69 protein-coding genes, 1 tRNA gene, 1 other RNA gene and 1 riboswitch (1 of these 72 running past the window's edge) are annotated in these 54908 nt (G+C 41.5%); of the genes, 43 read left to right on the top strand and 28 right to left on the bottom strand.

Going from position 1 to position 54908, the window contains the following annotated elements; genetic code table 11:
• Positions 1 to 888, bottom strand: the 5' portion of a protein-coding gene (megL, locus tag EIZ39_RS14530) for a methionine gamma-lyase (RefSeq protein ID WP_129200717.1). It extends 303 nt beyond the left edge of the window; the window shows 888 of its 1191 coding nt (coding positions 1-888); it begins with the start codon at positions 886 to 888; its stop codon lies off the left edge, out of view.
• A 148-nt stretch (positions 889 to 1036) separates the two neighbouring features.
• On the opposite strand from megL, the gene ssrS reads away from it, so the two are divergent.
• Both ssrS and EIZ39_RS14520 read left to right on the top strand, forming a co-directional pair.
• Positions 1037 to 1218: non-coding RNA, 6S RNA (ssrS, locus tag EIZ39_RS14525), on the top strand.
• 20 nt (positions 1219 to 1238) lie between these two features.
• Positions 1239 to 1315, top strand: a tRNA-Arg gene (locus EIZ39_RS14520).
• A gap of 55 nt (positions 1316 to 1370) precedes the next feature.
• On the opposite strand, the gene EIZ39_RS14515 is transcribed toward EIZ39_RS14520, so the two are convergent.
• Positions 1371 to 1583: a CotD family spore coat protein gene (locus EIZ39_RS14515; protein ID WP_129200716.1), complete on the bottom strand. Its 213-nt coding sequence runs from the start codon at positions 1581 to 1583 to the stop codon at positions 1371 to 1373.
• Positions 1584 to 1794: 211 nt separating this feature from the next.
• Between EIZ39_RS14515 and purT the strand changes: the two genes are divergently transcribed.
• The 3 genes from purT to EIZ39_RS14500 all read left to right on the top strand — a co-directional run bounded on the left by purT (position 1795) and on the right by EIZ39_RS14500 (position 5227).
• Positions 1795 to 2979 (top strand): formate-dependent phosphoribosylglycinamide formyltransferase, encoded by a 1185-nt coding sequence (purT, locus tag EIZ39_RS14510; RefSeq protein WP_129200715.1) that lies wholly within the window; start codon positions 1795 to 1797, stop codon positions 2977 to 2979.
• A 261-nt stretch (positions 2980 to 3240) separates the two neighbouring features.
• The gene (locus EIZ39_RS14505) at positions 3241 to 4521 is read left to right on the top strand and encodes a diguanylate cyclase domain-containing protein (protein ID WP_129200714.1); all 1281 of its coding nucleotides are present in this window, start codon (positions 3241 to 3243) and stop codon (positions 4519 to 4521) included.
• A gap of 40 nt (positions 4522 to 4561) precedes the next feature.
• Positions 4562 to 5227, top strand: coding sequence for a GntR family transcriptional regulator (locus tag EIZ39_RS14500; RefSeq protein WP_129200713.1), 666 nt, complete (start codon positions 4562 to 4564; stop codon positions 5225 to 5227).
• Between the two features lie 58 nt (positions 5228 to 5285).
• Here EIZ39_RS14500 and EIZ39_RS14495 read toward each other — a convergent pair whose 3' ends face one another.
• From EIZ39_RS14495 to EIZ39_RS14470, 6 genes are read right to left on the bottom strand one after another with little or no spacing between them, the layout of a single operon-like run.
• Entirely contained in the window at positions 5286 to 5504 is a 219-nt protein-coding gene (locus EIZ39_RS14495) for a spore germination protein (protein ID WP_129200712.1), read from the bottom strand.
• Between the two features lie 11 nt (positions 5505 to 5515).
• Positions 5516 to 5878: a spore germination protein GerPE gene (locus EIZ39_RS14490; RefSeq protein ID WP_164985107.1), complete on the bottom strand. Its 363-nt coding sequence runs from the start codon at positions 5876 to 5878 to the stop codon at positions 5516 to 5518.
• Positions 5871 to 6077: a spore gernimation protein GerPD gene (locus tag EIZ39_RS14485; protein WP_129200710.1), complete on the bottom strand. Its 207-nt coding sequence runs from the start codon at positions 6075 to 6077 to the stop codon at positions 5871 to 5873. The genes EIZ39_RS14490 and EIZ39_RS14485 overlap by 8 nt, the downstream gene beginning before the upstream one ends.
• Before the next feature lies 1 nt (position 6078).
• Positions 6079 to 6681, bottom strand: a complete 603-nt coding sequence (gene gerPC, locus EIZ39_RS14480; RefSeq protein WP_129200709.1) for a spore germination protein GerPC — start codon at positions 6679 to 6681, stop codon at positions 6079 to 6081.
• 26 nt (positions 6682 to 6707) lie between these two features.
• Positions 6708 to 6947, bottom strand: coding sequence for a spore germination protein GerPB (locus EIZ39_RS14475; RefSeq protein WP_129200708.1), 240 nt, complete (start codon positions 6945 to 6947; stop codon positions 6708 to 6710).
• Between the two features lie 27 nt (positions 6948 to 6974).
• Positions 6975 to 7196 carry a spore germination protein gene (locus EIZ39_RS14470; RefSeq protein ID WP_129200707.1) on the bottom strand — a complete coding sequence of 74 codons (222 nt, stop codon included), beginning with the start codon at positions 7194 to 7196 and terminating at the stop codon, positions 6975 to 6977.
• A 141-nt stretch (positions 7197 to 7337) separates the two neighbouring features.
• Here EIZ39_RS14470 and EIZ39_RS14465 point away from each other — a divergent pair, with 141 nt between their 5' ends.
• The 3 genes from EIZ39_RS14465 to EIZ39_RS14455 all read left to right on the top strand — a co-directional run bounded on the left by EIZ39_RS14465 (position 7338) and on the right by EIZ39_RS14455 (position 8621).
• Positions 7338 to 7538: a spore gernimation protein GerPD gene (locus EIZ39_RS14465; protein ID WP_129200706.1), complete on the top strand. Its 201-nt coding sequence runs from the start codon at positions 7338 to 7340 to the stop codon at positions 7536 to 7538.
• A 171-nt stretch (positions 7539 to 7709) separates the two neighbouring features.
• On the top strand, positions 7710 to 8270 hold the full coding sequence (locus tag EIZ39_RS14460) for a hypothetical protein (protein WP_129200705.1): 561 nt from the start codon (positions 7710 to 7712) through the stop codon (positions 8268 to 8270).
• A gap of 87 nt (positions 8271 to 8357) precedes the next feature.
• Positions 8358 to 8621: a stage VI sporulation protein F gene (locus tag EIZ39_RS14455; protein WP_164985106.1), complete on the top strand. Its 264-nt coding sequence runs from the start codon at positions 8358 to 8360 to the stop codon at positions 8619 to 8621.
• Between the two features lie 86 nt (positions 8622 to 8707).
• Here EIZ39_RS14455 and EIZ39_RS14450 read toward each other — a convergent pair whose 3' ends face one another.
• The 3 genes from EIZ39_RS14450 to EIZ39_RS14440 all read right to left on the bottom strand — a co-directional run bounded on the left by EIZ39_RS14450 (position 8708) and on the right by EIZ39_RS14440 (position 10244).
• Entirely contained in the window at positions 8708 to 9097 is a 390-nt protein-coding gene (locus EIZ39_RS14450; RefSeq protein ID WP_164985105.1) for a hypothetical protein, read from the bottom strand.
• Between the two features lie 178 nt (positions 9098 to 9275).
• Positions 9276 to 9488: a sporulation protein YjcZ gene (locus EIZ39_RS14445; RefSeq protein ID WP_129200702.1), complete on the bottom strand. Its 213-nt coding sequence runs from the start codon at positions 9486 to 9488 to the stop codon at positions 9276 to 9278.
• A 102-nt stretch (positions 9489 to 9590) separates the two neighbouring features.
• Positions 9591 to 10244, bottom strand: coding sequence for a S1C family serine protease (locus EIZ39_RS14440; RefSeq protein WP_240675833.1), 654 nt, complete (start codon positions 10242 to 10244; stop codon positions 9591 to 9593).
• 227 nt (positions 10245 to 10471) lie between these two features.
• Between EIZ39_RS14440 and EIZ39_RS14435 the strand changes: the two genes are divergently transcribed.
• Positions 10472 to 10816 carry a hypothetical protein gene (locus EIZ39_RS14435; protein WP_129200700.1) on the top strand — a complete coding sequence of 115 codons (345 nt, stop codon included), beginning with the start codon at positions 10472 to 10474 and terminating at the stop codon, positions 10814 to 10816.
• 61 nt (positions 10817 to 10877) lie between these two features.
• Here the strand turns inward: EIZ39_RS14435 and EIZ39_RS14430 are convergent, their stop codons facing one another.
• Entirely contained in the window at positions 10878 to 11321 is a 444-nt protein-coding gene (locus EIZ39_RS14430; protein WP_129200699.1) for a GNAT family N-acetyltransferase, read from the bottom strand.
• 739 nt (positions 11322 to 12060) lie between these two features.
• Between EIZ39_RS14430 and EIZ39_RS14425 the strand changes: the two genes are divergently transcribed.
• The 6 genes from EIZ39_RS14425 (at position 12061) to msrB (ending at position 20524) form a co-directional block, all read left to right on the top strand.
• Positions 12061 to 13659, top strand: a complete 1599-nt coding sequence (locus EIZ39_RS14425; protein ID WP_129200698.1) for a response regulator — start codon at positions 12061 to 12063, stop codon at positions 13657 to 13659.
• On the top strand, positions 13656 to 14729 hold the full coding sequence (locus tag EIZ39_RS14420) for a HEAT repeat domain-containing protein (protein ID WP_129200697.1): 1074 nt from the start codon (positions 13656 to 13658) through the stop codon (positions 14727 to 14729). The genes EIZ39_RS14425 and EIZ39_RS14420 overlap by 4 nt, the downstream gene beginning before the upstream one ends.
• Complete coding sequence (locus EIZ39_RS14415; RefSeq protein ID WP_129200696.1) at positions 14722 to 16161, top strand: glycosyltransferase family 2 protein; 1440 nt, start codon at positions 14722 to 14724, stop codon at positions 16159 to 16161. Before EIZ39_RS14420 ends, EIZ39_RS14415 begins: the two co-directional genes overlap by 8 nt.
• Before the next feature lie 6 nt (positions 16162 to 16167).
• Positions 16168 to 16533 carry a response regulator gene (locus EIZ39_RS14410; RefSeq protein WP_129200695.1) on the top strand — a complete coding sequence of 122 codons (366 nt, stop codon included), beginning with the start codon at positions 16168 to 16170 and terminating at the stop codon, positions 16531 to 16533.
• On the top strand, positions 16526 to 19456 hold the full coding sequence (locus tag EIZ39_RS14405) for an ATP-binding protein (protein ID WP_129200694.1): 2931 nt from the start codon (positions 16526 to 16528) through the stop codon (positions 19454 to 19456). The genes EIZ39_RS14410 and EIZ39_RS14405 overlap by 8 nt, the downstream gene beginning before the upstream one ends.
• 99 nt (positions 19457 to 19555) lie before the next feature.
• Positions 19556 to 20524, top strand: a complete 969-nt coding sequence (gene msrB, locus EIZ39_RS14400) for a peptide-methionine (R)-S-oxide reductase MsrB (RefSeq protein ID WP_240675818.1) — start codon at positions 19556 to 19558, stop codon at positions 20522 to 20524.
• Between the two features lie 58 nt (positions 20525 to 20582).
• On the opposite strand, the gene EIZ39_RS26665 is transcribed toward msrB, so the two are convergent.
• Positions 20583 to 20759 carry a hypothetical protein gene (locus EIZ39_RS26665; RefSeq protein WP_164985103.1) on the bottom strand — a complete coding sequence of 59 codons (177 nt, stop codon included), beginning with the start codon at positions 20757 to 20759 and terminating at the stop codon, positions 20583 to 20585.
• A 13-nt stretch (positions 20760 to 20772) separates the two neighbouring features.
• Positions 20773 to 20860: riboswitch (cyclic di-GMP riboswitch) on the bottom strand.
• Positions 20861 to 21033: 173 nt separating this feature from the next.
• Here EIZ39_RS26665 and EIZ39_RS14395 point away from each other — a divergent pair.
• Both EIZ39_RS14395 and EIZ39_RS14390 read left to right on the top strand, forming a co-directional pair.
• Positions 21034 to 21399, top strand: coding sequence for a DUF1516 family protein (locus tag EIZ39_RS14395; protein ID WP_240675817.1), 366 nt, complete (start codon positions 21034 to 21036; stop codon positions 21397 to 21399).
• Between the two features lie 158 nt (positions 21400 to 21557).
• Positions 21558 to 22469 (top strand): DMT family transporter, encoded by a 912-nt coding sequence (locus tag EIZ39_RS14390; protein WP_129200693.1) that lies wholly within the window; start codon positions 21558 to 21560, stop codon positions 22467 to 22469.
• Positions 22470 to 22517: 48 nt separating this feature from the next.
• On the opposite strand, the gene EIZ39_RS14385 is transcribed toward EIZ39_RS14390, so the two are convergent.
• Together EIZ39_RS14385 and EIZ39_RS14380 are read right to left on the bottom strand one after the other, a co-directional pair.
• Positions 22518 to 22946 carry a hypothetical protein gene (locus EIZ39_RS14385; protein ID WP_129200692.1) on the bottom strand — a complete coding sequence of 143 codons (429 nt, stop codon included), beginning with the start codon at positions 22944 to 22946 and terminating at the stop codon, positions 22518 to 22520.
• Between the two features lie 185 nt (positions 22947 to 23131).
• The gene (locus EIZ39_RS14380; protein WP_129200691.1) at positions 23132 to 23926 is read right to left on the bottom strand and encodes an HAD family hydrolase; all 795 of its coding nucleotides are present in this window, start codon (positions 23924 to 23926) and stop codon (positions 23132 to 23134) included.
• Positions 23927 to 24100: 174 nt separating this feature from the next.
• Between EIZ39_RS14380 and EIZ39_RS14375 the strand changes: the two genes are divergently transcribed.
• The 6 genes from EIZ39_RS14375 (at position 24101) to EIZ39_RS14350 (ending at position 30678) form a co-directional block, all read left to right on the top strand.
• Positions 24101 to 26230 carry a DNA topoisomerase III gene (locus tag EIZ39_RS14375; RefSeq protein WP_129200690.1) on the top strand — a complete coding sequence of 710 codons (2130 nt, stop codon included), beginning with the start codon at positions 24101 to 24103 and terminating at the stop codon, positions 26228 to 26230.
• 99 nt (positions 26231 to 26329) lie between these two features.
• On the top strand, positions 26330 to 26569 hold the full coding sequence (locus EIZ39_RS14370; RefSeq protein WP_129200689.1) for a hypothetical protein: 240 nt from the start codon (positions 26330 to 26332) through the stop codon (positions 26567 to 26569).
• A gap of 274 nt (positions 26570 to 26843) precedes the next feature.
• A complete protein-coding gene (locus tag EIZ39_RS14365; RefSeq protein ID WP_129200688.1) occupies positions 26844 to 28022 on the top strand; it encodes a MalY/PatB family protein in 1179 nt (392 codons plus the stop codon).
• A 21-nt stretch (positions 28023 to 28043) separates the two neighbouring features.
• Positions 28044 to 29912: a flagellar assembly protein A gene (locus tag EIZ39_RS14360; protein ID WP_129200687.1), complete on the top strand. Its 1869-nt coding sequence runs from the start codon at positions 28044 to 28046 to the stop codon at positions 29910 to 29912.
• Between the two features lie 132 nt (positions 29913 to 30044).
• Positions 30045 to 30257, top strand: a complete 213-nt coding sequence (locus tag EIZ39_RS14355; protein ID WP_129200686.1) for a DUF1540 domain-containing protein — start codon at positions 30045 to 30047, stop codon at positions 30255 to 30257.
• 148 nt (positions 30258 to 30405) lie between these two features.
• Positions 30406 to 30678 (top strand): hypothetical protein, encoded by a 273-nt coding sequence (locus EIZ39_RS14350; RefSeq protein ID WP_129200685.1) that lies wholly within the window; start codon positions 30406 to 30408, stop codon positions 30676 to 30678.
• 60 nt (positions 30679 to 30738) lie between these two features.
• Here EIZ39_RS14350 and EIZ39_RS14345 read toward each other — a convergent pair whose 3' ends face one another.
• Both EIZ39_RS14345 and EIZ39_RS26660 read right to left on the bottom strand, forming a co-directional pair.
• Complete coding sequence (locus tag EIZ39_RS14345; protein ID WP_129200684.1) at positions 30739 to 32544, bottom strand: SgrR family transcriptional regulator; 1806 nt, start codon at positions 32542 to 32544, stop codon at positions 30739 to 30741.
• Between the two features lie 153 nt (positions 32545 to 32697).
• Positions 32698 to 32856, bottom strand: a complete 159-nt coding sequence (locus tag EIZ39_RS26660; protein WP_164985102.1) for a hypothetical protein — start codon at positions 32854 to 32856, stop codon at positions 32698 to 32700.
• A 109-nt stretch (positions 32857 to 32965) separates the two neighbouring features.
• Here EIZ39_RS26660 and EIZ39_RS14340 point away from each other — a divergent pair, with 109 nt between their 5' ends.
• Positions 32966 to 33409: a hypothetical protein gene (locus EIZ39_RS14340; protein WP_129200683.1), complete on the top strand. Its 444-nt coding sequence runs from the start codon at positions 32966 to 32968 to the stop codon at positions 33407 to 33409.
• Between the two features lie 115 nt (positions 33410 to 33524).
• Complete coding sequence (locus EIZ39_RS26655) at positions 33525 to 33674, top strand: hypothetical protein (RefSeq protein ID WP_164985101.1); 150 nt, start codon at positions 33525 to 33527, stop codon at positions 33672 to 33674.
• A 677-nt stretch (positions 33675 to 34351) separates the two neighbouring features.
• Here EIZ39_RS26655 and EIZ39_RS14335 read toward each other — a convergent pair.
• A complete protein-coding gene (locus EIZ39_RS14335; RefSeq protein WP_129200682.1) occupies positions 34352 to 34843 on the bottom strand; it encodes a hypothetical protein in 492 nt (163 codons plus the stop codon).
• A 254-nt stretch (positions 34844 to 35097) separates the two neighbouring features.
• Between EIZ39_RS14335 and EIZ39_RS14330 the strand changes: the two genes are divergently transcribed.
• The 3 genes from EIZ39_RS14330 to EIZ39_RS14325 all read left to right on the top strand — a co-directional run bounded on the left by EIZ39_RS14330 (position 35098) and on the right by EIZ39_RS14325 (position 36254).
• Positions 35098 to 35640: a ribonuclease H-like YkuK family protein gene (locus EIZ39_RS14330; protein ID WP_129200681.1), complete on the top strand. Its 543-nt coding sequence runs from the start codon at positions 35098 to 35100 to the stop codon at positions 35638 to 35640.
• A gap of 168 nt (positions 35641 to 35808) precedes the next feature.
• On the top strand, positions 35809 to 35943 hold the full coding sequence (locus EIZ39_RS27560) for a hypothetical protein (protein WP_255433968.1): 135 nt from the start codon (positions 35809 to 35811) through the stop codon (positions 35941 to 35943).
• A 125-nt stretch (positions 35944 to 36068) separates the two neighbouring features.
• Positions 36069 to 36254, top strand: a complete 186-nt coding sequence (locus EIZ39_RS14325) for a hypothetical protein (RefSeq protein WP_129200680.1) — start codon at positions 36069 to 36071, stop codon at positions 36252 to 36254.
• 25 nt (positions 36255 to 36279) lie between these two features.
• Here EIZ39_RS14325 and EIZ39_RS14320 read toward each other — a convergent pair whose 3' ends face one another.
• Entirely contained in the window at positions 36280 to 36489 is a 210-nt protein-coding gene (locus EIZ39_RS14320) for a glutaredoxin family protein (protein WP_129200679.1), read from the bottom strand.
• A 247-nt stretch (positions 36490 to 36736) separates the two neighbouring features.
• Here EIZ39_RS14320 and EIZ39_RS14315 point away from each other — a divergent pair, with 247 nt between their 5' ends.
• Entirely contained in the window at positions 36737 to 37708 is a 972-nt protein-coding gene (locus tag EIZ39_RS14315; protein WP_129200678.1) for a 3'-5' exoribonuclease YhaM family protein, read from the top strand.
• 107 nt (positions 37709 to 37815) lie between these two features.
• On the opposite strand, the gene EIZ39_RS26650 is transcribed toward EIZ39_RS14315, so the two are convergent.
• Positions 37816 to 37971: a hypothetical protein gene (locus EIZ39_RS26650; RefSeq protein ID WP_164985100.1), complete on the bottom strand. Its 156-nt coding sequence runs from the start codon at positions 37969 to 37971 to the stop codon at positions 37816 to 37818.
• Between the two features lie 150 nt (positions 37972 to 38121).
• Here EIZ39_RS26650 and EIZ39_RS14310 point away from each other — a divergent pair, with 150 nt between their 5' ends.
• Positions 38122 to 38307: a hypothetical protein gene (locus EIZ39_RS14310; RefSeq protein ID WP_129200677.1), complete on the top strand. Its 186-nt coding sequence runs from the start codon at positions 38122 to 38124 to the stop codon at positions 38305 to 38307.
• Here EIZ39_RS14310 and EIZ39_RS14305 read toward each other — a convergent pair.
• Entirely contained in the window at positions 38304 to 38801 is a 498-nt protein-coding gene (locus EIZ39_RS14305) for a hypothetical protein (protein WP_129200676.1), read from the bottom strand. The two genes, EIZ39_RS14310 and EIZ39_RS14305, sit on opposite strands and share 4 nt — an antisense overlap.
• A gap of 207 nt (positions 38802 to 39008) precedes the next feature.
• On the opposite strand from EIZ39_RS14305, the gene EIZ39_RS14300 reads away from it, so the two are divergent.
• Positions 39009 to 39662 carry an MOSC domain-containing protein gene (locus EIZ39_RS14300; protein WP_129200675.1) on the top strand — a complete coding sequence of 218 codons (654 nt, stop codon included), beginning with the start codon at positions 39009 to 39011 and terminating at the stop codon, positions 39660 to 39662.
• Positions 39663 to 39757: 95 nt separating this feature from the next.
• Here EIZ39_RS14300 and phaC read toward each other — a convergent pair whose 3' ends face one another.
• The 4 genes from phaC to EIZ39_RS14280 all read right to left on the bottom strand — a co-directional run bounded on the left by phaC (position 39758) and on the right by EIZ39_RS14280 (position 42615).
• Positions 39758 to 40822, bottom strand: a complete 1065-nt coding sequence (gene phaC / locus EIZ39_RS14295; protein WP_129200674.1) for a class III poly(R)-hydroxyalkanoic acid synthase subunit PhaC — start codon at positions 40820 to 40822, stop codon at positions 39758 to 39760.
• A 20-nt stretch (positions 40823 to 40842) separates the two neighbouring features.
• A complete protein-coding gene (locus EIZ39_RS14290) occupies positions 40843 to 41190 on the bottom strand; it encodes a hypothetical protein (protein ID WP_129200673.1) in 348 nt (115 codons plus the stop codon).
• Between the two features lie 85 nt (positions 41191 to 41275).
• The gene (locus EIZ39_RS14285; protein ID WP_129200672.1) at positions 41276 to 42211 is read right to left on the bottom strand and encodes an aromatic acid exporter family protein; all 936 of its coding nucleotides are present in this window, start codon (positions 42209 to 42211) and stop codon (positions 41276 to 41278) included.
• Positions 42212 to 42291: 80 nt separating this feature from the next.
• Positions 42292 to 42615: a hypothetical protein gene (locus tag EIZ39_RS14280; RefSeq protein ID WP_129200671.1), complete on the bottom strand. Its 324-nt coding sequence runs from the start codon at positions 42613 to 42615 to the stop codon at positions 42292 to 42294.
• Positions 42616 to 42786: 171 nt separating this feature from the next.
• Between EIZ39_RS14280 and EIZ39_RS14275 the strand changes: the two genes are divergently transcribed.
• From EIZ39_RS14275 to EIZ39_RS14250, 6 genes are all read left to right on the top strand, one after another.
• On the top strand, positions 42787 to 42993 hold the full coding sequence (locus tag EIZ39_RS14275; RefSeq protein ID WP_129200670.1) for a hypothetical protein: 207 nt from the start codon (positions 42787 to 42789) through the stop codon (positions 42991 to 42993).
• Positions 42974 to 43288: a YbjQ family protein gene (locus tag EIZ39_RS14270; protein ID WP_129200669.1), complete on the top strand. Its 315-nt coding sequence runs from the start codon at positions 42974 to 42976 to the stop codon at positions 43286 to 43288. The genes EIZ39_RS14275 and EIZ39_RS14270 overlap by 20 nt, the downstream gene beginning before the upstream one ends.
• Positions 43289 to 43477: 189 nt before the next feature.
• A complete protein-coding gene (locus tag EIZ39_RS14265; protein WP_129200668.1) occupies positions 43478 to 43750 on the top strand; it encodes a hypothetical protein in 273 nt (90 codons plus the stop codon).
• 23 nt (positions 43751 to 43773) lie between these two features.
• On the top strand, positions 43774 to 44436 hold the full coding sequence (locus EIZ39_RS14260; protein WP_129200667.1) for a PspA/IM30 family protein: 663 nt from the start codon (positions 43774 to 43776) through the stop codon (positions 44434 to 44436).
• Positions 44437 to 44561: 125 nt separating this feature from the next.
• The gene (locus EIZ39_RS14255; RefSeq protein ID WP_129200666.1) at positions 44562 to 45068 is read left to right on the top strand and encodes an NfeD family protein; all 507 of its coding nucleotides are present in this window, start codon (positions 44562 to 44564) and stop codon (positions 45066 to 45068) included.
• Between the two features lie 17 nt (positions 45069 to 45085).
• On the top strand, positions 45086 to 46594 hold the full coding sequence (locus EIZ39_RS14250; RefSeq protein ID WP_129200665.1) for a flotillin lipid rafts scaffold protein FloT: 1509 nt from the start codon (positions 45086 to 45088) through the stop codon (positions 46592 to 46594).
• On the opposite strand, the gene EIZ39_RS14245 is transcribed toward EIZ39_RS14250, so the two are convergent.
• Both EIZ39_RS14245 and EIZ39_RS14240 read right to left on the bottom strand, forming a co-directional pair.
• On the bottom strand, positions 46591 to 46785 hold the full coding sequence (locus EIZ39_RS14245) for a hypothetical protein (RefSeq protein ID WP_129200664.1): 195 nt from the start codon (positions 46783 to 46785) through the stop codon (positions 46591 to 46593). The two genes, EIZ39_RS14250 and EIZ39_RS14245, sit on opposite strands and share 4 nt — an antisense overlap.
• Positions 46786 to 46905: 120 nt before the next feature.
• Complete coding sequence (locus tag EIZ39_RS14240) at positions 46906 to 47622, bottom strand: N-acetylmuramoyl-L-alanine amidase (RefSeq protein ID WP_129200663.1); 717 nt, start codon at positions 47620 to 47622, stop codon at positions 46906 to 46908.
• A gap of 182 nt (positions 47623 to 47804) precedes the next feature.
• On the opposite strand from EIZ39_RS14240, the gene EIZ39_RS26645 reads away from it, so the two are divergent.
• The 5 genes from EIZ39_RS26645 (at position 47805) to EIZ39_RS14220 (ending at position 51288) form a co-directional block, all read left to right on the top strand.
• Positions 47805 to 47942: a hypothetical protein gene (locus EIZ39_RS26645; protein ID WP_164985099.1), complete on the top strand. Its 138-nt coding sequence runs from the start codon at positions 47805 to 47807 to the stop codon at positions 47940 to 47942.
• Positions 47943 to 48030: 88 nt separating this feature from the next.
• Complete coding sequence (deoD, locus tag EIZ39_RS14235; RefSeq protein ID WP_129200662.1) at positions 48031 to 48735, top strand: purine-nucleoside phosphorylase; 705 nt, start codon at positions 48031 to 48033, stop codon at positions 48733 to 48735.
• 358 nt (positions 48736 to 49093) lie between these two features.
• A complete protein-coding gene (locus EIZ39_RS14230; protein WP_129200661.1) occupies positions 49094 to 49873 on the top strand; it encodes a transporter substrate-binding domain-containing protein in 780 nt (259 codons plus the stop codon).
• A gap of 40 nt (positions 49874 to 49913) precedes the next feature.
• Positions 49914 to 50573: an amino acid ABC transporter permease gene (locus tag EIZ39_RS14225; RefSeq protein WP_129200660.1), complete on the top strand. Its 660-nt coding sequence runs from the start codon at positions 49914 to 49916 to the stop codon at positions 50571 to 50573.
• Positions 50566 to 51288, top strand: a complete 723-nt coding sequence (locus EIZ39_RS14220; protein ID WP_129200659.1) for an amino acid ABC transporter ATP-binding protein — start codon at positions 50566 to 50568, stop codon at positions 51286 to 51288. The genes EIZ39_RS14225 and EIZ39_RS14220 overlap by 8 nt, the downstream gene beginning before the upstream one ends.
• Positions 51289 to 51305: 17 nt before the next feature.
• Here the strand turns inward: EIZ39_RS14220 and EIZ39_RS14215 are convergent, their stop codons facing one another.
• A complete protein-coding gene (locus EIZ39_RS14215) occupies positions 51306 to 53369 on the bottom strand; it encodes a sigma 54-interacting transcriptional regulator (RefSeq protein ID WP_129200658.1) in 2064 nt (687 codons plus the stop codon).
• Positions 53370 to 53579: 210 nt separating this feature from the next.
• Here EIZ39_RS14215 and iadA point away from each other — a divergent pair, with 210 nt between their 5' ends.
• Complete coding sequence (iadA, locus tag EIZ39_RS14210; RefSeq protein ID WP_129200657.1) at positions 53580 to 54755, top strand: beta-aspartyl-peptidase; 1176 nt, start codon at positions 53580 to 53582, stop codon at positions 54753 to 54755.
• Positions 54756 to 54908: the final 153 nt, after the last annotated feature.

Raw genomic sequence — 54908 nt, 5'->3', positions numbered from 1 at the left:
AAAGGAAGGCAGGCCCGGGTAATAAACCTTGTTTACTTTACTATGTTTTGAAAGGTATTCAGCGACTTCTTGAGCATTAGAACAGTGTCGATCCATTCGAACCCCCAATGTCTTCAATCCACGTACAAGCAGGTAAGCGTCAAAAGGGGCAAGTATACCGCCGATATCCTTCTGCGTAGTCAGTCTCAGGTTATCCATTATGTCTTTAGGCCCCACCACAACTCCGGCAACCACATCCCCATGACCGCCTATATACTTCGTTGCGCTATGCAAGACAATATCACAACCTAACTCTATTGGCCTCTGTAAGTAAGGGGACATAAAGGTATTATCTACTACAGTTAAGATACCACGCTCTTTGGCCATTTTAGAAATCATGGACAGATCTACGAGTTCTAGAGTAGGGTTTATGGGTGTTTCTACGTAAATCACTTTTGTATTTGGCTGTAAAGCTTCTAACAGGGAGGCTTCTCCGTCCATACGGCATAGCGAATACTCGACTCCAAAACGATCCTTTAATAAATTTAACAATCCAAAGGTACAGCCATATAATCCCTTAGAGCATAAAATATGATCTCCTGTCCTTAGAAGTCCTAGTAGTACGGCTGATACGGCTGCCATACCAGAAGAAAAAGCGAGGCCAGCATCTGCTTTTTCCAAGGCAGCTACTTTTTCTTCAAATACGGCGACCGTAGGATTTCCCAAGCGAGAATAAATATAACCGGATTCAACACCTGCAAAACGGTTCGCTCCTTCTTCTACAGAAGAAAAAGCAAAGGTTGAGGTCTGATAGATGGGAAGAGCGAGAGCTCCTGTTTCTTTATCCTTATCATATCCAGCGTGTATGGCTAGTGTATTTAATCCATATTTCTTCTCTTTTTCTTTCATGATTGTTTATGACCTCCTTCATTTAAGTTTTATTTTCCAAACTTACAATCCATTTCATTCGATGGGTTCGCAATCCGAGCACACTCTGCCAAGGAGGCAAAGACAGAAGTGGCAAGTTGACTCACTGAAGGGGATCGTGTAAAATAAAACTCACCTGCAATGTACGTAGCACCAACTTTGTTTCGAACCGTAATGTTACTACGGGATTCCAATATTTCGTTTACGACGCTAAGCCTCGACCGAGTGGAAAGCGAACTAGACTGTGCGGAAACCCACCTGCGAGAGCGGGTTCTAGAAACAGACTGGTGATACGGCATAAGCGGGGCTCTAAGCAAGTATCATATACCTTAGTCCCAGTAGCTCAGCAGGATAGAGCAACGGCCTTCTAAGCCGTGTGTCGGGAGTTCGAATCTCTCCTGGGACGCCATACATAGCGAATGAATTAGGGAATGCCCATAGGCATTCCCTTTTTGCTGTTCTTTTTAGCAATTCCGTCTTTGAATAGGAGCAGTTGGAGCTACCACATGTTGTTGGTGTACTGGACCCATTACATTTCTTTCGGTGTGTGGGAACATATGCTGATGTTGAACAATATAGTTATGACGATAGATGGTTTGACTCGGATGAATATGCTCGACTACACAATGATGGTAAACATCTCTTACACAGGTTCTCATGGGATGGACAATTCTCATTAATAATCAGCCCCTCTCTTGGTTTCTGTATATGGTATGTACAGAAGCACTATCTCGAATCGTCATTTGCCCTAGGATAATCGTCTATTTTCTGTTTGGTCATTTTAGAAGGGCGATTGACTAATGCTTGATGCTTCATATATACTTTAAAGGTCGATAACGAACGATTTTTTAGTAAATCAATAATAACGTTCGTATTTAGGAGGTTTATATGTACGGATCACCGTTTAGCCCAACAGCAAAAAAGATGATGCTCCTTGGTTCGGGGGAACTTGGTAAAGAAGTTATCATTGAAGCGCAGCGTTTCGGTATAGAAACGATTGCAGTAGACCGATATGCTAATGCCCCAGCGATGCAAGTAGCTCACCGTTCCCACGTCATTGATATGCTTGATCCTGAAGAACTCTACCGCCTGGTTCATCAAGAGATGCCAGACTTCATCGTCCCTGAAATTGAAGCTATCGCGACTTCTGCACTAGTCAGATTGGAAGGTGAAGGGTTTAATGTTGTTCCTACAGCACGAGCTACACAATTGACGATGGACCGAGAGGGGATCCGACGATTGGCTGCAGAAGAATTACAACTTCCCACAGCAAGATATGAATTTGCCAATACGCTGGATGAATTAAGAGATGCTGTCCAGAAAATAGGCACCCCTTGTGTGATAAAACCCATCATGAGTTCTTCCGGGAAGGGGCAAAGTGTTTGTCGCTCTCTAGAAGATGTTGAACAATCTTGGAACATCGCAATAGAAGGAAGCCGAGGAAAAAGCACTCGTGTGATCATTGAAGAGTTCATTCATTTCGACTCTGAGATTACGTTACTAACTGTTCGTTCAGCAACAGGCACAGTCTTCTGTCCTCCTATAGGGCATATTCAAAAGGACGGGGACTATGTTGAATCCTGGCAGCCTCATGTGATGACGGTAGAACAAATTGTGGAATCCGAACGGATTGCTAAATTAGTTACAGATGCTCTAAACGGTTATGGAGTATTTGGTGTCGAATTGTTTATTGGTAAAGATAAAGTTTACTTTAGCGAAGTTTCGCCACGCCCTCATGACACTGGCATGGTCACGATGATTACTCAGGATCTATCTGAATTTGCCCTTCATGTACGTGCGATATTAGGCCTTCCTATCCCGACCATTAGACTCCTGTCCCCAGGAGCGTCCTATACCCTGAAAGCAGAATTAGAACATAAAGCCTTTCAGATTAACGGAATAAGTGATGCACTTGCGATTCCAGACACTCAAGTTCGAATCTTCGGTAAACCAGAAACCAAAGTGGGCCGCAGAATGGCTGTCGCGCTAAGTGCAGCTAACCATGTTGAAACGGCTCGCCTCCAAGCAAAAAAAGCAGCGCAAGCCCTATCCATTCAATATGGCCAGGATTAAATCGCTTTAATAAAAACATGGACTATCCAGGAGGATAGTCCTATTTGATTGATCATCATAAGATGCAATGCCCTAGTGCTTTCTACTAAAATAGGAAGAAAGGGTGATAGACGATAGGGAAATGAGTTGAGAATATGTAAGGAATCATATAAAATGAAGTCAATGCAGAGAAAAAATTGGATATTTTTCATGATTGTGGTACATGTTTTCGATCACTGATTAGTTTGTTCGTTCCTCTGAAATTATTGGGGTGAATACGATATGAGAAATTACGTAAGCAACATTTTCAATGAGCCCAGGAGACTCATCGCATCGATCATAACCGTTCTCCTAGCATGTGGGCTATTATTACTTCTTGTAATGTATGATTTGAATTCTGAATTGAGCGGATTCGTAGCGACCGGAGGGACCTACCTTCAGAAGAAAATTTGGATTCTAGAATCTCTTATTCTTTTTACTCTCGTGTGCATGATCATATTTCTTTTTGTCTTGTCTTACCTTCTCTCTCATCGCTCGAAACAACCTATCCATCAATCCGTACCTAAGATCATTCAGCACAAGGAAACTTCAATCCATCAGGTAGCAACGACAATATCGCTCATTCTTGAAGAACAAAAAAGGATCGAAGAGGAACTGCGCAGCAAAGAAGAATGGTTAAGAACCACACTAAACAGCATGCCTCATGCCGTTCTGACAACAGACGGCACTGGCCGGGTCACTTACATGAACCCAATGGCAGAAGACATGACAGGGTGGAGAAAGGATGAAGCAGAAGGGAAGCCCGTAACAGAGGTTTATCTGATACGCCCTGAAGAGAGTAACGTAGAATTGATTAATCCTTTGCAACTAGCTAAAGAGAAAGCAAAAGAAAAAATCCGTCAATATATATTGCAGTCCAAGCTTGGCAGGGAATTGTGGATCCTCTGCAGCATCGCCCCATTAAGAAGTGGACGTGGGGAGAGCCTTGGGGTTGTTATTGCTTTCCAGGATCATACCGATCAGAAACAAAATGAAAAACAAATGAGTTACGAAGCAAACTTTGATGAACTCACCGGTTTACCTAACCGAAGACACCTTCAGAAGAAATTCCAAGGATTGATTTCTGCTAATTTATACAATAATAGGAATATCGCCATTATGTTTCTTGATTTAGATCGCTTTAAGTCCGTTAACGATAGCTTCGGACACGAAATGGGGGACTCGCTACTAAAGTCTGTTGCCATACGACTACAGAACATCATTAGCAAGGAAGACTTCATTTCTCGACTAGCAGGGGATGAATTTGTCATTATCCTACATGATATCACCAAACCACAGGCAGTCGGTGTCGCCCAACGTATACTAGATACGATGAAAGAACCATTCAGCTTAAGAGGAAAGAATCTGATGATTACACCTAGTATAGGCATAAGCCTATATCCAGAGCACGGTACACAGTTAGATGAATTACTGGACCGTGCAGATCATGCGATGTACATAGCTAAAAGAAACGGAAAGAACAATTATCACGTCTATGAGAACCCGGAGAAAATAAGTTCCTAATAAAGAACCTATATTCAGTACAAAACGTGGGGGATGATCCATGCCTATTCCAAAAGATTATCTAGCACCTCATCGTGTTTCCGCAAAAGAACGTGCCTTATCCGAGTTACAACGGTGGATCATTGATGGGACGTTACAGCCAGGGGAAAAATTAAATGATATGGAATTAGCGGAAGCCTTAGGCCTTAGCCGCACACCGGTCCGAGAAGCTTTGCAGTTATTAGAAGTACAGGGATTCATTGCGATGCAGCCAGGAAAGGTAACCCGAGTAACAACCATCGAAAAAGGGGATATTCTTAAGATTTATCCACCATTAGCTGCCTTACACGCTCTTGCAGCTGAGCTGGCTGGACCGCTTATGGAACCAGAGCAAATTCAACTTCTACGTAAATTAAACAATGAATTCGGTGAAATGATTAAACAGCAGCAGTTATTTAAGGCTATGGAAATCGATGAACAATTTCATGATGTAATCATAGAAATGGCAAATAACCCTTATATCGCTTCATTCTCCGCTACATTACAGATGCATATTAGAAGATTTAAGTATGTATTATTACAGCAACCTGTATCGTCAACGATCACTTCGCTAGATGAGCATGAAGCTATTATTAAGGCTTTCGAAAATCGCTGGATTGACAAGGCATCAGACGCCATGCGTATGAATTGGCTGCGTCCGATGAAGGAATTAAGTAACCTTATCTAAGCCAATCAACCGATAAAACTCCTTTAACCCTTTTTGAGGTCTAAAGGAGTTTTATTCTTTAGGCATTAGCAGTCATCGGCTGATCTGTCACATTAGCATCCAGTGTATTCGTTGCGTTTGCTCCATTATTCGTAACTACAAAATTCCCTGTATTTCCTCCTCCAGAACCAGAGAAGGCCTTAGCTGTACTCTTAGGAGAAACATTCAAGGTATCTCCGAAGTTAACTGCTCCTGAATTACTGTTGATGTTCACAGGACCAAGTATAAGAGAAGGCAAGATATTTCCTCCTATCGCAATAAATGTCGAATATGCTTCACATGGGTCTCACCGCGTATTCTCTCCGTTGATCCAATGTGTAATACCCCTGAAGTTGATACGCTGATAACCTCAAGATGATCAACAGAAATTATCGGTTCCTGATTTATAGAGTCGAGCTCTAATGTCTCGTGCACAATCGGCTGAGGCACGGGGCGAGAGAAAACATCATAATCAATAAAGTCATGTTCTTCCCCAATAAAAAAGGATCTTTCACGCTGTAGTGCAAGGACTCTGCTATACGCATCGATATTAACTGAATCCCCAATCTCAAACACAGATGTATTAGAAACATTCAGTACATTTACACTTCGCACAGAGGAGATCCTAGTCACGTGCAGCAATCGCTCCTGTTACTATGGGAGTTACTAACGGAACCGTTACACCGACGATTAAATTCTCTGCCGGAGTTTCAAACGTACTCGCCAAGCTAACCGTTCTTACATCACCTATAATAAGAATGGAAGAAGCCGCTACGTCAGTAACAGCAACCCCACCCACAGAAGTCCTTCCATTTACTACAGAAAATCGCATGTTACTTTTCCTCCTTTTTTGGTAAATGATTTAAGAAAGCCGCAAAAGTTTGATTAATATCCTGAATCACTTTTTGCGTCGTAATCTGTTCCATATTCTCCATGCTCTCAGGGTTCAACCGATCCGATGGAATCTGATGCAAGTAATACAATATTCTTTGATCAACTTGTTTCTTTACGTCATTAATAATAAATTCTCGATATTGGTCGTCTAAGGGATAACCATATTGCTTCTCCAAACTTTTAAGCGACTGGGCAGCATCTGTGTTTAAATAATGCTTAATCTTCCCCTGTACACCTTGGAATAACTCTGGATGCTTCTGTTCTGTAGAAGCAACATCCATCGACTGATTGACAGCCAACTCACCAAGTGAATTTTCGTTGCCGTTTGGTGTTAATCCAATATTTAAAGTTCCTTGTAGGCTTTCGACCTTCAGCAAGTCAAATCGATACTCATTTTTTACGTTTTGAGGTTTTGATTTTAGATCATTTATATCTTGTTGGAGTTTTAATACAACTTGATGCATCTCTTCCAATTTCTTTTGCTGATATTGCAAGTAATGAGTCATTTGATAAATATAATTAATGTAATGATTCACGATCATCACTTCCTTCCTTTAGCATAGAAATGCTAGGGCGTAGCCAAAGGAGCAAAGGGAGTAGCAGGAATAAGGGTCGGTGGGGTGAAAACTTGGGGCGGGGTATCAAGTGGGGCGGCTTCCGGAGCGGCCTCTGTATACCCCCCTGTGTTATAGAGATTAGATAAAGGTTTAATAATGCCGGCACTCCCAATCTGAAACACAGAAGAATTCGTTACACCTCCGACCTCTAGCCGATGAATGACAATGTTTTGACTGACAAACAAATTCATAGATAACTCTCCTCAAGTAATATTCAACTATATATTGGCCGTAACATTTTGGTCTAGGACGTCATTATCGTTCGTATTCGTTACACTGTGATAATTATTAATCTTCAAGTTATTCCCCGTCACAAATGATCCAGCACCAGCATATGTTTTAACGGCGCTCTTCGGGGAGATGTTATAGACATCGCCAATATTAAAAACCCCGCTTGCTCCAATCGCGTTAACATTAACGGTTCCAACAATAGCTGGCATAAGAAAACACCCTCTATCCTTCATCCTTACTGCATTGTATGTCAGTTTTTTCTAGGTGTTCATCCCTAATGATGTACCTTTTACTTATATCACTCATAATCTAGAGAATAGGACTTTTAATTAAACCTGGAGGATACGAGTATGATTATGAGGGTTAATAACATCAATCTTGACGTCAAACATATAAAATGTGGAGGAATAGGAAGTTCCTCTGTCTTTATTATTGGAGATGCGGAAGTCATTACATCTTCATCCATCTGGGACACACCAGCAGACTCTCTGATTCAAGATCCCCAAATACCGATAGTCACTGGATCAACTCGACTCGATTCGGAGAATTAAGCATCGCAGATGAAACGCGATGCTTTTTTATGTGGCTAAGAGCCCTATTTCTTTTTCTCTTAGATCAAGTGGGCAAAGGTACATACAAGCGGACTCTGGTGAACGTATAGTAAATCAGAATAGGTAAAAGGCGTAGCTTTTACACATTGAGAAGCTGCAGGAGGTGATAATATGACAGGCAAAAGAAAACACAGGGGTAGATCTACTCTAAGTGCTAAGAGATTAGAACGTGTTGAATCCTCCCTAAAAGGTATGGAAGAACTCCTCCTCGACACACGTAAAAAAATCAAGAGATTGAATAAAACCTGTAATCGATCACGTACGAAACCCAGAACATCCGCAAAAAAAGGCACCCTCTATACTCATTATCAGCCGGCGGAACCCTTACAAACACAAAGCCTGCCAAGAAACAATCCTTGGTTTCCTGGGCAAGAAGATATTAATGAACTTATGAAGGATTCAACAATAAGCTCATTATTAAACCAAGCGAAGAAGAAGAATGATACACCTGCTCCAACCCCCACTCAACCGAACCTCCTAGGAGATCTAAATCAAATGTTGAACCTCCTTCAACACCCTACAATTAAATCTCTTTTCCCTCGGGATCAAGTAGCGAAGCCACCCCCAGCCGCAAATACAGCATCGAATCAAACTCCGGGTCCAAACTTTAACCAGATGCTTAAGCTCTTAGAAAACCCTGCGATCCAATCACTTTTAAAAAATGTACTTTAAAAATATGCTCTTTTCTTATTTCCCAATTTGATGTTCTAGACATAGGATATATAGTCAGCAATGAATTTGGAGAAAGGAGAGATCGGAATGGACATTAACACGATCATAAAACTAGTGCAAAGTGTGCCCCCAGACAAATTAACGGATGAGAAAACACTGAAAAAAGTACTCAAAGCTGCTTCCAAAGAAGCTGGAAAGAATTTTTCTGATGATGAAATCGACCGTTTTGTTAAAGATTTTAAAAATATAGCCAAAGGTGGATCCCCTCTAGGTTTGGTATCAGCCTTACTCAAAACTGGTGTGTCCAAAAACCAACTAACCGACATTGCAAAAAAATTGGATAAAAAATAAAGGGATGAAACCCACCCACTGGATAGAGAAAAGGAACTGTAACGTGTTGTTACGGTTCCTTTTTTCTGCTATTCGGGGCAGACGATTTATATTTGTTTTTTCCTTCTTTTTGCACGACCTTTTTTCCTAGAGTTCGTCGTCCTCTTTTTTCTTCTGCGTTTCTTAACAGGGACTTCACTAACACCTGAGTCAGTATCACTCTTCGGTTTAGCTAAAAGACCTGCCATCAGATTAATAATTGGCTGAGCTGTTTGATAGAGCTTTTGAATCTCTCCTGCCATTTTGACTAAGCCGTCAACACCGCCCATCCGATCAATGATGGCTTGAATATTCTTCATGTTTAAGTTAGGTAATCCACCTGAACTTTGTCCGGGTAATTGTGGGGAAGGGAGAGGAGGCCTAGGAGCCATGTACGGATTCTGAAAATTCATAGGGTATTGTTGGGGCGCTTGGGGTTGATTTTTGTCCCAAATCAAATCACTCACTCCTTTTTTTCCTTTACTCCTAATTAGGTTATGTCAACGGCCCAAAGAAGGTACGGATCAATTAAGAAATGACCAAGCTACCAGGATTCGTCTACTTAATTCATGAAGAAACCCCATCTAAATAACCAACTAGTAGTTAATAGATGAGGGGAATTATTCAAACGAACCTCTATTTATATCCGATACCTGGACGTAAAATGATGACTAACAAAATATAGAGCACAAGGACGTAGCCTATTCCTGCACCGTACCCTGCTAGACCATATCCTGCACCATAGCCTCCTTTAAAACCATATCCTGGATACACGCCAAAACCTCCAACTCCGGACCCATACCCCAAGCCAGGGTAGCCGTAACCGAATCCATATCCCGGAAAACCCATAGTTTAACCTCCCTTCCCAAAGATCTTACTAATGTATTCTAGCTTAGAAGAGAATGCATAGATGAATGAAGGGATGAAAAGGCGGAATTTCTATTACGGCCGTTATTTTGATGCAAATCTGAACTTTGAGATTGCTTTTTTAATCCCATCGATTCCCATAGCGAATCCAATTCGTTGATAGTCTCTAGCAATAAATGAATTGATGGCAATAACTTCACCATTAAGATTAATCAGAGGCCCTCCGCTGTTGCCAGGGTTAATCGCACAATCCGTTTGAATTAGATCACGATAGATATGTTCACCGTCTTCTATAGTCCGTTTTTTTCCACTAATAATCCCAGTTGTAATCGCATGACCTAAGCCCAATGGATTGCCTATTGAGATGACAATTTCTCCAAGCTTCGTTCGCTGTGAAGAACCTAATGGGAGAGGTTTGGCCGTACATATTCCAGCCACTTTAAGCAAACATAGATCTCTTTCTTTATCCATCCACACAGGAGATGCAGAAACCTCCTTACCGTTAATAAAATTCACTTTGATTGTAGGAGTATCATGAATAACATGTTGATTCGTCAGGATATACCCCTGAGAACGAATGACAAAACCTGCCCCAATATGCTCTGGGTTGCCGATACGCTGCTCCGATGTTCGATAACTACGGATTGAAACAACACTATGTTTAACTCTATCAATCACCCTTACTAGATCGTTTGCGGGGTGAGAAAGAGCGTAAGTTTTCTGTGCAGTCCTTCGCACGTTCAAATCCTTCCCCCCTAGTATTGAACTTGTATTTATACCATATTCACTTCCCAAATTAGCTGAACCCTCTATAGACACTTCTTTCTAAAAATCCGCAAATGCATACTAGTAGGCTGACACATAATTTTCAAAGATTGGGTCATTGAATCTAAACATTCGTGGAGTCAATCGCTTCTAATAATTAATAGATATAAAGTATGGCGAACAGAGAGGAGGAGAGTGTTATGCCTATATCGTATTCTCATGCAAGGGGTTTTATCGGAAAACAAGTCATAGCTCAATGTATTGGTGGAAAGCAATACTATGGAATGGTTCGTGAAGTGACACGTGAAACGGTTATTCTAGATCTCGTTGGACCTGGTGCAGGATATGTTTCGGCTAACGGAAAGAAGTTGAATATATCAAAGGCTGATAAGCCTAGTAAAACGAATCGTCAACAGGTTCGATGGGGATATCCAGGGTATGGTTATGGTTACGGTGGACTAGGATACGGCGGATATGCCGGTTACGCTAGCCTTGCCCTACCTTTATATGTGATACTCGCTCTGTCGCTTCCGTTCGTTTGGTAACATTAAAGGCCTGACATATAGCTGTCAGGCCTTTGTATTTATACGAAATATAAGTAGAGGCTTAATGCGTCTCAGCAAAAATCAATTGACCATACTTCCATCTATCCTTCAGATAGGTGCGGTCGGTACCAAAACCCATAATATCAAAATCGAAGCGTCGCTCAATGAGAGTGAAGCCGCACTTGGACCAAAAATAACAGCTATCCCCGCAACTATCCAAAAATAGCGTATAGCCATTTTGCTCAGCCCAACAAGCAATATGTTTCACGATTTCGCGCCCGATATTCTTACGGCGATTCTCTCGGGGTATTCTTAATAAACCAATAAATAAAATCTTATTATCTTCATCGATAAAAAGATCCAGAACTTTGTTATCTAAAGAAAATCCAGGGTCACTCATTAGCTGATCGGTTAGGATCGTAACGTGATCGGCTTCAAGTTGTTCAGAATAATGGATGTGATGTTGTTCAAGAACATCTTCGACTTGTGATATAAAGGAGTACATTATCATCACCAATTGTTGTTTATTTATATGTCTGGGCTTCGTAAGAGCCTTCCCTATAATGCCTCAAATAACTAATGAAAGCAAGTATTGTAAGCGATTTAGAATATGACAGTTTTGTAAGCGTAGTCTGTCATAATTTAACTATCACCCCATAAATATGTACAAGCACCAGTAAATCCAAAACATGCAACCGTGAGGGAAAAATAAGATGAGCAATCTACAAATTTTTATCACCAGAGCCGTTCTAACTTTGGGTCTGCTTTATTTTTCAATATTGAACTTTTTAGAAGAGAGGGGGACTTGGTTTGTTCCATTACTAGCTATTAGCTACTTCGTGTGGATGTTCTGGGATTTTTATAAGAAAAGCTTCCGTTGAAGCCCTTTCTGATTCCACCGCTTACCAATCTTTGCTTGTAGACGATTGATATACAATGATATATACTTTCAGTATATGAACCATAACTTATCTCCTCAAGTTGATACTAAGTCGTGTTTATGGTTCCTAACCTTTGTTTCAAATCCTCGAGAGTTTATTGGGCTCGTTAGCCAGTTGTTAATATCTGCTAGGAAGTGTTAACGAGCCATTTTTTATATAAGGTTTACATATAAGAAGGACTTGCTCACATAGCAAGTCCTTCTTGCTATTTAGAAATATTTCCAATCACCAAAAATACCTTGTAGAAAATTGATATATACTCATGTAAAGTGGAAGAGTGTAGTCTTTTGTCGAGGTGATCACTTGAATAAATATCAATCCAAATTCATTGCTAATAAAATAGAAGACATAAATCAAATACTTAATAATGATGCTGTTGAAGAAACAGAACTATACCGTTTCCTGCATACCGTAAAGGGAACTGCAGGTACTATCGGTTTATCTGAGTGGTCAGAAGTAGCTGAAAAATTGGAGAGCAAAGTCAATAAAGATTCAACAGAAACTTGGGACAAATCCAAGACTAAGAATCTTCTGCTTCCCTTTATCATCCTTAGCACAACTTATGATTCTTTTAAGAAAGAAGATTTTTTAGATGATAGCCACCAGCTTGCAAGAAATCAAGAAGGATTGGTCTTAATTATAGATGATGATACCACTCTCTTAACCTACTTAAAGGATACCCTTGAAAGAGAAAATATCATGACGGTCATTGCAACAGATCTCGGAGTAAATATCATAGAAAATTTTTACAATTGGCTCCCGGAATGTGTCATTCTTGATATTAATATGCCAGTTCAAGACGGCTTTGATATCCTATCTAAGATCCAAGAGCCTTGTTCCATACATCATATCCCAATCATCATGATGAGTTCCTTTACCGATCGAGAAACTCGCTTAAAAAGCTACACCTTAGCTGATGATTTTATCCAAAAGCCTATCACAGATCAGGAAGAGTTCATTATACGGGTAAAGAAGCACATTCAGCGGAGAAGAAATTTATTAGATATGACGTTAATCGACCAATTAACAGGTGTGTTTAATCTTAGATACCTTCACAATGAATTGGCAAGGCAACTCCATGAGCTTAGAAGGTCGAATGAACCTTTTACGTTAGCTCTAATCAACCTGGATCAATTTAGAAACTTTAATCAGCAGCGTGGATATCACATAGGAGATGAGTTATTAAAGGCGTTTAGCACCTACTTAAAAAACAGTATAAGGCCAACCGATCACTTATCTCGATCGCATTCCGATGAGTTCATCCTCCTTCTTTCGAAAACCAAAAAAGCAGAGGGAAAAACGTTACTCGAAAGACTACTAAGTCGCTTCCGAGACACTTCACGTGAGACGTGGGGAACCGAAATTACCTTTTCTGCAAAAATCGCTCAAGTTGATGATTCCCTTCTTTCCATAGAGCACTGTCTGTCTTCCCTGGCATTTAACGATGTGGAGAAGAAAGGGAATACAGGACAAATCTATGAAGCACGGTTTGGTGATTCCAATATGAGGAAGCTTCACATCGGAATCATTGACGACGATAGCTTGGTCCGAGAACTACTTACGGAGCAACTCAGCGACATTGGTGGGGAGGAGATGCCGGTAGAGATACGCAGCTATGAAAATGGGCAACAGTTCTTTAACGATCCATGGCACAATCAACAGCCCTTTTACTTTCTCATTGTCGATCGCGTGATGCCAAAAATGGACGGATTGGCTGTACTCCATCATATTAGACAAAATTACGACAGAAGAAAATATAGAGTCATGATGCTCACGAGTCGTGGGGCAGAGGGGGATATAGCTTTAGCTCTTCAAAAAGGTGCCGATGATTATATGACGAAGCCATTCAGTATGAAAGAGCTCCACGCCCGAGTACGGCGACTTATTCGAGGATTAGTATGAGTAGTATAGGACTAAGCATCGCCATTCTTTCTACTAGTTTATTCTTTATCCTACTTCTTTTACTATATTTTTATTTACTATTCCGAAAGCTCCACAGACAAAAGAGAATAGATAAAAAGCAATACTGGATCGACTCCAACAAACCACATCTTCAAAATTATTTAGAATCTGGAAAGATGAGTGATGGGATCATCCCAAAGAATTCTCTCGAAGTTGAAGCCCTGGAGGAATATCTAAGTCAGGTATTGAAAGACATCAAATTAGAAGTTGGGCCACTAGGTCATTTATATCATTTTGTAGACAAACACTTTTATAATATCTACCTAAAACGTCTACAGAATAGACGCTGGTCTGTTCGCATGAATACCCTCTACTTTATTAAAATCTTTAAAATGCACAGTCTAAAAGGAGAAATTACACGGCTATTAGAGCGGAGAAATTGCACGCAAGAGGAAAAGCAGCAGATCTATCTCATCTTTGCTGCATTAAAGGATCCGTACATTGATCTAATCCTACTAAATGAGTCGAATCTTCCCCGGTTTCTTTGTTACGAGATGATGAGTGAGATGATGGATACGGATCATTATGAGGATTACGTGAAACGTTTTTTCACTTTACCTTCTAATCAACAAGAATGTGTTCTTGAAGTCTTACGAGAAAAAAATTACCGATCATGGGACCTCTTGGACTTGCTTGAAAGACTATTGAGCTCACCCGACACTTCGAGGGAAATACGTATTAAAGTCCTAAAATCCATCTCTGATTTTGGCTATCTTAAATCACCAAACCTACTTCTGCCTCTGCTAAACAGCGTAAATGAGCGTATCTGGGTGGAAAAAGTCATGTTAGCCAGGGTAATGGGATCTATAAGAAAAGACACGTTCGTCCCATACCTAGAAATACTTCTTGCCGACGAGCATTACCAAGTCAGGTATGAAGCGGGTAAGTCTCTACGAAAACATCGTAAAATTGGAGAAGAACGTTTAAGATGGATTGGCGAGAACCACTCGGACGCTTTCGCAAGAGATATGGCGGAGGAGTGGCTGGAAAGGAGCCCAGAGGATGAATAAACTCTTGGAGTACGGCCTTTATCTATTTAACTGGGTGAATACTTTTGTCATATTCTATATTTGTTTTGTTTGCCTGTTTTACCTCGTATTGTTCCTGATCTCGACCGGGAAGTTAAAAAGAGAAGAAGGCCTGCATAAGGTAGAGGCTTTCACCCAGATTCACGGGTCTGATTTCGCTCCTCCCATCTCCATTCTCGTTCCCGCCTATAATGAAGAGGTAGGTATCGTGGGAAGTGTAAAATCTCTTATGACCCATCAACAATACCCAAACTACGAAATTATTGTCATCAACGATGGTTCCAAAGATTCCACGGTAGAAAAGATGATTCATGAATTTAACATGATAGAAATTAAGAAAAAAGTAATTCGGAGACGAAATCAAATCCAAACCCAACCTATCCAAGGTATCTATAAATCCCAAGTGTACTCAAACCTCCTGCTTATTGATAAATTGAACGGCGGTAAATCTGACGCACTCAATGCGGGTATCAATCTGTCAAAGTATCCCTACTTCGTTTCTTTAGATGGCGATACCGTGTTGGAAAAGGATGCCTTTCTAAAAGTCATGAAACCGATTATTGAGGATAAAGACCACGAAATTATTGCTGCAGGGGGCAGTGTCGCCATTGCCAATGGTTGTAAGATTAAAGGCGGAGAGTTAGAAAAGATGGAACTCTCCCGCAAACCCCTGGTTGTAATGCAAGTGATCGAATATCTAAGAGCTTTCTTAATGGGGAGAATTGGTTTAAGCCAGGGAAATCTCCTCTTGATTGTCTCTGGGGCCTTTGGTGTCTTCAGGACAGACCGTGTGGTGGAAGCAGGTGGATACAAGGTTGGAACCGTTGGAGAGGACATGGAGTTAGTCGTTCGATTACATCGCTTAATTAAAGAGAAGAAGTGGAACGCTCGTATTTTTTATGTGCCTGATCCCGTCTGTTACACAGAAGCCCCTGAAGACCTTACGATATTAAAACGACAGAGAACTCGCTGGCACCGTGGTCTATTTGAAAGTCTTTGGAACCATCGAACGATGATTCTTAATCCACGATACGGCGGAATAGGAATGATTGCCATGCCTTACTTTTTGTTTGTTGAACTCCTCGGACCAGCGATTGAATTAATTGGATATTTATTTATTGTCTTAGGATTTTCATTAGGTAAGATATATTGGCAGTCTGCTTGTATTCTTTTTCTCCTAATGTTTGCCTATGGTTCATTTTTATCCATGGGTGCCGTTCTCTTAGAGGAATGGAGCCTCCGTAGATATAATAAGCCATTAGAATTAACCCGACTCTTCTTCTATGCTTTAGCTGAATCGTTTTGGTATCGGCCTCTTATGACAATCTGGCGTTTTCAAGGCTTAGTGGAGGCCATTAGGGGGAAAAAGCACAGTTGGGGAGAAATGACAAGAAAAGGCGTATCAGAGGAGTGAACAAACATGCCAAGAATTCTACTAGCAGAAGATGAAGAGGTACTACGTATGTTAATCGTTGACTCGTTGGAGGAAGAAGGTCACGAAATACGAGAGACCTCGAACGGATTAGAAGCCTATGAACGATTGTTAGCGGAAGACTTCGACTTAATTATAGTAGATTATATGATGCCAAAGATGACAGGCATTGAGCTTATTAAATTAGTAAGACAGCACCCAGAGAAAGGGAGCATTCCCATACTTATGCTTACTGCCAAGGCTCAACAGCGAGATCAAGAGGAGGCCATAGCGGCCGGAGCCAACTACTTCCTTGCAAAGCCATTTAGTCCGATGCACCTGCTACAGTTAACGGAGGATATTCTGAATGCATAGCTATTTTAATAAGAGCATCAACCGAAGATTCCTCTTCATCATGATGATCGTTTTTACTCTTGCTTTCATTGGGATTATGACCATCTTCTCAATTGAAGCCTCCATTAAAGAGAGCTATAAGGTAGAGCGCGACGAATTGATTAAAAAGCAAAATGTGGTAAAAGAGCTTGAACATCATTATACCCAAATGATTCTTCGGGAAAGAGGGTTCTTAGCCTTCCAATCTCAAAGAGAACTACAGGCTTCTTATTTAGAAGGGCATAAACTTACAGAAACCTTATCTCGCTTTCAACAGTTTCCTTTAAATGAAGAAGAAAAACAGATCAGCAGAGACTTAAGCCTCTTTACGGACAAATTTATTCATCAGTTGTTACCTCGATTCGAAGGACTAATTGAAAAGAATGATTATTACGCTATCCGTGAGATATCGCAAAGTGGGACGACAGATACAATTAACAGCTTCTTAGAATATATGGAACATTCATCAAGTAATTATAATCAAGCCTTACAAGATCATTATGATCACTTTCTTAAGGAAACACAGAGACTGAATTATTTGCTGTTGGCTTATGTTATTTTCTTACTAGCGATTATTCAAGTTGCCATCAGAAGAATTACAAAGGACATCGGTAGACCTATTCAAGAACTCTCTCTTACATCGGAACAGCTGGCTGCGGGAAATATAGGTGTCTATAACACGCCTTATAAGAACCAACTCGCCAATCGTGAGGATGAATTAGGTGTCCTGACTCGCTCATTTGAAAATATGGTATTAAGTCTTCAATCCAAGGAAGAAGAGCTCTATGCCCACAATGAGGAACTATTGGCACAACAAGATGAGCTTACCGATCAACGAAACAAGCTCGAGCGCTCCTTAGCTGAACAAGAATTAGTAGAAGCCAAGCTCATCCAGTCCCTTGATGAAGTGGAAAAAAACCGAACGGTTCTGATGAACCTTAACCGTTTAAATCATGACCTGTCCATAAGCCTAGACAGGAGCGTACTCCTCGACAGTGTGCTTGCGCATACCTTGAAAATATACTCGATGGATAAGGCCATGATTGTGCTTCTTAATGATCGGAATGAATATTCCTCCATTGGGATCTCTAAGCATCAAGCGGAAAAGTTCAAGCAATGCATACAAGATAGCCTAGTCATTCGTTTGGAGGAGACGAAGGAGCCTTTCCTATCCGAGCGAACTGCCGAACCTTATGAACAGGGATACCATGAAAACCCAATTCGAGTCTTTGATTTGTACCTACCCGTCTACTCGTCTACCGAAGAGTTAATCGCTGTGTTTATCTCATCAAGGCTAGGCAGTCCTTTTCATGTGGAGGAAATCAATGAATTAACTGGTGTTATGAATCGCGTTTCTCTCTCCCTCGAGAAGATAAGCCTGTATGAAGAAACGGAAAGTAATAGACAAGTGAACCAAGACATTATCGATCATGTGAATGAAGGGATACAGCTCGTTGATTTAGAAGGGCAGTTACTCCAAACCAACCGAACGCTTTGTCACATGCTAGGTTGGGAGGATAACTTTGATGCGGGACTGTCGATTTATTCTCAATGGAGCCGTTCTTTAGAGGAACTCTCTGACATGGATCAAGGACTCACTCAATACCTCCATGAAGCTGTATTTGGACGCTCGAGTTCATCTTCTTATCAATACAATATCACCCATCCTCGTTTGCGAGTGATAAAGGTCTATGCCCAAGCCATCTACCGCAACCAGCATAAAATAGGAACCTTGCTTGTTCATCGAGACATTACAGCAGAGTATGAGATCGATCAAATGAAATCTGATTTAGTAAGTACCGTAAGTCATGAATTAAGAACTCCACTTACAAACGTATTAGGTTTTGCTGAACTCATGATTACGCGGGAACTTAAACCGGATCGCCAAAGAAAGTACCTTGAAACGATATACAAAGAAGCATCGAGGCTAACAAGTTTAATTAATGATTTCTTGGACCTTCAGCGAATGGAGTCAGGTAAACAATCGTACCAAAAAGTAAAGTTTGAATTGGTGGCTTTAGTGAAGGAAGTGATGGATTCATTTAAATATACGACCACTAAGCATCAGATTACGGTGAATCATCCAGTCGTCAATACTACCATTTATGCTGACAAAGAAAAAATGGTACAAGTCTTTACAAATTTGATTAGTAACGCTGTTAAATTCTCGCCTCATGGGGGAGACATCATTGTCAATTTTGAAGAGAACAATGAACAACTACTTATTCACGTGTCAGACCAAGGATTAGGCATTCCACCAGAAGAGCAATCAAAACTATTTCAGAAATTCCACCGGATTAAACACGATGACCGCCATCAAATTGGTGGAACAGGACTCGGCTTAGCCATCTGCAAAGAAATTATTGCTGAACATGGGGGGAATATCGAGGTGAAATCGGAGCTTGGCAGTGGATCTATTTTCACGGTAATCCTCCCATTGCCTCGCAACCAGGAGTTGGACTCCTCACCAACGAAGCCTTCTTTAAACAAGGAATTCGGTACCGTCATTGTTATCGAAGATGATTTAAGCTTAGCTATGCTGCTAACAGATGAGCTAACTGAATCGGGCTTCTACGTCAAACATTATACCGACGGGATCTTGGCGTTGTCCGAAATAAAGCAACACACTCCTGCGGCCATTGTCATCGATCTGATGTTGGGAGACAGTCCAGATGGATGGAAAGTGATTGAAGAGTTGAAGAAATCTCCTGAAACACAAGCCATTCCCATCTTTATTTCATCTGCCCTAGATGAAAAAGAAAAAGGGAGAACCTTCGGGGCAAAGGATTATCTAATCAAACCTTATCCACCTAGTAAGCTTTCTTCTATTTTGCTGCAAACGCTGCTTCTCGGAACTCAGAATGGAGAAATACACATTCCGCACGTCAAGGAGAAGGAAGTATAGTAAAAGGGCGTATTACCTATCATCTCTCTGTCCAAAATGAGAATGAAACTGTGGTAAAATAGGGAAGTAGGACACCAATTGATGAAGAAGGTGAAAAGAATGAAGGAGTCAATGGCACAGGAACTTGCTACCTTTGCCGGAGGATGTTTCTGGTGTATGGTATCTCCGTTCGAGGAGCAACCGGGGATTATAGAAGTGGTATCAGGATATACGGGGGGATCTAAAGAAAATCCTACGTACAAAGAAGTCTGTTCGGAGACAACCGGTCATTATGAGGCGGTACAAATTACGTTTAATCCAGGCGTATTCCCTTATAAGCAATTATTAGATGTATTTTGGAGACAGATCGACCCGACGGATGAAGGAGGGCAATTCCACGATCGCGGCGGGTCCTATCGCACGGCTATTTTTTATCACAATGAGGAGCAAAGACAACTAGCTGAACAATCCAAACAAGAGCTTCAGGAAAGTGGTCGCTTCTCCAAGCCAATTGCAACCGCCATATTACCTGCTGCACCGTTCTATCCAGCTGAAGAATACCATCAAGATTACCATAAGAAAAATCCTTTCCGATACAAGCTCTATCGTCAAGGATCTGGACGGGACAACTTCATAAAGGAACATTGGAAGAACCATCAACGAGATGAAGAGTTAAAAAAGAAATTGTCTCCCATGCAGTATCAAGTCACTCAAAACAATGGGACGGAGCCTCCTTTTCAAAACGAGTATTGGAATCACAAAGAAGAGGGACTCTATGTCGATATCATTTCTGGTAAACCTTTATTTAGCTCTCTTGATAAATTTGATTCCGGTTGTGGCTGGCCAAGCTTTACCCAACCTATTGATGCTCAAGAGATTCAGGAAGAAATCGACGTGAGTCACAATATGGTCCGTACGGAGGTCAGAAGCAAAGAGGCAGATTCTCACCTTGGACATGTATTCGAAGATGGACCTGAACCAACAGGGTTACGCTACTGTATTAATTCTGCTGCTTTACGTTTTATCCCAAGGGAGAGAATGGAAGAAGAGGGGTACGGTGAATACTTAGATCTGTTCGACAGGAAATAAACGAAATAAGCAAAACCTCACTCCCTGGATGGAAGAGTGAGGTTCTACATTTCTTTCCTTATCGATTACTCAATTGTCGAATTCGATCGTTGATGTCATTGATTTTCTGATAAAGGACCATGCGTTCATCCCACTTCAGAGCAGGATCAAGAATGCTGTCCTTTAACTGTTCCTTTGCCTTAATTAAGGCATAGACGTCTCTCATCGAAAACAAATCATCTGAGATGTTATGCATTATTCATCCTCCTTTCGGTAACCCGGCTGCCGTAGTCTATTCCTACCTTAGGCCCGTGGCTTTGCGTCTTCATCTTTCGAATGAATTTGCCATTTCGCTGGATGAGGAAATTATATAGTGGTTCGATATCAACTTGTAAGGGAAAATAGTCACAATAAAAATTAGTCACGAAAAGTTCACAATCTATTTGTTTATTAGGCTAGCTATTTATTATAATTAGTAGTGTAATTACTATGAAGACAGTGAAAAGATAACAATTAAGGAGGTTTACCAAGTGTCACCAGTAGCTATGACAGCCATGTACCATTCTCATGCTAGTTCTTGGGCGCTCACTATTTTGTTCTTTGCAATTAGCTACATCATGCTGAGACAAGATAAAACAAAGATCCAAAAAGTAACACATATGATTCTAAGATTATTCTCTTTGATTATGCTTGTAACAGGTGTAGGCCTGTTAATTGGTTATAGTTTTGCCTTAACCTTTGTCATTAAGGGAATACTTGCATTCGTTCTCATCTCCCTTATGGAGATGATCCTCGTAAGAGGGAAGAAGGGGAAAGAAACCAAACCACTCTGGATGCCGTTTGCTGTCGTTCTACCTCTTGTAGTGCTGTTAGGATTTAACGTTATTTCTCTGTAAATTGAAGAAACATGGAAGGGTGTCTATATGGCACCCTTTTTCTTTACCGTGTGGAAAATTAAATTAAACGTTTGAATATAGACATTCACCCCATGACGGAGTAATATGATCGAATAAACTCACTCAAAATAAAATCTATACTATCGAGGCGATTCTCCATGCATATGATGTTTTTCGGTTTATTACTCATTACGAGCATGCTTTGGGCTGGTAATTTCGTTGCAGGAAAGTACTTGGTAGATCATGCTTCATCTCTTACCTTAACTGATCTGAGATGGATGATTGCCATTGTTTTTTTACTTCCGATTGTATGGTTTAAGGAGAAGAAGCTTCTGCCACCTAAGTCTGCCCTCATCTACCTGTTTATTATGGGCTTAACAGGTGTTGTGTTATTTAATATTTTCATGTTCCTTGCCTTAGAACGAACTTCTTCTAATAATGCCGGATTACTCTCCGCGTTAAATCCGGTTGCCATTGCGATTGCATCTTTCCTTATTATAGGAGAGAGAATAAGCTTTCGTAAGCTCTTAGGCATGATGATTTCCTTCGCTGGGGTATTGCTTGTCATCACCAATGGACAGTGGGAACGAATCATTCAATTCGAGCTCAATACAGGGGACCTCTTTATGTTAGCAGCAGTCGCTTCATGGGGTGTCTATTCCGTAGCAGGACGTAAAGCAATGGAGTATACGTCTGCCTTTATGTCTACCTTGTGGGCCGGAATTTTCGGAGTTTTAGTTCTTTTCCCCATTAATTTACCTACTTTCACTATTACTGATCCTACTCCTGCTTTTTGGATCGCACTGATGTATGTGAGTGTAGGGGCAACCGTAGTCGCCATGTTGTTTTGGAATATCGGGGTACAACAAGTGGGGGGAACCAAGTCCGGGATGTTCCTTAATTTTAATCCGATATTTACAGCTATTTTTGCTTACTTCTTGCTTGGAGAGACGATGAGCCTCATGCAATTCTTAGGGACTGCGGTCGTAATCGGAGGAGTCCTATTATTCACCATCCAGAAGTCTCGACCTTCCGCAGGTATTGAGTGGAAGAAAAAAGAAGCTTCTTAATAGAGGAAACTAAAAAAGGAACCTTTCGGTTCCTTTTTTGGTTTGAGTTTATCTTCTTGAATCTTGAATATCACGAGACTTGCGTTGATTCTTAAAGTGCAAGTAGATCTTACGACCAATCATCACGATAGCCGCAACAGCAATGATATTAATGAGTAGACCTAGTACCGCACCTAACAGGCCTTCCCCAAACATGCTTCCTAGCAAGAGTCCTGCTAGACCCCCGAACAACATCCCCTTCATGAATCCACCCTTACTAGCAGTAGACGCTGCTGGGTTGTTCGCCGGAGTATTCGTCGTATTGGACGCTGGCTTGTTTGTCGTTGAATTCATTTGGGAATCGTTCTTCGTCGGCGTAAACGACTTCGTCCCGGACTTATAGGATTTCTTGGCATCTACTTCCTGATGGTCAAACAATCCACCGGGAGAAAAGATCAGAGCAAATGCCATGAATACTGCAAGTAGTTTCTTAAACATAATTATGTTTCCTCCTTACATAGATGATGTGCAAAATCTAATTCTATTCTACGGACAAACTCGTACAAAAGTTTCAAAATGAAAAAAATTTTTTTTGAAGTTGATATTGGTTGGCCGATAATATGTCCTCTGACGACAAGTACAGGGCAAGATAGAACTCCTATCTTGCCCTTGTTTCCCCATTACTATTTGTTTAAATCGTCGATTATTGAAAACAACTCTTGTAAATGCTTAATTTCATAATCTGGAACGATCTCATCATTTCTCTCTAAGCCTCGGCGATTAATCCACACGGACTTCATTCCTACTCTTGAAGAGCCAAGAATGTCGGTTGTAAGCTTATCCCCAACCATAATAGCTTCATCGCTAGTTAGCGAGAGCCGTTCAAGCGCATGTTGAAATAGGGATGGGTCCGGCTTACCTCTACCAAAGTCACCAGAGATGATGATATGGTCAAAGTAAGGAGCAATTTCAGGTACTCCCGCAAGCTTCTCTTGTTGCAAATCAGGGGATCCGTTCGTTAAGAGTAATAACTGAAATTTTCCTTTCAGCTGATCAAGTACCTCAAACGTCTCCTCGTAAACATAAGGGCGTTTGCGACGCTCAGCAGGGAAGGTATCAGCTAGTACCTGCCCGAATTCGGGATCGTCTATCCCAAGTGCCTTCAGCCCTTGTGTCCAGGATTCACGACGGTAATTAGGAGCTAGCTCTTGAAGCTTACGAAATTGAGCATCTTCACCCTCAAGAAAGTTAGCCCATAGCCCCTCGAATGGATTGATGCCAATCATCATCGTAAAAGGATAGGTTTCATACGAAGAGTAAAGAGTACGTGCTGCGCTGCGTACAGCTTCCTCTAGTTGATGTGGATCAACATTGTACTTAGACTGTGCTAATTCACAAGTAGCTAGGAACGCCTCTTCTACGCTGCGCTCATCCCATAATAAGGTATCATCTAAATCAAACAATACGGCTTTAATCATCTCCAGCTTCCCTCAATTTCTTAAAATTTTTCTATTATTTTATCATGTATTTTCGAATATGGCTGATTTTTTTTTCAACTTAGGAAAGTTTAAGTTCGTTGAACTACTTTAAATTCGCATTCTTGTTTCATCTTGTGTACTATTAAATAGGAACTTTACCATAAGGAGAGAAACATGAAATCACTAGTCTTAGCAGAAAAACCAAGTGTTGGAAGAGAAATCGCCAGAGTGCTTGGCTGCAATCAAAAAAACAAAACTTATATCGAAGGATCTCAATATATTGTCACTTGGGCGATGGGCCACCTTGTCACACTCGCAGAACCGGAAGACTACGACGCCAAGTACAAAACCTGGAAAATGGAAGACTTGCCCATTCTCCCAACCCATATGAAATTAAAAGTAATGAAAGAAACCTCCCACCAATTTAAGGCGATATCTCAGCTTGCAAAACGAAACGACATTAAGGAATTGATTATTGCAACGGATGCTGGACGGGAAGGAGAATTAGTAGCACGATGGATTATGGATGTCGTTCATTGGAAAAAACCTACAAAACGACTTTGGATTTCCTCACAAACGGACAAAGCTATACGAGAAGGGTTCCAAAAATTAAAACCTGGGGATGATTTTCGACCTTTATATCAATCTGCTGTCTGCCGAGCAGAGGCCGATTGGCTCATTGGGTTAAACGTAACCAGAGCCTTAACCAGTAAATATAATGCTCCACTAGCCGCTGGAAGAGTTCAAACACCCACGCTTTGCATGATGATTGAACGGGAGAAAGAGATTAACAACTTCAAACCGGTTCCTTATTGGACGGTGCAGGCTCATTTTGGAAATTTCCACGCCATCTGGAAGTCAAACCCGAAACAGGAAAGCAGAATCTTTAGCGAGGAGACGGCCAAATCCATTGAGACCAAGGCCAAAAATGCAAAAGCCGAAGTGGTTGCTGTAAAAAGAGACACCAAAGCTGAGCACCATCCATTAGCCTATGACCTGACAGAACTTCAACGAGATGCGAATAGCCGATATGGATTCTCCGCTAAGCACACCTCCAATGTATTACAACGACTTTATGAACAGCATAAATTAGTCACTTACCCAAGAACGGACTCTAGATATCTTTCTTCGGACATGACGGATACCTTAAAGGGAAGACTGTCTAGTATCGCTGTTGGACCTTATGGTACTCTGGTACGTCCCTTATTAAAAAAGGAATTAACCATTACAAAAAGAATAGTGGATGATAGTAAAGTGACAGATCACCATGCCATCATTCCAACGGATCAGCCACTACAGCTAGGAGACCTGTCAGCGGATGAGAGAAAGCTGTACGACCTCATCGCTCGACGCTTTATCTCTCTATTTTATCCGCCCTATCGATATGATTTGATCCAGGTAGAAGTGAAAATAGGAGAAGAAAGCTTCCATGCCAAGGGCAGAATCACCCAAGATGCAGGCTGGAAAGAAGTCTATGTTCAAAGTGGAAGGTCCAACCTAGAAGAGGATCAAACCGAACAAGCACTCCCTGATCTAGCAAAAGGAAACACACTTCCGGTTCAGCGAATGGAGGTCCGCAAGCATCTAACGGAGCCTCCACAGCGCTACAGTGAAGCAGAGCTTCTTACCAAGATGGAGAAGCATAGATTGGGTACACCAGCTACCCGTGCAGATATTATTGAAAAGCTTCTACAAACAGAGACCATCGAACGTCAAGGAAACCGCCTGTTTCCTACACAAAAAGGCTTGCAATTGGCTGATCTTGTAGCGGATGAACTTCGCTCACCGGAACTAACGGCAAAATGGGAGAACGAACTTGAACAAATTGCAAAGGGGAAAGGCAATGCGAAAGCGTTCCTTCAAGAGATTCGTCAACAAACAGCTCAACTCGTATCCGACATCAATCGCAGCGAGACTCAGTACAAGCCGCACAACCTTACTGGATCAAAGTGTCCAGAGTGTAAGGAAAATCTTTTGGAAGTAAAATCAAAAAGAGGAAAAACCCTTATCTGCTCCAATCGCGAATGTGGATACCGACGAGCTGCAGAAAATCCGGTCTTAAATAAGCGTTGCCCGCAGTGTCGAAAGAAAATGGAGTTGCGTACAGGAAAAGCCGGCAAGTTTGCTCAATGCAAGCCATGCAATGTCATCGAAATGCTAGAAGACCAAAAAGCGAGCAAAAAGAAAACCAATAAACGAGAAGAACGTAATCTGCTTAAGCAATACAGCAATAATGAAGGACTAGGGGCAAGTTTAGGCGATGCCCTCAAGGCAGCCTTAGAAAATAAGAATGATCCTTCCTAGCAATAAAATCCTCCTATAGGCCTCTCTCTATGCTTGAGAGGCCACATATATTGTAGAACATAAACATACAATCTACTATTGCGATTCGGAGGTGGAGGAATGCCGTCTGATTCTTGGAAAGGGATTGCACTCGGAGTCATAGTAGGCCTATTTGTTGGGATTTTTCTAAAGGGGATTCTGTTTCTACTGTTTATAGGAGCCGTAGCCTACGTCGTTACAAGCTGGTTTAGCCAATATAAAAACTATAGAACCCGTGTCTTCTGGAAGAATTGGTTGTTGTTTTTTTGCTACATAGGGATTCCTGTCATTCTTCTATTAACCCTGTTATCAAAGCTATAAAAGATGGTATTGTAAGTCCTAGTAGAATTTGTTACCATCAGAGTAACAAAATACTCCTACAGTAGTGGCTTATGCAATTAACCCGGAGAATTTCTCCGGGATTTTGTATATTCTTGCTTCCTACCTATTTTTTCGGTTACAAGGCATTAGTAAGACCCCGGCAGGGGTTAAGGTCCTGAAAGGGTCTACACCAGTAGGCATCGCGACGCCTTTATATATTATTTATATAAATGATTTTTTTATACACTTTTTCCATTCCTAAAGGAGGATCTACATGAATCTTAACTTCGAACAACCAATCGAAAGGCGAAATACCCAGTCCTACAAATGGGATCAATGCGATAAACTCTTCGGAGATAAAGAGATCCTCCCTTTATGGGTGGCTGACATGGACTTTACGGCTCCTTCAGCTGTAATCGAGGCACTAAAGGCCAGGGTAGAGCACGGAATCTATGGTTATACCATTAGGGAAGAGTCGTATTATAAGGCCATTACCTCATGGGTGGAGAGAAGACATCACTGGTCCATTAAACAAGAATGGATTACGACTTCACCCGGAGTAGTAACCGCCCTAAGCATCCTAGTGAACCTTTTAACCGAACCTCATGATAAGATCATCATCCAGACACCGGTGTATCCACCGTTTCATCAAGTCATAAGGGGAAATGACCGTATCATCGTCGAGAATCCTCTCCAACTTAAAGATCATCACTATACAATGGATTTTGATCTGCTCGAACAAGCCATGAAGGATCCGGATGTAAAACTCATGATTCTCTGTAACCCACATAATCCTGTAGGAAGAGTGTGGAAGAAAGAGGAATTACAGAAAATTGGGGAATGGAGTCTAAAATATGGGGTATTCGTTATTTCTGATGAAATTCACTGTGACCTTATATACCGTGGACACCAGCACATACCCTATGCTTCTCTTTCAGACGAAATAGCTAATTATTCCATTACTTGCTTTGCGCCAACCAAAACTTTCAATATTGCAGGTATTCAGTCATCCACCATTCTCATACCAGACGCTGAGTTGCGCAAAAAGTATAATGATAGACTTTCCACCTTGTCCCTTCAGTTCGATAATTGCTTTTCCGTCGTAGCTACTGAAGCGGCTTACAATCACGGTGAAGAATGGCTGAATGGGTTAATAGACTATCTTCACCATAACTTAGAGTATGTCATGGGGTACTTCAACGAATATCTACCTGAAATTTCGGTCATTAAGCCAGAAGGCACCTACCTCGTGTGGTTAGATTGCAGGAAGTTAGGTCTAACGGGTGAGCAGCTCAAAGACTTTATGTATAAACAAGCGAAGATCGCCCTAAACGAAGGGTCTACTTTCGGCAGCAATGGAGAAGGGTTTTTAAGATTAAACATCGCTTGTCCTAAAGAAACCTTAACTGAAGGTCTAGAGAGATTGAGAAGAGCCTTAGAAAAGCTTGAATAATTAGAAAGAGGGTTATCTACTATGCCCGAGAGGATAGCCAGAGAATTTAAGCGACTAATGAAACGCCTTAGTTCCGACAATAACAACTCTACGACAGAGCAAGATATTGACCACCACTCCTCTGGCCCACAAGACGGAACAGTAGAGATCCATGACGGTGTCATTAAGGTGAGCGACCCCCCTGATGGAGGAAAATTTCCTGTTATCGTAGGGAAAGAACCACTCATATTATATATAAACAAAAGCAAGATAAAGCTCCCTGTACGTGTATCCTCTGAAGAACGGTTAGATTGGAGAATAGAAGAGTCTCCTTTATTTACACTAGAGGTTTCAGAAGATAAAATGAAGGCTTATTTACGAGTCCATGACACCAAACGGTATGAATGGAAACTGAAAAGTCATCCCCCAGCACCGTACGTCGAAGTCGAAGCAGAGCAAGATTACAATCACATCATTGAAGCGTTAGAGGAAGCCATGGTGATCGAAGAATTAGAGCAAATGGGCATCATGGGGGGAATCGACCATGAGGCGATTCAAGCTGCTATCATGTCTCCAGGTAGCCCTCCCGTCGTGGTGGCTAAAGGCAGCGAACCCATTCCAGGAACAGATGCTGATATTGAACTTTACTTCGCCTTAGAGGAACAAACGTACTTAACAGAAAAAGATGGGAAGGTTGACTATCGGCAACATCATCATATTCCTATGGTCCGTGCTGGAGAGCTGATGGCAAGGAAAGTGGAAAAGCAAGAGGGGAAGAATGGACGCAACATCTATGGACACATTATTCCCCCTCAACCGGCGAGAGACGTCATAATGGCAGCAAGACAACATGTTGAGATCAAGGATCACAGTGAAGTATACGCCTTAAAAGATGGACGACCGCGCATGCTTGGTGATTCAATTAAGTTCTTTGACGTCTCCACTTCTTACATCGTTCAAGGAAATGTAGACATGAGCACTGGTAATATCATTTTCATTGGAGATGTCGTCGTATATGGAGATGTCATGGATGGGATGCTGATTGAAGCCATGGGAAAGGTGTTCGTATTCGGCCATGTCTATCACGCCACCATTGCAGCCACAGGAGGCATTCATGTACAGGGGAATGTTGTATCAAGCCGGATGTATTCAGGACTGTATGGCGTAGACTATAGTCGTCTGTATATGGAGCTGAAGAAGGTCAGCGAACAAGCAGCCACCTTCATCGAAGCCGTTGAACTGTTAAATCAACATCTTCACGAAAATAATCAGACTGTGGCCATGGGAAGACTATTATTGACTCTTCTCGATCAGAAGTTTTCCCATTTACCTCAGCTCTTCCATGATTTAGTCGTTCTCACGGAGTCGATAAAATCATCAGCAGAACATGATTTTTCCCATATCAGAAGTAAGGTCGAACCTTATCTGAAGCCACAAAGAATGCAGGAAATACGATCCATAGATGAATTGTATGCCATGCAGGCTAACTTGGCAGATATGCGTCAAAAGATACGTTCCTATGAAGAAAAAAAGGCAGGGATTGAAGTTCGACAATGTCACCATTCCCTACTCAAAGCAACAGGAGATATCCGTATTAAAAAAGAAGGGATCATACAAAGTGATTTGTACACAGAGGGAAATATCATCTTTTATGATCGACATTCTGTCTGCCGAGGGGGAAGCATCATCGCCGAAGGAAGTATCTCTGCTATGAAGGTGGGCGGCGAAGGCAGCGGGAGGACACAATTGACCGCTGGATACCGGATCTTAGCAGAAAGTATTATGGAATCTCGGATTTGTATTCGACGGCAGTGTCGCGATATCGCAGAACCCGTATATTATTGTAAGGCCTACTTGAAGGATAAGGTACTAGTCATCGAGAGTGGGGAAGAAGGAGAATATGACGAATAGAGGCTGGCCCTAGGGTTAGCCTCTATTTCTATTATATCCAATACGTTTTAGCTCATAATTGGTTTCATTTTCTTGTCTTTTTTATCATGAAAGATACCTTGTTGATTCATACTAAGATTGGAGGTGAACATCATGCCAAACATTGAGGTTAAGTGTTCTGTTTCCAACTGTTCCTTTTGGGGTAAAGGAAATAACTGCAATGCCCCTGCTATTATGGTCGACATCGACCAGCACGCACAATATAATGCAGAAATGGCTAGTGAATTAGGAATTGATACGGATCATCAAGACCAAGCTAACGATTCCGCTGCTACATGTTGTCGTACCTTTAGACCTAAAAAATAGTTCTTACATGAGGGGTGACTCAACGCGTCGCTTAAAAGCGATCTGTATGAGGCAACCCTCTTTCTTTTATCGCTAACATGTAGTACATTCAACACTAGGTACATACTCTCCCTGGCTGGATGCTATATGGAGGAAGGGGCTAATAGATATGACAACGACTAAACCATGGATCATGTACGAGAGCAAAGAAGAAATAGGAAAGACGATTCAAGAGGGCCTAGCTGAGAAGCTGTTGTTGCCCGTAGGATTCAGCCTAGAGGAGGAAGGGTTCCTATTCATTATTCAGTTGCCTGGAAACCAGGCCCATATTAGATGCACATTAAAAGATTTAAAAGATATGTATCCTAATGCGGATGAGTTTGTGAATTTTATTGCCTCATGTTGGCAAGAAAGTCTAGACGGAGCGGCTAAGGACGCGTAAGAAGGGTAAGAAGGAGAAGGGGCTTGCGCTTGCAAGGTGCCCCTTCTTAGCGTTCTCCTATTAGGGTGCAAACCACAGCTCGCGATAATCCACCCAACCCAAGGAATTGAGGGATACGCCTTTAAGTGAGGTATGAAACGTGCTGCTCTGCCTTGCATGATAGAGGAATAATACAGCGTACTCATCCCTTAGATCGTTTTCGAGCTGCAATAATTTTATCATCCGTTTTTCTCTAGACGGCTCATTTAATAAACCTGACACTTGTTGGTCAATATGAGGCTGCATGTAACCTGCATGATTGTATAGGAAGCTATGAGAAGATCTAAAAAAGTCCAATAAAAAGAATTCTAAATTTTCTTCTGAAACTACACCGCCAAGTATCATATCTGCCTCAGCCGTAACATGAGGTTGGCTTAATTCACTAATTTCGAAGCTCGTGACTTCAATCGTTATACCCATTTGCGCACATACTTCACGAATCCATTCTGCATCTGTCTTATTTTTGGCCACACTATACGTATAAAGCTGAAGCTTCTCTCCCTGGTAATCCGAATTGGCCAGTAGTCGCTTAGCCTCATACACGTCAGAGGAATTGATGTAATAGAGCCTGCTTTTATTAGGGAATAAGCTACAAGCTGGAGAAAAACGGTGTCCACCTAATTCTTGTACCATCCTCTTACGATCGAGCAGAAGGTGAATCGCTTTCCTAAAATCAGAGTTTTGCAGGATATTTTCTTTACTTAGATTAAACGTGAGATAATGACAACCGATCTCTACCTTGTCAACACCACGATAATCAGTTCCTTTTTCATTAGGTTGAAAAGGGGTAAACTTCATGTGCTGGGCTTCTAAGTCGCTTACTTCATAAAAGACAGAATCCGGAATGATCCAGACTTCAATCACATCTAAATGTGCCCTACCTTTAAAGTAGTTAGGGAACGCTTCTAGAACAAACATACTATGATCATTTCGAACAAGTTTAAAAGGACCTGTTCCTATCGGTAAACGTCGAAAATCATCATTTCCTTCCACTGCATCAGAGGGTAAAATGGAGGCGCGTTCCGAACTTAAGGCATATAAGAAGAGAAGATTAGGTTTATCATGGACGATTTGAACTGCACGATCACTAATAATATTAATCTCCTTAATGGATTCGAACATCCATTGAGAAGGGGACCTTAGCTCTTTATTTCTAAGTCTGTTGATTGAAAATTGAACGTCTACCGCCATCATTTCTTTACCATGGTGAAAGTAAACGCCCTTACGTAGATAAAAAGTCCAAATTCGTCCGGAGTCGTCGATCTCCCAATAATGGGAAAGGTGTGGGTGAAAAGCATCTGATTCCCGGTGATACTTTACCAATGTATCAAAAATTTGTCCAACCATGTGAACTTCCGTGCTTCGATTAATCAAGGCTGGATCAAGGGCAGGTAACGGCCTATAAAAGGGGAATTTAAGAATATCTTTTCTCAACTGTTGTTGATCTTCAAAGTAAAATCCCATTTGACTGTTGAGCCAATCCATAAATGAAGTCTTTGAAACAGGATTAATAGGATATTCATTGAACAAGGCCAAAGCTTGACCGATATCTCCCTTTCGGACCATGTCTTTAGCGGTGTGGAGAAGTAACTGTTCTACATCCGCTAAATAAGAGATTGAAGAATGATGTCCTCTTCCACGACCTGCCTTCCATTCAATCCACTTTTCCTGTTGCATTTGTTTGAGTATAAAGTTTACATTCCGGCGTGAACAACACAGAATGTTTCCTAACTCGTCAATGGTGATTTCCATTTCCTGTTCGTTGGGAATAGAAGGGAAGGCTTTTCGTAAGGCGTAATAATGATATAGGAGTTGGATAATAACCACCACGTTTCCTCTTAAAATCTACACCCTCTTAATCTACAACCTTTGGTTAATTATTACCAGTCGAAACTTTTGTTCCAAGGTAATACATAATAAATGGGTGGCCCAAAAGGTCTGTACAACAGACTTCTAGGGACACCCTCTTAGATTAACTACTTAAATTTTAGGGTTCTTTTCCATTCGATCATTTTTCTCGCCTACTGTAGGATTCTGATTGATGGCTTCGGTCTTTGCAACATGTTCCTCAAAGAGACTCGATTGAATGACTCGTCTGCCAATCTCGGAATGTATGAGTTCCTTGTCTTGTTCATCCATCGTTCATTCCACCTTTCTATAGGTTATCATGCCCTATGTCTTTCCTTCATACCCATCCAATCCTTAGGACAACCTAATCCTAAAAGAAAGCCATAAATATGGGAGGATCATGATGACCAATTGGTGGAAAGGCCTACTCACGATTTTCTTTCTCCTAGCCTCAATGTCCTATTCACAGGTTAGTGCTGAGGTCCACGAATCATACCAAGCAGAAAGGCAAGTTGTTTTGCAAGGAGAAGATGACTCCTCTGCAGAAATCGCTCGATACCGTTCCGGTAGAAGAGCATATCGTCCCACACCAGGCTATCAAGCTCCGACAAGGCCAGCTACTCCTCCGGCTAGATACGACGCACCAAGAAGAGCAGGCGGATTCTTTGGGGGAATAGGTGGATTTATGGCAGGGGCATTTCTTGGCAGCATGCTATTTGGATCTTTATTCGGAGGAATAGGGCATTTTTCATTCCTAGGGTTACTGATAGATATTTTAGTGATCGCTGTAATATTTATGCTCATACGCCGTCTTTGGACAAGAAGACAAGAAAGGCACAGGTGAAAAGCAGGAGACTATCCTGCTTTTTCTTTTTGTATATATCTTCCAGTAACAATAACATTTTGAATATGATAAAATATACATACAATTCAAAAGAAACCGTGCGGAGGGGAATAACATGAAACTTAACGATAAGATGAAAGCGCTGTTAGAAGAATACGGGGAAGAAGATGTGATATCTGCATTGTTAAGGGAAGTGAAGAAGGCTTCGATTACGGTCACTTATGAAGACCTAGATGCCGTGTACTCGGGTTGGACGAAAGAATAACCCTCAAGATGAAAGAGTGTGTTCTATAAGTAACGCCTTTTTGATACAACATCAAAACAAAAGAAGAAGGGCTTCTGTCAACTGTTATGTTGATGATGAAGCCCTTTTTGTTTGTCTTGTTGTGGCTATCGGAATCACGATAGTGGGATAGGCTTACATTCGGACAGACTCGGGCTTTTTTAGGCTTGCCCTGTCTGAATAAGGCTTGCATTCGGACTCGATCGTGCTTTTGGCACCTTGCCCTGTCCGAATGAGGCTTGCATTCCGACTCGATCGTGTTTTTGGGCCTTATCCTGTCCGAATAAGCCTCGAATTCTGACTCGATTGAGCTGGGTGGGGCTTGCCCTGTCCGAATAAGACTTGCATTCCGACTCGATCGTGTTTTTTGGGCCTTATCCTGTCCGAATAAGCCTCGAATTCTGACTCGATTGCGCTTTCTTGGCCTTTCCCCGTCCGAATAAGGCTTATAATCGGACAGTTTGTTTTCGACTTACCTTGTAAAGAACAAAAGAAAAGCGTGATTCGATGGGCGAATCGACGCTCAAAATGACTTGTGATTGGTATTTTGCCCCCTGTAAAAAAGCTTATCTAACAAGGAGACATTTTTCATATTGACACAGGACGAGAAGGTTCTGACTTCGTTAAAAAAGTAATATAAGTAAAAAGAGACAATCCCATTACTCTCCTGATTCCGTTATGTATCGGCAAACCTTCTGCAAGGATATGTATTCATTTTTTGTGAGATCCTTGCGGTATTGAGCGTATTGATAGGTTGCTTCAGCAAAGGAAAGATCTGCATGAATAACCACTCCATCTGTACTGAACGGATTATTGAATAACAATTGCCATTCACCGGTCTGTTCAGTTTTAGGAATCTTATGATAAAGTGACTTTTTTGTCTTATAGACGAAGTCTAGATCAGACCATAATCCTTCCCATAGCGGACTTAATTTTTGCGGTTCTGGAAGGACTTGTGCGGCCTTGTGTAAAGTTTGTTCGATATCATCTAACTGTTCCTCCGTTGCATGTTGGATGTCTTTCTTCATTTGCATGATCCATTCATTTACGAAGGCATAACCTTGACTTTCGATAATGCCTTTTAATTCTGCCAGTTGATCATCCGTCTCAGCAACTTGTATCTTATCGCAATAAGAGCTTAGGGTTATCAATCTATCCACCTCACTTATAGTCTACCTTTTTATTGTAAAACATTATACAAAAAATGGCGAGACGGACGTTGGCTGATTGGAGACAACCGGACGAACAGGAATGGATTGATAAATTAAGGAGTTCATATTCGTTTTTCGTTTAGGTTAGATTATAGATACATCGTTGCTAACTAATCATTTATCCGTTAGGACAGTGTATTCATGTTCAGTGATACTGCTTCTACAAAAAGCATAAGAAATGAAGGTGAGTGCATATGAGGTTAGTAAAGCATTTAACCGTTCATGATTTTAGCTTTCAGAATACGTCAGAAAAACATCTTAGCCTTGATGATGTGTTCCAGCGTGTACTACGATTTATGTCTCATGATCCGCATGGGGAATTTCGCTTTATGATTGGCACAGACTCTCATGTTTATCGTAAACATACGACCTTTGTAACCGGTGTAGTCATCCAAAGAATGGGCAAAGGGGTATGGGCTTGTTACAGAAAACAAAAAGAAAGTGGTCAACTTGGATTAAGAGATAAAATCACGAAAGAAACCCAGCTCACACAGAATGTTGCCGCCTATTTTGACGAAGTCAAAGAAGCAGAAATGAAGAAGATCATCACTCCTTATCCTGGTGCAAGCTTAATTAGAGAATGTCATTTAGATATAGGGATGGAAAAAAGAAACAAAACAAGCATCTTTGTTGATGAAATGATGAAAGTTATTGAGTCTGTTGGATACGAGGCAAAAATTAAACCTTATTCCTTTGTTGCCTCCCACTACGCTAATTATTATACCAAGCTTGGATAAAGACAAACAAAAATCAGCATGGAGGTCATGACCCATCTCCTTCATGCTGATCACCTTTGACTATTTCCTTTACATATTATACAATATATTTAGATAAATCTAATTATTTAAAGCTCACATTATAGATTTCCACAATAATGCATACTATGGAATAAGGAGGCCGATAATATGAATCGTCACGAATGGCAAGAATTTGAAGCCCCGTTTATTAAGATGAAGTGCAAACATTGTGGGCGATTAATTGAAGCTGAAGATTCCGAGGAATGGAATTTAATTGTTTTTGCAGATTGTCCAGAGCTTTAAGTTCAAAGGTGAAGGTAGGAAGGTGTCCTGAGGGGCACCTTCTTTTTGCATTTTGCAATATGTAGTTATAATATCGTCCATTGCAACATGTAATGAAGTAGGACTAACTTTTCGGAGGGGTTAAGGTGAGCGAAGCAACGGATCGAATCCATGTAGCTAAATTTCGTTTCTTAAATGAGTTTAGAAGTTGGTTAGAGCTTAATAGGGATAAAGATATTATTGATATTTCAACAGCAGGGGGAATAGAGGATTTAATGATTTTAATTACATATAAAGAAGGGAAAGACGGAAATGAAGAAAGGGAGCTTTAGCTAAAGCTCCCTAAACTTGTACGTTTTATTGTACTTGTAATTGAAGAAGTTCTTTCAGTTGCTTCCAGTTTTCTTCAGTCCACTGCCCACCACCAATAACAACCTCGTTGTCCACCTCAACAACAGGTGCCTTTCTGGTGCCATACTTTGCTTCAATAATATCTCGAAGAGAGTCATCTTTCTTCATATCACGATTCTCATAAGTAAAACCATTTTGGTGAAGGAACTCCTTCACATCCGTGCAGGCCTGTCAGGTATAAGAGCTCCAAATTACGATCTTCTTTTCCATCATCGCTACCTCCTCAGGTTCATTGTATACCAAATACATGATAACATGAAACTAGTAAACAATAAACACGATTTCCACCATTTCTATCATTTTATCTTCGAAAACATAAAAACTCTAGCAGGATAAAATAGTAAAATCATGATAAAGTAGTAGAGTACTGACTTCTTAAAAAAGAGAAAGGGATTAATTTCAAATGCTTATAAAAGAAATGTCTGACCGAACAGAGTTCACCGGGTTTTACCTTCTTAAGAGTGCGACATTAAAATCAACAGCAGATCAAAGGCACTATCTGGACTTAGTTATTGCAGATGCTACAGGGGAGATCCCCTTAAAGTTTTGGGATATATCTGAGATGGACAAAGAAACCTATTTCTCGGGGATGATTGTCAAAGTTCAAGGGACCGTTTCGTTATACAGAGAAAAGCTACAAGCCAAGGTTGTACGCATGCGTGCTGCGAGTGACCAGGATGGTTACGCGATCTCAGACTTTGTCAAGTCAGCCCCTGTTCCACCTGCTGATCTTCTAGCTATCATTGAGCATACCATCTCCGAGTTTCATCATCCAAAAGTGAAGAAAATCGTAAACTTCTGTGTGGGAAGAGTGCGCGAACAGCTTATGTCTTACCCGGCTGGCAAGTCTGTACACCATGCTTATTATGCTGGACTTGCCTACCACATCGTAAGAATGTTAGAAATTGCCGACTTTTTATGTAAGCAGCGCCCTTTCTTGAATCAAGACTTATTGAAGGCAGGAATCCTTCTTCATGACCTTTGCAAAGTGGAAGAATTCGAAGGCGGAGAGCAGGGGATTGTTACCGAATATACCGTAAGAGGAAACTTATTAGGTCATATTTCTATCGTTAACAACTGGATATCTGAAGCAGCCATTACATACTCCATCCCTACTCATGATCCCGTAGTAACTTCCCTGCAGCATCTTGTTCTTAGTCATCACGGGAAGCTTGAATACGGAAGTCCCGTTCTACCTCAATTACCGGAAGCTATAGCCCTTGCCCAGATCGATCTCATGGATTCACGACTGCAAGCAGTTGAGGATGCTCTTATGGGAAATACAGAGGAGTGTATTACCTCTCTTCGAGCAATAGAGGGGGGCAGAGTTTACAGGTTAACATGGGATGAGGAGCAAGAAAAGGTAGGAGGGTAATACTCTCAAATTGCGGTCGAATGATTTTCAGGGCTTCAAAGCACCCAATTGACGCCCTGAAAATCGGTCCAATCTCGGGGAACTATCCTATGAGTTCCCCAAAATATCTAGACTCGATCGCCTTCCCATAAATCATAATACTCTTCATCTGATAACTCCTGCAAACTCCTCTGTTCTTGCCATTCTTGCTCTCCCTCATGTTTAAACACTTGAATTGTAGGTTCAACTGGGCTCAGATTACGGTTTTGTTTTCCTTTTTCCATCTTAAGGCTCCTTTAGAATGGTAATGAGATAGGGATATTATTCGAGTTGCAACCAAGAAATATTCCAGAAAAAAAGATTCGAATTTTTGTAACATTTATCCGTTTTGTTACGTCCTATTTTTAGAACCTTATCAAAGGGAGACAAGATCTATGCGAAGTTTTATCCATGAACTTCATTTAATTTCCGATCTAACACAACTTGTTGACCTAAAAGAGCAAATTAAACAACAAGTGATGGAAAAAGAGCTGAATTGGCAATATCGTATGAACCTCTACCGAAAAGTACAACTAATAAACGAAAGAATAGTCCAACTAGAGGAGGAAAAAGTAGTTTAAAAGTATCTCTTTTTTCCTAATTCATCAAGGATCACATGAAGAATTCTTTTTTCAGCTCGGAAGAAATCGCACTCATCGGCTAATAGATGTCCAATCTTCTTCCTTTTTAACTGTAGGGCGTATTTAATATCAAAGAGCATATTAATCACTTCAGTAGGATTGCTTGTTTGTATGAGAATTCCATTCACCGCAAAATAGGCATCTGCTTTTCTCCACTCATGAACAAGGTCTCCGACAACTTGCAGATCTTCCTTTCCTTCACAAATATCCCAATACAAACCTGAGACCTGTTTATGTGCATCATGATTTACAATTTCAACCTGCTTCCCATCTGCCTTTACGATTCCTAGATCAAGCAGGATGGCATTTCGGACCATATTCATTTCTTCATACAGATACTTCTGTTCCTTGTTAAAGATGATTTGTAAATCTTTTTCTTTCCGATTTAAAAATTGACCGACTTCCATAAGTGTTCTAATCGATACAGCTTTCATATAAGTTCCCCCCAATCATAGGTTGCCTTCAAATGTTCTGCGCTTCTAGATCGGTATTTATAGTAAAGGCTATGCCTTGGTGAGAAATAAAATTAGAAAAAGTTATTGATATTATCCCGGAAAAACTTGTATAATTTTACAAATTAGATTGATTCAGAAGATGGAGTGTTGAACCTTGGGTTTACCTCAATGGAAGGATGTTTAATCATGTCAATTGACCCTATACAAATCGTGTACACAGGAGTCGGAATGCCACGGAAGATGGTCTTTAACGGAAACGAAATGAATACGGGGATTTGTAAAGATGAGGTCGAACAAATTATCGTAAACGATGAAAGCTGTGAAGGAGACGGTGTAGCAAATACGAATTTCCACGGTGGCCCGGACCGTGTCGTATGCGTGTATCCTTACGAGCATTATGGAAAATGGGAAAAGGAATTTCAAACTAGCTTGCCTCCTTGCGCCTTCGGTGAAAACTTAACTATTAAAGGATTAACAGAGAGTGAGGCATGTATCGGTGACATTTACCAAGTTGGTGAAGCCGTACTACAAATAACCCAAGGCAGAATTCCTTGCCAAACGATATCCAAGAGAACTGGCATTCAACCCATTCTCCAGAGAATCGTCGAAACCGGCTTTACGGGGTACTTCTTTCGAGTTCTTCAAAGTGGAATCATCCGAAAAGACTCGACCGTCTCCCTTATCCAGCGTCATCCTCTGCAAGTAACTGTTTTATTTGCAAACCAGATCCTATTCCATGATAAAAAGAACGAATCGGCTATTCGTCAGATCTTAGAGGTTGATGAGTTAGCTAGCGTATGGAGAGATAAACTAAGCAAGCAGCTCGAATCCATCTCTTAAAATGGAACACCCTTGTTAAAGTTTTGATACTCCTTAGAACGAAAGAAACCCCTCTTAGGTACTTGAACACTTTCAAATACCAAAAGGGGTTTTTTTTATCTCGATCGCGTGTCTAACCAATGATGAATCGTTGGATAAGTATCTCGCGTTGCACTTCTACCAAAGACTAAAGATATATGCCCTGCATTTACAACAACGGTCGTTACATCTTCACTACCAACGATATGATCAATGGGGTGGCTTTGGCAGGGGAGAGCAATATGATCTTGCTTGGCGATTACATTTAGTATATTGGATTTAATTTGCGATAAATCTACTGCTCTTCCCCTTAAGTGAAGTTCACCTTTAACAAGCTTATTCTTCTGGTAGAACTCTTTTATCCATTGTCTGTAAGCTTCACCGGGAAATGGTGTACCATCACTTACCCAAGTGTTCATTAAACGCCATCGGGACACAAATTTCTCATCATGTGCCTTATCCAACAGACTTATGGTAGGGCCATAAAAGTTGGTAATCGGTTTAAGCATTTTATTCCCCAAATCAATAAGATCAGGAGGAATGATTCCAAGCGTATCTACAAGTTTATCGATTGGGAAATGCGATTCATCTAACCACTTCGTGAATAAGCCTGCATCGGAGAAGTCAATAGGAGTGGCCATAAAAATAATATTACATATAGGAGTAGAAGAGTGGAGAGCGGCATACATGGAGGTAATCGTACCACCCATGCAATATCCTAGCAATGATATCTCATCCGACTTGCTTATCTTTTGTACTTTTCGAACCGCTTTTGCAACATAATCATAGACTATTTCCTCAAAGCCTAAATCCTTATCCTCATACCCAAACTCACCCCAATCTAACAGAAAGACATCATACCCTTGACCAACCAAGTACTCAATCAGACTGTTTCCTGGCGCAAGATCCATAATATAAGGTTTATTAATTAAAGCATAGATCAGGAGGAGGGGAACGGAATACTTCTTCTGTTGGTAGGGAGCATAGCGATATAGCTTTGCCTTATTTTTTTTCCAAACGACTTCTTTAGGAGTGAGCCCGACCTGAGGCTTTCCCTCCTTTAATTGCATTTCACTGATGCGTTTAAGACTTTTCCATTGTTCTTCCCATTTCCCCATATCCAGACTTGGTCCTACGGCCATCTTTTTTACCTCCTCAAAGTTTAAGTTGCTGACTTGAGCTGTACAAGACTCTCACGAATATTCTTTAACTCTAGCAGCAACTCGTCATCGACCTTTTCATCGAGGGCATCAACCTTTTCTTCAATCTGTAGAACGAGGGAGGAAAGTCTGGCAAGATCATCTTGGCTTACAAGCTTGTTTGTATGAAAAAAGGACTCGAGCATTTTATTATGCATATCTTGATAAAATAAATACCACTGCTGACTAGCGCCAATCCAAGCAGCAAAAGTTTCTTCCTGCATATTTTTTGCGATAAGATCACTATAATTCTGCTCCGCATAAACGTATACTTGCTTCCATAGTTGAAAAGGATTAACTTGTGGCTCCACTTCGTGACACCCCTTCTCCTTAATCATTCTGTGCTCTATATGTCAATAGCACTTATGTGACCATTCTATTTGAGCGGAGGAGGGATTATGCCAACTCAAGCTGAATCAGGATAAACTGTTCTAGCTCATTCAATATGGTAAAGAGAGAAGCTCTGGCCTCAAATTCTTCCCTTGTCAACGGCAGTTCTAATCCTTTAAGAAACCCGCGAACCCGCTGCAGGTGCTGGAGAGTATCTCTCGGGTTATCGTGCAAATGCTGACCTAGGTATTCAAACAATTCTCCAACGAAATGACACTGTGGAACCTGAACATCAATAGAAGAAACAACCGGCAACATCCGTTCAAGGCGCTCGAATTGTCGTTCTCTCATTTTGAAATACCGATAATGTTGATCCTGTTTACGCAAAAGTTGGTTCTCAACCGTCTGTAGAGATAGATCCTTTGCTTCTTCAAGCCGATTAGCAGTATCCACAAACTCTTTACCGCTCCAGAGGGTATCTCCAGCACGAATAAAGGCAGCCAACTCCTTTAAGATAATTTGGATATTTTGATCAATCTCTTCTTGAAAATGCTTTAACTTCTTCTCATGACTAGGCATATACAAATTCATGAGAAGGGCGATTCCTACACCGATCGCAATGAGCTGGACCTCATTCCACAACAGGCTTAAGGTAAACTGCTGGTCAAGATATAAATGAAAGATAATAACAGCACTTGTCACAATGCCTTCTTGAATCTTAAGCCGAACCAATAAAGGAATATGAAGGAGAAATAATAACATGACGCTAAGCCAGTGGTATCCTAGTATGGAGAACACCAAAGCACCGCTCCCTAGACCTATGAGACAAGCAACAGCCCGGGCCATAGCTGTGGTTATCGATCTTTTTTTCGTAGGTTGAATACATAAGATAGTAAGAATCCCAGCGGAAACAAAATATTGAAGTCCTAAGCTTTGGGCTAGAAAAAGGGATATTCCGGTTCCGAGTGCCGTTTTAATCGTTCGAAAGCCAATACCAAACATAGAAATTCTCCTTAATGGAGACAGTCAATCTGTCTTTTTGATACCATTTTCCCCTTTTTATTGTTTCTTTTCAATGGTTGTTATAAACCGCTTTGTAATAGGCATATCGCTTGCCATGATTCCCAAGCCCGCTTAGCGGATCGATATTCAGCTTCGGCCATATATAAAGATTTCTCAAGTTCTTTAACAGCTAAGTATTCCTTCTTCGCATGTTGGATAAACTGAATTTCAACTTGACCCTCTTTCTTTGCTGTAAGCTTCCCTTCCCTCAGCAGCTTATACTGTTTAAGTAATAGTTGAGTTCGTGCTTCTACCAATTGAGCCATGATTTCGAAATACCTTTTTTCCGTTTGGTAAGCCTGTTCTTGGGCTGCCTGAATCTCACGAATGGCTTTTTCAATCATGGAAATTCCTCCTGTACTTATGTCCTGTTCTAGATTATGGCTCGTTTCAACCCGTAGTGACTGTCCATAGGAAATTAGTTCCTTTGACATACGACAAAAAGAACAACCTTTCCAAATACAACCATCTTTAGTTAAAATAATAAAGAGATCAATAGTTTAGGTTGGTGAAATATGGGATCAAACATGAAGATGCTCTTCATTTTCCTCGCTGTAGCCTTTCAATTATCGGCTGTTCTCTTCATCTGGATTAATCTAACCGTTACTTACTGGTTACTAGCTGGCTATGCCATTTCTCTTATATCCCTTATCATTCTGCTGGTTAGAGAAAGAAGACAAGAAAAGAAGGAGGAAGATAATAATGATTATAGTGACTACTGAGTCCATTCCAGGTAAAGAAATTAAAGGGGTCATAGGGTATGTAAAGGGGAGTACGATTCAAGCCAAACATGTAGGGAAGGATATTCTCGCAGGTCTAAAAACTCTGGTGGGCGGAGAGATCAAGGAATACACGGAAATGATGAATCAAGCTAGGCAGATAGCCATAGGGAGAATGGTGGAGGAAGCGGAAAAGAAGGGAGCGAATGCCATAGTAGGATTTCGATTGCACAGCTCTGCCGTAATGGCTGGAGCTGCAGAGATTATCGCTTATGGTACCGCCGTGACAATCGATTAAATCAACATTTTTTAACGTGCTTATCTGCCCATTAAGGGGAGAGGGCACGTTTTTTTATTCTCGAGTCGTAGGCTCCTATCCGCCCTAAGATGGAGTCAAAATCAATCCAACGCCAGTTATGACAAAAGCTCACACCAGGTAAGATAGAAGCATAAAGAACAACAAAAACAAAAGTAAGGAAGTGAGAATATGAAAAAACAAGAACAGCAACGAAGTAAAAAAGGATATGTCCTGATTGGCATTGGGGGAATCATGTTGCTTGGCTTGCTTAATCTAGGTTTCCTCATTCCTTTTGGGATTGCTGCCTTCCTCATTTATAAAGGATGGAACATGATCAAAGGAAATTCACCTAGAGATCCTGGCACAGAACTAGCATTTGACGCTGCAACAACTGCTGGAGCTAGCAAATTCAAAAATTTTGACCACTTGGATGAGTGGGAACAAAAAATGAATAAAGCATAATTACATTAAGGGAGGAAAAAGAAATGAGTATTTTAAGTAGAGTAAGAAATATTACAAAAGCAACACTGAATGAAATGTTAGATCATGTTGAAGAGCCGATCATGATGTTAAATCAATACTTGCGCGATATGGAGAGAGAGATATCCCAGGCTGAGCTCACATTAGCGAGTCAACTTTCTCAAGAGAAAAAGACCAAAATGCTGTTAGAAGAAACAAAGCAAAGAATAGAAAAGCGGCAAAGACAAGCTCAATTAGCCATTGAGCATGGACAAGATGATATCGCAAGGCAAGCCATCTACGATAAGCAATTAGCAGAAGAAAAAGTAGAACAATATACACGTGATTACGAATTTCTTGTAGAACAAAGCCAAGCCCTAAGAGAACAGCTTCAGGAGCTAAAAGAAAAGTTTTACACGATGAAAAACAAGAGAGCAGGGCTCATTGCTCGTGCGAATGCAGCAAAGGCAACCAAGAGAATTCATGACACGCTTTCTCCAAGCCATCTAGAATCCGCTGCCAAAGGATTTGCTCGAATGGAAGAAAAAATCTTAAATCTAGAAGTGGATGCCGAAATTAGTGAAAAAATGCGTCGAATTTATGATCCGGAGTATATGCCAGCCAAGAATAATCCAAGAGTAGAAACCGAATTAGAAAAGATGAAGCAATCAGCGCTTCAAAACACATAAACGAAGTTCAGAAGGGATACCCAACGTATCCCTTCTATTTATGTTGTTTTTTCTTATAATGAAACTTTATCCTTTCTAAGGACGTATATATTTATGTAGTCTTTTGATGAAGGAGCGGTTTGAAGATGCTTGAGTTCTTTTGGGGCTGCCTCATAGTTGGTATCCTTTTTTCTGTTATGACCGTTATTTTTGGTGACATGGTGGGGCATTGGTTCGATGTTTTACCCGAACCGCTTCAGCCTATGGTCATCATCGGAGGGATTACAGCCTTTGGAGGATCTGGTCTCTTACTAGGGCAATATACGTCCTTTGCTCCTATGCTCATCCTCTTACTGTCTCTTATGGCAGCCGTCCTGCTCTCCGTCATCGTGTATTTCTTTTATGTTCGGCCCATGCAAAACGCAGAAAACTCAACCAGTTACTCCATGTCAGAATTAACAGGAAAGATTGCCGAAGTCACCATTCCCATTCCAGCCGAAGGCTATGGAGAAGTCATGTTGAAAATCGGAGCAACTCGTACGAACGAGATCGCTGCTAGTTTTGACCGTGTTGACATTCAAGCGGGAACAAGAGTGGTCATCATTGAGGTGAAGGATCATACTTTATACGTTTCCCGGTTTGAAAATACATAATATTTAAGGAGGTCATTGTGCCAGGCTTTTTATCCATTCCCCTCATTGTCATTGGCGTCATTGCCTTATTAGGGATTGCGTTCTGGGCCCGATACAAAACAGTAGGTCCAGATGAAGCGATGATCGTAACAGGATCCTTCCTTGGCAGCAAGAATGTCCAGACCGATGAGTCGGGCAGGCAAATCAAAATTGTTCGTGGCGGAGGAGCCTTCATTCTCCCCATCTTCCAGCAAGCCGAGTTCCTTTCCCTGTTGTCTCTAAAACTTGATGTATCCACACCCGAAGTCTATACGGAACAAGGTGTTCCCGTCATGGCTGATGGAGTGGCCATCATTAAGGTAGGGGGTTCCATAGAGGATATCGCTACCGCTGCGGAACAATATATGGGGAAACCGACAGAAGAGTTGAAGAGCGAGGCACAGGAAGTGTTAGAAGGACATTTACGTGCCATCTTAGGTTCCATGACAGTGGAAGAGGTATATCGGAACCGGGATAAGTTTGCCCAGGAAGTACAAGGCGTTGCAGCTAAGGACCTGCGTAAGATGGGTTTAAATATCGTTTCCTTTACCATCAAGGATGTTCGTGATAAGCACGGATATCTAGATGCACTAGGTAAGCCTCGTATCGCTGCCGTGAAGAGAGATGCTGAAATTGCGGAAGCGGAAGCGATGCGGGATGCCAGAGTTGAGAAGGCCAAAGCGGAGGAGCAAGCGACAAAAGCCGAGTTGATCAGAGATACAAACATTGCAGAGGCCTCTAAGGAAAACCAGCTTAGAATTGCAGAATTTAAAAGAGAACAAGACAGAGCGAAAGCCGAAGCCGATCAAGCCTATAATATTCAAGAAGCACGTTCTAAGCAGACCGTGGTAGAGGAACAAATGAAGGTGGAACTGGTACGTAAGGAAAGAGAGATTGATCTTGAAGAAAAAGAGATTCGCCGGCGAGAAAAGCAGTACGATGCTGAAGTCAAGAAGAAGGCCGATGCTGATCGTTATGCTGTTGAAGTCGCAGCGGAAGCAGACAAAGCGAAGCAAATGAGAGCTGCTGATGCACTCCAATACAAGATTGAAGCTGAGGCGAAAGCCATGGCGGAACAAAAGCGTCTAGAAGGTCTTGCCTTAGCTGATGCTGAGCGAGCAAAAGGGACAGCCGATGCCGAAGTCATACGTCTGCGTGGTTTAGCAGAAGCGGAAGCGAAAGAGAAACTAGCGGAGGCCTTCTCCAAATTCGGTGAAGCAGCGGTACTCGACATTATCGTGAAGATGCTTCCTGAACTAGCTGATCGAATCGCTCAGCCTCTCCAAGCGATTGATAAGATTACCGTTGTGGATACGGGGAACGGCCAAGGCGCTACACGGGTAAGCAATTACGTTACCGAACTGATGGCGACAGCACCCGAAATGCTGAAGAGTGTATCAGGCATTGATCTAGAACAGCTTATTCAAAACTTAACCATGAAGAATGCAGGGATGGGAGGGCAATTACCTCATCAGCCCTCCACCAGAAAGGATATAGAGGAGGCCTAATAGCCTTCTCTTTTTTCACTTTCCTCCATGACATTCGTCGTTTCCCAAGGCTCTTTACGGGTGATTTCGACCATGGGAGGTTCTTCACCTGCTGTTCTACCCCTCATACTTCCCATCTCTTCTACAGTTCCTAAATCCTCCATAGCTGAAGGATAGTTTCCTTTTGCTCGATCTTCTTGGTGATTTTGCAATTGAATACCTCCTGCGATCTAATTCGTCTTTACAAAAATATTTTCCCTAACCCTCTAGTGATTATGTACGGTAGAGAAGGGTGAACCCCAAAGTGCTTATGCACTGGGTTCACCCTTATTTTATTGCTGGTTGTTCAGCTTGTCATAGAGCCTTCGGAGCACAATCGCTTCAGCCCAGAGAGGCAGTGGATTCTCCGTTGCATTTTTCCAATCTTCATTCGTGAGTAAACCTTCCTGGAACATCCATTCTACCGCTTCACGTTTCCAATCTGGCGTATTGGCTGGGAAACGTTCCCTTAAATTCAAAGCTGCTCCAATTGCTTTTGCTGTGGCGTTGGCTAACTGATTGCGAAAGGATTCACTCCTTAACCAATTCGCGTCAGTAGGGTGATCAACAAAAAGATTCTCGATCAGAATGGCTGGCATACTAGTCTGTCGCAAGACTGCAAAATTAGCCTCTTTTTTCCCGCGATCTCTAATTCCTAGAGGACCTAAGAATTGCATAATGCCACCATGAACGACATCTTGGAGCTGTCCAGCTCTTTGATTGCGGGTCCCTGGATAAACGAAGCTTTCAAACCCTTGCCCACCAGCCGCGTTATGATGAAGGGAGACAAAATAATCGGCTCCTAGTTGATTGGCGATTTGCGCCCTCTCGGACAAGGGGATCAGCGTGTCGGAATCCCTCGTCAGTCGCACGTCGACTTCATAATGCATCAGTAACCAATCTCTTGTCTTTCTGGCCATATCTAAAGCCAGATTCTTCTCAACTAATCCATTCCCTTGAGCACCTGGATCACTGCCTCCATGCCCTGGATCCAACATGACAATAGGCATATCACCCCTCCTTTGCCATTGTTCTTCTTCTTATTATATTCCCCAAATTTAAGGATGGGAACGGCTAATAAACCGCATGAGCAAACGGATGAGTTGGAGAAATTTACATGGCAGACGAATGTTTCTTTAGCAAAAACTATCTGTGTAAACCTAATCTGGAAAGTTAAGGAGGGGACTGAAGAATGGCTTATGAGTGCTTTCATTGTCAACATGAGTCAGAAAATGCTCGTTTAGTTACCTTTTATAAAGGGAATGAAGAGCAAAACGAGTTGCTATGTGAAGACTGTTACGCAGAATGGCTTCATTCAATTAAAGGTTAACGAGCGTTGGTTGCGCTCGTTTTTTTTTTCAAAAAAGGTTACAATAACCAACGAAAGTATTATTAACTAGGGAAAAGAGGGGTAAGGAATGAGTGTACATATTGGTGCAAAAGAAAATGAAATCGCCGAAGCCATCCTATTGCCAGGTGATCCTTTACGCGCAAAATACATAGCAGAGAATTTTCTCGAGAATCCAGTTTGCTATAATGAAGTTCGTGGAATGTATGGATTTACGGGAACATACAAGGGGCAACGCGTATCCGTTCAGGGGACTGGAATGGGGGTACCTTCCATTTCAATTTATATCCATGAGTTGATGGAAAGCTACGGCGTAAAGAAATTGATTCGTGTAGGAACATGTGGAGCGATCCAACCAGACGTCCGAGTGAGGGACGTCATCCTTGCTATGAGCGCCTCTACGGACTCTGGAGTCAATCGACTTCGTTTTAAGGGAATTGATTATGCGCCCACAGCCAACTTTGAACTATTAAGAAGAGCATATGAGTTAGGTTTAGAAAAAGGACTAAACCTTCGTGTAGGAAGCGTCTTTACAAGCGATAGCTTCTATAATGACGAGAAGGATAACTTAAAACGTTACACGGACCATCAAATCCTAGCGATTGAGATGGAGACCTCTGCGTTGTATACACTCGCAGCCAAATTCAAAGCCCAAGCCCTGTCAGTCTTAACGGTTAGTGATCATGTCTTAACCGGGGAAGAAACGTCAGCAGCAGAAAGACAAAGCACTTTTAATCAAATGGTTGAGGTGGCTCTTGATACAGCCATTTCATAGAAGCGGAGTAGCCTAAGAATTTCTCCGTTTATTGTTAATAAAAAAAGCCGCCCATAACTGGACGGCAAGTAGTGAGGAGAGGTATTCAAAATCATTCATGAACTAGAGTACATGCAAATAACCTCATCGACAATTATAGTGCATTTTCGACATATTTTGCAAGTGTTTTTGTTCATCTGTATCTTAATGGTTGTTATTGGGCTTCATCTATTTTTAAATGGTTGTTAAAATGGGTATTTATATTGTGAAAAGGATGGAAGTAAGGTCTTGTATCCCCTTAAAATACCTGTTATATTAAATGGCATAGAAATTGCATAAAAATAAAATACAATTTATAAACAAAATTAAGGGGGACATCATGAAAAAACTAACATTCTTTGGATTATCTTCAGTATTAGCCATTAGTCTACTTACAGGATGCGGCGGAGGTGGACAAGAAGCTGAGCAACCAGCGGCAGAAGGTGCTCCTAAACAGAAATTGATTATGGCTACTTCAGCCGACTACCCACCCTACGAGTTCCATGATACTTCTAGCGGGAAGGATCAGATTGTAGGTTTTGACATTGACATCGCTAACTATATTGCTAATGAACTTGGTTTTGAATACGAAATCAAGGACATGGACTTCAGCGGGCTTATTCCATCTCTTCAATCTGGACGTGCTGACTTCGTCATGGCTGGTATGACGCCAAAACCAGACCGCCTGGAAAACGCTGATTTCTCCATTGTTTACTTTGAAGCTCAAAATACGATTGTTTCTAAAAAAGATAATAACCTCAATACGCTTGAGGACCTTAAAGGAAAGAAAGTAGGAGTTCAGCTTGGCTCCATCCAGGAAGGAGAGGCAAAGGAAATCGAAGGTGTTGAAGTCGTCTCTCTGAATAAGATTGCTGAAATCGTACAAGAAATTAAATCTAACCGTATTGATGCAGCCATTATTGAAGACACTGTGGCTAAAGGATATGTAACAGCTAACCCTGAACTGCAATTTGTGACGATCCCGAATAACGGACCCGCAGGATCTGCCGTTGCATTCCCTAAGGGATCTGCCAACGTTGAAGAATTTAATCGAGTGATTAAACAAATGCAGGAAAACGGTGAAATGGAAAAACTCGTAAAAAAATGGTTTGAGCAATAATAACCATTGATTTTAAATGAAGTGAGGAGTTAAACAAGAAATGAGTTTACAGTTTGGTCAAATTGCACCTTCCATCCCGTTTATACTGGGAGGATTATGGGTAACACTTCAGTTCACCCTTTTATCTGCCTTTTTCGGGTTCTTATGGGGGGCTGTCTTATCTTTATTCAAGATCTCCAACATCACAATATTAAAGTGGTTTGCTATTGCTTACACTTCTGTCTTTAGAGGGACTCCTCTGATCTTGCAATTGGCCATTATCTATTTTGCCACTCCTCAGTTGACCGGGTATGATATCCCTGCCTTACAGGCAGGGGTCATTGCTTTTGCGCTGAATTCTGCAGCTTATATTTCTGAAACCATTCGTGCAGGAATACTGGCTGTGGACAAGGGTCAACGTGAAGCGGCGATGTCTCTTGGAATTCCATATCGTCCGATGATGAAAGACATCATTATGCCTCAGGCTTTCAAGAACATCCTACCTGCCCTTGTGAATGAATGTATTGCACTACTAAAGGAATCAGCCCTAGTTTCCACCATCGGTGTAGCGGATTTACTCCGACGTGCAAACATCGTATCAGCCCAAAGCTTCTTATACTTTGAGCCCCTGTTGTTTGTTGGTCTTGTTTACTATTTGATGGTAATGAGCTTGACCTGGGCAGCGCGTGTCTTGGAGAGGAGGATGCGAGTAAGTGATTAAAGTCGATCAGGTTTATAAGTCCTTTGGCAAGTTAGAGGTACTTCACGAAGTATCGCTTGAAATTCAAAAGGGAGAAGTGGTGGCGCTCATTGGTCCTTCCGGATCAGGAAAATCTACTCTTCTTCGTTGTATGAATCTGCTAGAAACACCTACGAAAGGCAAAGTCTTTATAAATGGACAGGAAGTTACTTCACCCAAAACCGATATCGCAAAGGTAAGACAAAACGTTGGAATGGTATTCCAACATTTCCATCTATTCCCTCACATGACGGTCTTGGAAAACATGACTTATGCCCCTATAAAGGTAAAAAACGTCCCTAAAGAAAAGGCACGTGAAAAAGCTTTCGAGCTGCTTACTCGAGTAGGTTTAAGAGATAAGGCTGACGTATACCCTTCCCGACTATCAGGCGGACAGAAACAGAGAGTGGCCATCGCAAGATCACTGGCTATGGAACCTGAAATCATGTTATTTGACGAACCCACATCCGCGCTTGACCCAGAGATGGTTAAAGAAGTATTGGATGTAATCAAGTCTTTGGCACACACCGGGATTACCATGGTTATTGTTACGCATGAAATGGGTTTTGCAAGGGAAGTAGCTGATCGTATTTGCTTTTTGGATGGGGGGCGCTTAATTGAACAAGCCCCACCAACAGAATTCTTCGCTCAACCTAAGAGTGATCGAACTCGTAAGTTTTTGGAAAAGGTATTATGATACAACCAAAAAGGGAGTCAATGGACTCCCTTTTTCTGTGCTCTGAGGTAATCTACTCCTGCTTGCGTGAGTTTGGTTCCTGATCTTCCTTTGCTTTTCACGATCCACCCACGCTCTTCTAGAGTATTCATGCGGTGCCGAATTTGCTGTTCACTCAGTTGATGCCGCCAACTTCCACTTTCATCTGCAATTTTCTTTCTTCCAGCTGCTTGTCCTGCATGATTCAGCTCTTGGATCGTACTAAGGATGGACAATAACACTTCTTCGTCTGCTGATAGCTCTGCTTGAAAGGGTGAAACAGTATAATCCACTACTGCCGGTTTCATTGGACTTCTCTGGAAAAAGCCTTCAGCGGGGAGATCGCGCAGCGTCATGACATCTTGTTCACAAACAGCCAGCATGTATTCTAATGTATGCTTGAGTTCTCGGACATTGCCATACCAAGGATACTGCCCTAAATAGTGAATGACTTCCGGCAGTATCGTTATGTTTATAAACTCTGTCGTTTGGATAAAGTGATGGATGAGAAGTTCAATATCCTGATCCCGTGCTCGCAGAGAAGGAAGGTGAAGATAGAGAACCTTTAAGCGGTGATATAAATCCTCCCTAAACTTTCCTTGGTCGATCATTGAGAGTAAATCCTTATTCGTAGCAGCAATGACTCTCACATCTACAGGGATAATCTTACTCCCACCAACTCGCATAATCTCCTTTTCTTGTAGGACCCTGAGTAAGCGCGCTTGAATCTTTAAGCTAATATCTCCGATTTCATCTAAAAAAATGGTGCCCCCTTGTGCTTGTTCGAACAAGCCAGGCTTTCCACCTTTTTTTGCTCCTGTAAAAGCCCCTTCCTCATAACCAAAGAGCTCACTCTCTACAAGATCCTCCGGTAGGGCACTAAAATTAACAGCTAAGAAGGGACCCGTTGCTCTTCTGGAGTCATTATGAATAGCACTGGCAAATAACTCTTTTCCTGTACCGCTTTCTCCTTGAATGAGGACTGTTAAATCAGTCTGGGCAATCTTGGCCGCAATTCTTTTCGTTTCTTGAATCGTTGAGCTGTTGCCGATGATATCCGAAAACTGATATTTCGCAATATAACCTTTTTGTACGAGCTCTTTTCTTACGCGCTGGTCCCAATTTAGTGTTTCACGAACACTCTTAAAGGTTGCTACAATGGATTGATCATTCTCTATCCTAAACCTTTGAACAACCACATCCGTCTGATGAATCGTAAAGTAAGCTTGTCCTTCCTCATGATCGCTCAGAATATAGGAAACAATGGACTCCGGCAGAATAGACCTGACGTTCCTGCCAATGGCTCGAAGAGCATTAACCCTAAGAAGATCACCTAAATTTTCATTAAGCACCGTAATGTAGCCATGCTCATCCACGGATAATATGCCATGATGAACACCATTCAAAACATGATATAAATGACCATTAATCCGGTTTACGGCCTGACTTGCCTGAGCGAGGTTCTTGCTCAAATCAATAATTTTTCTAGTATACTTCTCAGAAACTTCGATTCCCCGTTGCTCCAATAACTCTAACTTCTGAAGAATGCTCATAATGCTGGTTATATCAAACAGTCTTGGTCCAAGATCAATAACTTCACTCACAAACTCTGGTACTAAATCTACTTCTCCCGGTGTTACCGCTAATGGTATTTTGGGCGTGCCTTGTTTCCCAGGATAATAAGGAATGTACTCCAACTGATCAATGCCTAGATGAATTAAGGACTGGATCGCTTCTACTGCGGTTTCTCGATAATCATTCACATAGAGGATGGGGGTACCTTGAGGGATGAGCCACAATTTATCAATGTTTTGGTAATTCACTGTCCGATTTCCTGTTATCACTTCGCAGTTCGAACTGATATATTCTTTTGTTTCATCCTCAATTAAAGGGGTGGACAAGATAATGAATCGCTTGTGAAAAACACAGGGGATTCCTTCTTCTAACGAATAGCTTTGAATCTCTACAAGATCTCCAATAATTTCTTGCAGTTGTTGGGTCAGCGCTAATCGTGTTTGTAACGTACCCGTGATCAATATCAGTATGCGTTCCCGTGCTTGCATCCTCTTCATCTCCTGAAAATAAAACTAATGAAGTGTAATTGTAAATCAGATTTGGTGATTGGTCAATTGATAAACACCCAATTAATCCACTTAACAACCAAAAAGAACCACATAAACCAGTACCTCATGTTCGTATGCTGCTTCTTATTTGGCATCAAGTTTGCATACCTAGTTAAATACAGTAGCGAATACACCAAGGGGAAAAAACAGATGTTAAAATTAATTAAAGGCGGAGAGGTCTATGCTCCCAATTACCTTGGGAGAAAAGACATTCTCCTAGTAGACAGTAAAATAGGTTATATAATGGATCAGGTTGATGCCCCAAAAGATTTTGTCGAGGTGCAAATCATTCCTGCCGAGGGAATGATCGTTGTACCAGGATTTATCGATTCTCATGTCCATATCATGGGAGGCGGAGGGGAAGGCAGCTATAAAACTCGCACTCCCGAACTCCAGTTATCCGATGCCACGCAAGGAGGAGTCACGACCTTAGTCGGAGTCATTGGCACAGATGGAACAACAAGAACGATGGCAGGTCTCTTAGCTAAGGCACGTGCTCTAGAAGAAGAAGGCATCACTTGCTATATTCATACAGGTTCTTACCAAGTTCCAGTCAAAACCCTTACAGGACGAATTGAAGATGATTTCATATTAATAGATAAAATCATTGGTGTAGGAGAAATCGCCATATCCGACCATCGATCTTCTCAACCTACAGTCTTGGAAATCGCTAAACTCGCCGCAGCCGCTCGCGTCGGAGGCATGTTATCCGGTAAAGCAGGGGTCGTTAATATACATGTAGGGGATAGCCCTAGAATGTTAGATATCCTTGAAGAAATCACTCAAACCACAGAACTTCCCTATAAACAATTTATACCTACACATATCAATCGCAATCCTTATCTGTTTGAAGCAGGAATCAGCTATGCTAAAAAAGGGGGATTCGTTGATTTCACAACCAGCACAACGAAAAAATTTCTAGTGGAGGGAGAGGTCAAATGCAGTAAAGGACTTAAGAGAATGTTGGAGGAAGGAGTGGACATCAAGCAGATTTCCTTCACATCGGATGGACAAGCAAGTCTTCCAGATTTTAATGAGCACGGAGAGCTTGTAGGGCTGCAGATCGGTAAGGTAACTAGCTTATATCAAGAAGTAAGAGACGCCATTGTCAATGAAGGAGTGGCAATCGAGCAAGCCATTCGGGTGATCACGGCAAACCCGGCTGATCTACTTAAACTTACTTCAAAAGGATACATTAAAGAGGGCCGTGACGCAGATCTAGTGCTCATTAATAAGAGGGACTTAAGTATAGACACTGTGATTGCTCGAGGTCAAGTCATGGTGCAGCATGGGGATGTAAAAGTCAAAGGAACATTTGAAGGTTAAATACCCCCTATAGGGTATTTATAGAGACATTTCCCCAAATGGAGTCCACCAATAACGGACAGTCGGTTCGCCCTATAATAAATAAGGGAACAAACTTCCGTTAATACAAAAAAACAAGTCTATTTCGGCTTAGCCCCCTAAGTTTGGACACTT

Origin of the sequence: Ammoniphilus sp. CFH 90114 (assembly GCF_004123195.1) — a bacterium.
Lineage (GTDB): Bacteria > Bacillota > Bacilli > Aneurinibacillales > RAOX-1 > YIM-78166.
This window is presented reverse-complemented; position numbering and strand designations above follow the sequence as displayed.

Excerpts from the sequence above, each read along its gene's own strand:
- EIZ39_RS14385 (WP_129200692.1), bottom strand. The coding sequence starts at position 22,946 with ATGTTTAAGAAACTACTTGCAGTATTCATGGCATTTGCTCTGATCTTT.
- EIZ39_RS14430 (WP_129200699.1), bottom strand. The coding sequence starts at position 11,321 with ATGTACTCCTTTATATCACAAGTCGAAGATGTTCTTGAACAACATCAC.
- EIZ39_RS14300 (WP_129200675.1), top strand. The coding sequence starts at position 39,009 with ATGTCAATTGACCCTATACAAATCGTGTACACAGGAGTCGGAATGCCA.
- EIZ39_RS26645 (WP_164985099.1), top strand. The coding sequence starts at position 47,805 with ATGGCTTATGAGTGCTTTCATTGTCAACATGAGTCAGAAAATGCTCGT.
- EIZ39_RS14360 (WP_129200687.1), top strand. The coding sequence starts at position 28,044 with ATGCCCGAGAGGATAGCCAGAGAATTTAAGCGACTAATGAAACGCCTT.
- EIZ39_RS26650 (WP_164985100.1), bottom strand. The coding sequence starts at position 37,971 with ATGGAAAAAGGAAAACAAAACCGTAATCTGAGCCCAGTTGAACCTACA.
- EIZ39_RS14305 (WP_129200676.1), bottom strand. The coding sequence starts at position 38,801 with ATGAAAGCTGTATCGATTAGAACACTTATGGAAGTCGGTCAATTTTTA.
- EIZ39_RS14225 (WP_129200660.1), top strand. The coding sequence starts at position 49,914 with ATGAGTTTACAGTTTGGTCAAATTGCACCTTCCATCCCGTTTATACTG.
- EIZ39_RS14445 (WP_129200702.1), bottom strand. The coding sequence starts at position 9,488 with ATGGGTTTTCCGGGATATGGATTCGGTTACGGCTACCCTGGCTTGGGG.
- iadA (WP_129200657.1), top strand. The coding sequence starts at position 53,580 with ATGTTAAAATTAATTAAAGGCGGAGAGGTCTATGCTCCCAATTACCTT.
- EIZ39_RS14505 (WP_129200714.1), top strand. The coding sequence starts at position 3,241 with ATGAGAAATTACGTAAGCAACATTTTCAATGAGCCCAGGAGACTCATC.
- EIZ39_RS26665 (WP_164985103.1), bottom strand. The coding sequence starts at position 20,759 with ATGCATAACATCTCAGATGATTTGTTTTCGATGAGAGACGTCTATGCC.
- EIZ39_RS14365 (WP_129200688.1), top strand. The coding sequence starts at position 26,844 with ATGAATCTTAACTTCGAACAACCAATCGAAAGGCGAAATACCCAGTCC.
- EIZ39_RS14340 (WP_129200683.1), top strand. The coding sequence starts at position 32,966 with ATGATGACCAATTGGTGGAAAGGCCTACTCACGATTTTCTTTCTCCTA.
- EIZ39_RS14375 (WP_129200690.1), top strand. The coding sequence starts at position 24,101 with ATGAAATCACTAGTCTTAGCAGAAAAACCAAGTGTTGGAAGAGAAATC.
- EIZ39_RS26655 (WP_164985101.1), top strand. The coding sequence starts at position 33,525 with ATGAAACTTAACGATAAGATGAAAGCGCTGTTAGAAGAATACGGGGAA.
- EIZ39_RS14420 (WP_129200697.1), top strand. The coding sequence starts at position 13,656 with ATGAGTAGTATAGGACTAAGCATCGCCATTCTTTCTACTAGTTTATTC.
- EIZ39_RS14240 (WP_129200663.1), bottom strand. The coding sequence starts at position 47,622 with ATGCCTATTGTCATGTTGGATCCAGGGCATGGAGGCAGTGATCCAGGT.
- EIZ39_RS14355 (WP_129200686.1), top strand. The coding sequence starts at position 30,045 with ATGCCAAACATTGAGGTTAAGTGTTCTGTTTCCAACTGTTCCTTTTGG.
- EIZ39_RS26660 (WP_164985102.1), bottom strand. The coding sequence starts at position 32,856 with ATGGATGAACAAGACAAGGAACTCATACATTCCGAGATTGGCAGACGA.
- EIZ39_RS27560 (WP_255433968.1), top strand. The coding sequence starts at position 35,809 with ATGAATCGTCACGAATGGCAAGAATTTGAAGCCCCGTTTATTAAGATG.
- deoD (WP_129200662.1), top strand. The coding sequence starts at position 48,031 with ATGAGTGTACATATTGGTGCAAAAGAAAATGAAATCGCCGAAGCCATC.
- EIZ39_RS14255 (WP_129200666.1), top strand. The coding sequence starts at position 44,562 with ATGCTTGAGTTCTTTTGGGGCTGCCTCATAGTTGGTATCCTTTTTTCT.
- EIZ39_RS14315 (WP_129200678.1), top strand. The coding sequence starts at position 36,737 with ATGCTTATAAAAGAAATGTCTGACCGAACAGAGTTCACCGGGTTTTAC.
- EIZ39_RS14390 (WP_129200693.1), top strand. The coding sequence starts at position 21,558 with ATGCATATGATGTTTTTCGGTTTATTACTCATTACGAGCATGCTTTGG.
- EIZ39_RS14260 (WP_129200667.1), top strand. The coding sequence starts at position 43,774 with ATGAGTATTTTAAGTAGAGTAAGAAATATTACAAAAGCAACACTGAAT.
- EIZ39_RS14275 (WP_129200670.1), top strand. The coding sequence starts at position 42,787 with ATGGGATCAAACATGAAGATGCTCTTCATTTTCCTCGCTGTAGCCTTT.
- purT (WP_129200715.1), top strand. The coding sequence starts at position 1,795 with ATGTACGGATCACCGTTTAGCCCAACAGCAAAAAAGATGATGCTCCTT.
- EIZ39_RS14435 (WP_129200700.1), top strand. The coding sequence starts at position 10,472 with ATGCCTATATCGTATTCTCATGCAAGGGGTTTTATCGGAAAACAAGTC.
- EIZ39_RS14465 (WP_129200706.1), top strand. The coding sequence starts at position 7,338 with ATGATTATGAGGGTTAATAACATCAATCTTGACGTCAAACATATAAAA.
- EIZ39_RS14415 (WP_129200696.1), top strand. The coding sequence starts at position 14,722 with ATGAATAAACTCTTGGAGTACGGCCTTTATCTATTTAACTGGGTGAAT.
- EIZ39_RS14500 (WP_129200713.1), top strand. The coding sequence starts at position 4,562 with ATGCCTATTCCAAAAGATTATCTAGCACCTCATCGTGTTTCCGCAAAA.
- EIZ39_RS14485 (WP_129200710.1), bottom strand. The coding sequence starts at position 6,077 with ATGCGATTTTCTGTAGTAAATGGAAGGACTTCTGTGGGTGGGGTTGCT.
- EIZ39_RS14280 (WP_129200671.1), bottom strand. The coding sequence starts at position 42,615 with ATGATTGAAAAAGCCATTCGTGAGATTCAGGCAGCCCAAGAACAGGCT.
- EIZ39_RS14515 (WP_129200716.1), bottom strand. The coding sequence starts at position 1,583 with ATGAGAATTGTCCATCCCATGAGAACCTGTGTAAGAGATGTTTACCAT.
- EIZ39_RS14460 (WP_129200705.1), top strand. The coding sequence starts at position 7,710 with ATGACAGGCAAAAGAAAACACAGGGGTAGATCTACTCTAAGTGCTAAG.
- EIZ39_RS14410 (WP_129200695.1), top strand. The coding sequence starts at position 16,168 with ATGCCAAGAATTCTACTAGCAGAAGATGAAGAGGTACTACGTATGTTA.
- EIZ39_RS14230 (WP_129200661.1), top strand. The coding sequence starts at position 49,094 with ATGAAAAAACTAACATTCTTTGGATTATCTTCAGTATTAGCCATTAGT.
- EIZ39_RS14270 (WP_129200669.1), top strand. The coding sequence starts at position 42,974 with ATGATTATAGTGACTACTGAGTCCATTCCAGGTAAAGAAATTAAAGGG.
- EIZ39_RS14380 (WP_129200691.1), bottom strand. The coding sequence starts at position 23,926 with ATGATTAAAGCCGTATTGTTTGATTTAGATGATACCTTATTATGGGAT.
- EIZ39_RS14405 (WP_129200694.1), top strand. The coding sequence starts at position 16,526 with ATGCATAGCTATTTTAATAAGAGCATCAACCGAAGATTCCTCTTCATC.
- EIZ39_RS14285 (WP_129200672.1), bottom strand. The coding sequence starts at position 42,211 with ATGTTTGGTATTGGCTTTCGAACGATTAAAACGGCACTCGGAACCGGA.
- EIZ39_RS14350 (WP_129200685.1), top strand. The coding sequence starts at position 30,406 with ATGACAACGACTAAACCATGGATCATGTACGAGAGCAAAGAAGAAATA.
- EIZ39_RS14310 (WP_129200677.1), top strand. The coding sequence starts at position 38,122 with ATGCGAAGTTTTATCCATGAACTTCATTTAATTTCCGATCTAACACAA.
- EIZ39_RS14265 (WP_129200668.1), top strand. The coding sequence starts at position 43,478 with ATGAAAAAACAAGAACAGCAACGAAGTAAAAAAGGATATGTCCTGATT.
- gerPC (WP_129200709.1), bottom strand. The coding sequence starts at position 6,681 with ATGATCGTGAATCATTACATTAATTATATTTATCAAATGACTCATTAC.
- EIZ39_RS14215 (WP_129200658.1), bottom strand. The coding sequence starts at position 53,369 with ATGCAAGCACGGGAACGCATACTGATATTGATCACGGGTACGTTACAA.
- EIZ39_RS14370 (WP_129200689.1), top strand. The coding sequence starts at position 26,330 with ATGCCGTCTGATTCTTGGAAAGGGATTGCACTCGGAGTCATAGTAGGC.
- phaC (WP_129200674.1), bottom strand. The coding sequence starts at position 40,822 with ATGGCCGTAGGACCAAGTCTGGATATGGGGAAATGGGAAGAACAATGG.
- EIZ39_RS14470 (WP_129200707.1), bottom strand. The coding sequence starts at position 7,196 with ATGCCAGCTATTGTTGGAACCGTTAATGTTAACGCGATTGGAGCAAGC.
- EIZ39_RS14455 (WP_164985106.1), top strand. The coding sequence starts at position 8,358 with ATGGACATTAACACGATCATAAAACTAGTGCAAAGTGTGCCCCCAGAC.
- EIZ39_RS14475 (WP_129200708.1), bottom strand. The coding sequence starts at position 6,947 with ATGAATTTGTTTGTCAGTCAAAACATTGTCATTCATCGGCTAGAGGTC.
- msrB (WP_240675818.1), top strand. The coding sequence starts at position 19,556 with ATGAAGGAGTCAATGGCACAGGAACTTGCTACCTTTGCCGGAGGATGT.
- EIZ39_RS14330 (WP_129200681.1), top strand. The coding sequence starts at position 35,098 with ATGAGGTTAGTAAAGCATTTAACCGTTCATGATTTTAGCTTTCAGAAT.